Genomic DNA, 49,064 nt, shown 5'->3' with positions numbered 1-49,064 from the left:
TGGTCTTTTCCATGAGAGGTGCAAAAACCATGATGATACCTGGCATAAGAAGGAACACAGACAAAAGGCTTAAGATGATAGCCTTTATAAGGACAATACCCATATCAGAGCCAATACCAAACTGCATAAACAGCATGGCAACAAGACCTCCGATTGTGGTAAGGGAACTACCGCAGATCTCAGGGATTGATTTTGAAAGAGCTACGATGCAAGCTTCACGGTTTGGAAGCTCAGCGTGCTCTTCTTTATACCTGTTTAGGAATATGACCGCATAGTCAACTGACAGAGCCAGCTGCAGTACGATCGTGACTGAATCTGATACAAAAGAAATTGTTCCAAGAAGGAAATTGGTTCCCATCTGGACAAGGGCTGCAGAGCCAAAGGTTAGAAGAAGTACCGGAACCTCAGCATATGCCTGAGATGTAAGAAGGAGTACTGCAACTACAACAATGACAACAATGACAGAAATTACGTTCATCTCCTTATCAATGAGCTCTGACTGAGTGTCACCAAGAGTTGTTGAGATGTAGGAATCGTAGGGTTCAAAGTACTCTTTTACCTGGTCAAGAAGCACAAGGCACTGATCATCATTCTCATCATAATCAAAAGTTATATTAAAAAGAGCTGAGCCATTATTATAATGGTCAGTTGTATCATCAACTTCAGCTGAAAAAATACCATCCATATCTTCAAGATGGTCCTTGACCTCAAGTGCCTGATCATAAGAGATATTTGCGACCATGACTTTAACAGAGCCGTAGGTTGTAAACTGCTCTTCCATAAGATCAAGACCCTGCCTGGTCTCAGATGTACCAGGAAGGTATTGTGCCAGTTCATTTTCAACACTTACCCAGTTTCTGGAAACCACTGAGAATATGCATAAAATAGCATATATCAGAAAGAAAAGGTTGCGCTTATCGACGATAAATGCGCAGATTTTGAGCATAAAACTGTTTCCAGCTTTTTCGTTTTCCATATCCATCTCCCCCGAGAAACTAAAATAATCCAAATGTAGTATACACCGCATTTTGATTTTTGACCATAAGTCAAAATAAAAGGTCCGGCACTGCGGCCGGACCTTAAACTATTTCGTATAATAATTATTATCTACGCTTCTTCAGTGAAGCCAGAGCTCCAAGTGCAACTGCAGATGCTCCGAGGATCATCATTGATGCAACGAGAGGATTCTGAGTCATATCCCCTGTTCTTGCTCTTCTTGCACCAAGTACCTGTGGCATGTCTCTCTTTGCTCCGAGAACCTGTGGTACTTCAGAAACAGGATTTTGTTCGTTTACCACAACAACAGTGTCTGTAGGAGGTGTTGTTGTAGGTGGTGTTGGTGGTGTTGGCGGTGTTGGTGGTACTTCAACAATAACAGGTGGTGTCGGAGGAACATCAATTGTCTTGGTCTCAGTCCATACTCCCCTGGTGCTCTCCTTTGAGTACTCACTGAATTTTACTTCATAAGTACTTCCCAGTATAACTAGACTTCTCTTGTACTCATAGTTGTTTACGGTCTTGTGAAGATCAATGTCAATGGTCTTTATGCCTGTAACAACATAGTTAAATGCCTGTTTTTTCGCATTTAGCGTATAATATTGGGCATTAGCCGCTCCAATTACTTTTCTGTCCACCAGATATCCCTTTGATCCTGCAGGATACCAATGTCCTTCTGAGCCACCGCTGATCTCACTGCAGATGATCGTACCGCAGAAGTTACCGCCTCCAAGTGTCACTTTTGTATTAGGTGCCAGAATATTTCCAACTTCATTTGTACCTTGGGTTCTTAAAGTTGTGGCATTTGTAACAAATGTAACATCCGGCATGATAGCTGCATTAAGAAGGCTCTTGTTGCCGGTCTGGATGTTTTGATATTGAGAATCTGTTGTAATAACAGGCAATATAGTATCGGTTCCTGTAAGTATTATCGTTACTTTTTCAGGAGTAGTAAGAAGGATCCATGTTTCTTTGACCGTACCGTCAATATAGTACGTTCCGCCGTCTGTAATTTCCAGTTTGTTCTTTTCAGGCCTTGGACCACTTCCTGTAGAATACTCAAGTGTATTTTCACTGGTCTTGGGAGTAGCAAGAACACTGTTCATCTGATCAACAAAAACCTGCTGGTCGATTCCATAAATATTATCATGTAAAAAATTGGAATTCTGATCGTAATGATAGTATACTCCGTTGATAATAAAGCTTGTCTCCTGATGACCTACTTCAGCACTACCTCCTTGGGAAAGAATTGTAAAGGTTTCATCTACTGTATTTACCTTGTAATAGATTGTTTTCCCATCTTCAGTTGTCTCTTTGTAAATTGTCTCCCCATTGACCACTTCCTTGTCGTTAAGGTTTATGATCCTTTCATATTCTTCCTTGGTAGTGATACTAAAACCATCAAAATCATTTATTATCCTGGTTTCATCATTCTGTGGATGAGGGATTATATTACCACCATCATAAATTCCCCTGGCAATAAAGTCATCCAATGCATCCTGCGCATCTTTTAAAGTATCATATATTGTATCAAGGATAATGGTTTCTTCGTGTGTGTCCTTGCCATAACCATGAGCTACAAGAACATAGCCGTCTTCTTTTGCTGCGTCCATCTCACTTTTCAGGTCTTCCGAATTAACATCCTCATATTCAATACCTGAGTTATACCTAAGTGAATCCGGCTTGGCAGAGCTAAGTATGAGATTTCTTAGATCAGTATCCAAAACTGTAAGGTAGACGCCGTCTTTGACATAAGTAATGTCAAAGTCATCTGATCCGTTTGCGGAAGGCGCAATGATAAATGTTGTATCTGTATCAATTTGGCATTTCTTTAAAAGCTCTATCTCTTTTTCTCTTAAAGGCGTTTCTCCCAAAGTATAGGAAGTAACACTCTCAAATCTGCTTTCAATTTCGTTGCCGGCGCTGTTTACAAGAGCATTCTTAACATCTTCCGGTACATCTGAAAGAGGAACCTCGTTATCTCCAATCTGCGCAATGATCTTTGTATCATTGGAATCATCACCGGAGCTTTCTGCCTTGGTCTTCAAAATGAAACTTGTTGCTCCGTTAAGCTTTGAAATATCTACATAAGTACGATTGCCCTCGTTGTCAGTCACATAATATTTCTCAGTCAGGCTGTCAAATTTAATTCCGCTTGTTTCTGTATTTCCTTCTGCCTGTTTTTCAACCTGGGCTTTTATTTCTTTTGCAAGCTGCTCATCGTCTGTTTCAACTGTAGTAGATGATTTAGTCTCTTTGGAAACAATATCCTCAACAAATTCACCTGTTATAGTTACAGTATTTCCTTCCTGTACAACAGTGACATTTTCTGTATCTTTTGTAAGTGCTTCAGGCTTTGTAACTGTGGTTACAACAGTTTCCTGTGTAGTGGCAACAGCCTTTGGCTCTGATGCCTCAATATCCCCTATTACTATCGCATTATCTCCTGCGCTGATAGTTTCATTATTATCTACAGTTTCTTCATAAATACTTGTTGTTTTTGTAATGTCAGCTACAGGAGTTTCTTCTTTTGTTACCTGCGGCTCAGATACAGGCTTTGCATCTGAATGATCAATAAGATCTGCAGCCTCATTTGCGACAGAATTTGTATCGCTTGCCTCTGCTGCAGCACCGTTTCCTGACTCGTCAGCCGGTTCACCATCGCTTGCCTCTGCTGTGATGCTGTTTGTAGCAAAAACAAGTGTACCTGTCATTAAACAAAAAACACCTTCTCTGATAGCCTGAGGGATATTGTCGTAAAGCTTCATTTTTTTTGGTCCTCCGTACAACACACTAAAAATACTAAACAACCCGTTTCAAGTGTATCCTACATAATATGCTATCATAATAATCATCATATTTTACATTTAAAATGTCATTTATGATTTGTTTAATACTTCTTTTATCCTCTTTTAATAAATTTAATTGATATTTTTCTTTACTTCTTCATTTACGCAATACTAAAGGGTGCATTTTGTAAGTTTCTTACAATCTCACAAAATACACCCTAATTAATATCCTTATTCAATTAAGTTAAACACAAAGATAAATTACTTTCTAATCACATTCTTAAACCATCTCCATGACAGTTTTCTATTAAGCTCTGATATCCCCCATGAAAGCAGATATGCGCTTCCATAGATAACAACAAAAGTGATAAGTATCAAAGACAATGACATGTTGTCAAAATCAAGGAAGAAATACGGGATCATGTTCCCTGTTATGGTATCAGTTAAGATAAGCGTTATTATCACCACGGAATAAAAGGTTACAAACCAGGTTCCACGTAGTCTGTAAAATGGTTTTATCTTACCAATAGGCGCGTCATTTAATACAAATGAAGAAATAGTCAGGACTGGGATCAAAATATGCATGTTAAACATGTCGAATCTTAAGATATGCATATGCTGATCAAATATTGGAAGCTGACTCATAAGTACAACTGTCATAATTAGTGCCTCCGCAACTGCACAGGAAAGTCTTACATAATAAGCTGAAATGTAAGTCACTTCAGTCTTCCCATACATTTCAATGAGATTTACAACAATATAGATTAGTGCTCCAACAGTTGTAAATATGGTTCCATCGACAGTAAGCCAGCGAAATGTCATTATACCCTCTTTATCAAACTTAAAGATAAAGATAACAGACAGAACACCCAGTACAAATATGAGGCTGCAGATAGCTATATTGACTCTTTTCTTTTTACGAAACCTGGAAAGATAATCCCTTTCAAGGGCTTCAAAATCAAACTTACTCATTTTCTCTTCCCTTCCTTCTTTTCTGTAAAAAGCTAAACAACAAATATGACAAAGTACACATTATAAAAGCCAGCAGGATAATGCAGGTAATGTACATGGTATAACCATATTTTTGATATATAAAAAGAAATGGATTGTTGAGATCAGGTCTTTCCAAAAACCAATAATTCATTCGAAAAACCTGATCACAGATAATAACGATTGGTAAAAGAATTGCAAGTACGATAAATGAATGGATTATGCTCTCAAATCTTATAGATACTTTACCCATTTTCCACATACAAACCGGAATGAAGATAATAAGGCCATGCCACAAATAGCTATAAATACTTAAAAAGCTAAATGGCTGATAAAAACCAATCCAGTTAGGAAACAAAAGCGCCATAAGAGAGCCAGGAATTATCATAATAATTCCTGCTTCAGTAGCATATTCAGCTATGCGCTTATTTTTTGCAAAAGCTGCTACCGGAAAAATTAAGATACCTACACTACATAGGTATAGAGGAAAATACTGTGCATCAAATGTCCCCTGTATGACGAGAACAGCAATCTTAAACGCCTCTAAAACGGGAAGGATAAGCGCACAGATTTTTATGAATATATTCTGCTTTTTGCCATCCATCTTGCAAAAAGCAGAATATAAAATGATATTTAAAACTAATATGATCAGAAGGGACACAATATGCTCTGCCGAAAAGAGCTCATATCCCATTTCCTGTGGTAAAAGAGATTTCTCAAGCCAGAAGTACTTCATCAACACCTCCACTTGGTTAGCTTTACTCTTTTATTATACCATTAGTTTTTAAAGCTATGAACTGGAGCTGGAATTCTACCGCCTCTGTTTACAAAGTCGTCGCAGGAAAACTGATTTACTGGCATTATCGGCGCATAGCCAAGAAGTCCGCCAAACTCTACTGTTTCACCTACACCCTTACCAATTACAGGAATGAGACGAACTGCAGTTGTTTTCTGGTTGATCATACCAATTGCCATTTCGTCAGCGATGATACCTGCGATGGTTGTATCCTTGGTATCTCCAGGAATTGCTATCATATCAAGTCCTACAGAACACACACAGGTCATTGCTTCAAGCTTCTCAAGAGAAAGTGCTCCAGCCTCAACAGCATTGATCATGCCCTGATCTTCGCTGACGGGAATAAATGCTCCAGAAAGACCTCCAACATAAGAGGATGCCATAACACCGCCCTTTTTAACCTGGTCATTTAGAAGTGCAAGGGCTGCTGTTGTACCAGGAGCTCCAGCATGCTCAACTCCAATCTCATGAAGGATGTCAGCAACCGAATCACCAATTGCTGGTGTAGGAGCAAGGGACAGATCGATAATACCAAAAGGTACTCCAAGGCGCTTTGATGCTTCCTGAGCAACGAGCTGTCCTACTCTTGTTACCTTAAAGGCAGTCTTTTTGATGGTCTCACAAAGAACTTCAAAGTTCTCTCCTCTGACCTTTTCAAGGGCTGTCTTAACAACGCCTGGTCCGCTGACGCCGACGTTAATGATCTTATCAGCCTCAGTTACACCATGGAAGGCTCCCGCCATAAATGGGTTGTCATCAGGAGCGTTACAGAATATTACAAGCTTGGCACATCCAAGAGAATCTGCTTCTTTTGTAGCCTCTGCAGTCTTTTTTACAATGCTTCCCATAAGGCGCACAGCATCCATATTGATACCGGTCTTGGTTGAGCCTACATTAATTGATGAACATACAACGTCCGTAGTAGAAAGAGCTTCAGGAATAGATTCTATAAGAAGTCTGTCAGCCTCAGTCATTCCCTTACTGACAAGTGCTGAATATCCGCCGATAAAATTAACGCCAACCGCCTTGGCAACCTTATCCAGGGTGGCTGCAATCTTGGCAAAGTCACTTGGAGTTTTGCAGGCAGCTCCGCCAACAAGGGCAATAGGTGTTACTGAAATTCTTTTATTTACAATTGGAATACCAAATTCTCTTGAAATCTGGTCTCCGGTTTTTACAAGGTCTTTTGCTGTTTCATAAATTTTGTTATAGATCTTGTCACATAATCTGTCTAAATCAGAGTCTATGCAATCTAAAAGGCTGATACCCAGTGTTATGGTCCTGACATCCAGGTTTTCCTTTTCAATCATCTCATTAGTTTCTACAACTTCATGTATATTGATCATATTTACCTCCTCAGATCCTATGCATGGAGTCGAAGATTTCTTCTTTCTGGCACTTGATCACAACTCCAATTTCCTTTCCAAGTGCTTCAAGCTCATCAGCAACAGTATTAAACTGCTTATCTGTTCCTGCCATGTCCACGATCATCATCATATTAAAATATCCACTTACAATTGTCTGTGAGATATCCAAAATGTTGATGCTGGTATCTGCAAGGTAAGTACAAACCTTGGCAATAATGCCCACTGTGTCTTTTCCTACTACTGTGATGATAGTTTTATTCATAGCTCCTCCTGGATATGTGTTTATTAGTACAGCCCCGGATACCGGGGCTGATGTCAAACAGATCAGAACTCAAGTACAGGTGAAAGACAGTTTCTGTCTGCCACCATGATCGGAAAATCACCGGAATTAAAAGGAATACTGGACATGTCAACTTCCACCCGGACAGTCTCATAAGCAAGCTCAGGCAGGTTATTTTCTTTTGACAGATGTCCAAGAAATACCCCCTTCATCTTGTCGCTTATAAGCTTACATAAAAGCTCGCCGCTCTTATCATTGGATAAATGGCCTCTGTCTCCAAGGATCCTGGACTTTAAAACATAGGGGTAAGGACCTGTCTGAAGCATCCTCACATCGTGATTGGCTTCAAGTAAAAGAGCATCACACCCTGAAAGGCTCTCTACTGTATAGTCATTGTAACAGCCAAGGTCTGTTGCTATTCCAATCTTTTTCTCACCACAATACACCCTATATCCACAAGGTTCAAGAGCATCATGAGAAATTGTCATAGGATTTATGATCATATCGCCAACAGGGATAGCTTCATCGGCCCTTACAGTTATAAAGGATGAGTCTGAGATCTCACCCTTTTTGTCTGTATTTAATATCCCTGTAATGGTACCAGCTGTGGCATAAACAGGAATATCATGCTTTTTTAAAATAGTCTTTATGGCAGCTATATGGTCTGTATGCTCATGGGTCACGAAAATAGCACTTATATCAGTAAGTGAAAGCTCAAGTTCATTAAGGCCTTCTTCAATTCTCTTTTTGCTGATACCTGCATCAACAAGTATATGTGTGTTGTCGCTGCCCACGTAGGTGCAGTTGCCGCTGCTTCCGCTGGCTATTGTTGTAAAACGCAAAACTAAAACTCTCCCAAAAACTTATTTCCAATAAACCTCTATCTTGTCACCCTCGTGGATAGGCTGCATGTAATCTGGTGTAGCGCCGTTAAGTGTGGTAACGATAGCTCTGCCATTAGGCTTAGAAAGGTCAAAGTCTATGGCATCAAATATATCTACAAAAATGTAATCTGACTTGCCATGAAGTGTAATAGCATCATTATTGACTACTACATGAAGGTCATGGGCAAGTATGTTCTTAACTTCGCTGGCATCAGCTGAAGAAGCGCCAGACTTAACATAGGTTCCGTCATCATCAGGAAGGTCTTCGAATGAAAGCTGACCATTCCTGTCCTGAGTTAAGCGCTTCTCCATATCCATATTGTCAAATGTGGCCTGATTGGACTGGCGGATAGCCTCTGCATCAGCATTAGGGAAATCCTTGTAATAGTCCATGATCACATCTTCCTGATCCTTAAAGTCGATCTTGAAGTTCTCATAAACAGGAGTATTTGCATCTCCACGCTCGTTGTTAACAATGATCACTGTATCTTCTGTGATCTTGATATCCATAAGCTCAGCAATCTGAGCCGCTGTATTGTAATCAAGGATCTTGACTTCATCACCTGCCTTAATATCATAATATCCGCTCTGAGCCTGGCCATTTACAGTGGCATACTTGGAAGCCTCAACATTTTTGCCATTTACAACAACGTTAAACTTGGTCTTAAACTCCGGAATGGTTTCAACAGTAGCCTTACCTGGTGCTCCGGCTGTTGATGGCTTAACTTCAATGATGTCATTGGCATGGATCTTGGAGTGAATGTCAGCTGGCTTACCATTGAGCTGGATAACTGCAGCTTCTCCAGGTTCACCGCGAGATGCTCTCTCTTTTCCATTTACTGTATAACGCAGCTCAGCGCCCCTCTTAGGGAAAAGATCCTCATTAGGGAAAGCAGCCTGCATTGCAGCATCCACGATCTGCAATTTACCGTTGTCATAAATCTTGGTCTGAACGCCATTAAAGGAAACAAAGATAAAGTTGTTAGCTTCCTGATAGTAGCTTATGCAGATACCAAGAGGCGTAACAAGAAGTGAGTCTCTTTCAATGCCATCGTTGTTAAGGAAGGTAATATCCTTCATTACCTCTTCGCCTCGAAGGGCAACACGCTCCTCTGGAATATCCATTTCCTTGGCAATTGCCTTGGTGTATCCTGGAACACATCCACCGCCGCCTACTACAAATACGGCGCTTACTGGCTTGTCACCATTAAGCTTTTTGATCTCTGCAGTAGCTCTTTGAGCCATCTCATCAACCTTGGGCTTAACTATCTTGGCTACCTCTTTGGCGGTAATTACCTTTGTAAGTCCCATGATATCAGTATATTCAGCCTTCTCAGCATGGCTTGTTGTGATCTTTATCTCATCAGCTGTATTGAAATCAACAAGACAGTGCTGGGCAATGATCTCTGTTACGTCATCTCCGGCAATTGGAAGCATGCCATAAGCTGTGATAGTGCCATCGTCAGTTATACAGATATCGGATGTACCTGCACCAACGTCAACAAGGGCAAGATTCAGCATCCTGAATCTGTCAGGGATTGCAACCATCATAGCCGCAATAGGCTCCAGTGTCAGATTGGCAACCTTAAGGTCCGCTCTCTCACAGGCCTTATAAAGACCATCTACGCAATCATCAGGAAGGAAAGTTGCTATGAGCTCAACACTTACCTTGCCGGCATTGTGCCCTTCCAGGTTTGCGATCTGATAGCCATTTAAGTAATAGTGCATTACCGAATAACCAACCAGATAAAACTTAATATCCAGAGTATTTTGTGAAAGGAACTCCTGATAAGCTTTTTCTACAGCTCCGGAATCCAGGTTATAGATATCCTCATCAGTTATCTCATGTCCATCCGGATACTCATATTCATATGTAGTGCGAACAGTTCTAAGCACACGACCAGCGGCTGCAATACATACGTCAGTCAGATGGATATCTGTCTGCTGCTCCAGTCTGTCCGTAACCTTTCTGATAGTGGCACCAACCTTACCGATATCGTGGATCTGTCCATCAAGCATAGCTCTTGTCTCGTGCTTTTCAACAGCCTGAGCTATGACATTGAACTTACCGTCATTCATGTATCCCACAGTACCCACAACGCTTCTGGTTCCAATATCAAGTCCGTATACTACCTTCTGATCCTGCTGTTCTAAACTTGCCATCTTTTTTCCACTCCCCAAGTTTATTATCTATCTGTTTGAAAGCATCGCTTTCAGAACTGCTGTTATCAATGATGAAGTCACAGTGTTTTTTAAATTCTGCTTCACTTAGCTGTCCCTTAAAGATGTTAGAGATCTTGTCATCAGAATAGCCTCTTGAAGCCTTGAGCCTTTTTCGCCTTGTGTCCTCATCTGCATAGACATACCAAAGCTCATCAACAATATCTTTGTATCCGTTTTCTATCAAAAGAGCTGCCTCAACAATGACAAAATCATGCTCCCTTGCAGTTCTTTCCTTGTCTATAATACTAATAATAAAGGTATTTACTGCAGGATGCAAAACATTATTGACCTTATCAAGAAGAGTTTTATCCCGAAATATTGCTTCTGCCATCTTAGCCTTATCTATCTCAAGGTCACTATCAAGGACTTCCCTTCCAAGAAGTTCAACAAGCTCATCGTAGGCCGGATACCCTCTTTTCTTGATATCGTTGGCAACCTGGTCCGAGTAGATCACCCTTGCATTATAGTTTTCTTTTATGTAGTCAAGGATTGTGCTCTTACCTGCGCCAACGCCTCCGGTTATACCTATTATGTTGGTTTTTAAAGTAGAAAGTTTACTTTGCTTCATACCAGTCACTTCCTGTGTGACAGTCTACTTCAAGAGGTACAGAAAGATCTGCTGCTCTTTCCATCTCTTTTACCAGAATATCTTTAACTAAATCCTCTTCATCCTGATAAGTCTCTATTACAAGTTCATCATGGATCTGAAGGATCAGCCTTGATTTAAGAGATTTTTTCTTAAGGGCAAAAAAGACATTTATCATGGCTATCTTCATGATATCTGCTGCAGTTCCCTGGATAGGAGCATTCATGGCAACTCTTTCTCCAAACTGTCTCATCATGAAGTTCCCTGCCTTGAGCTCAGGAATAGGGCGTCTTCTTCCAAACAGCGTTTCGCTGTAGCCCTTGTTTTTGGCTTCCTGTATAACTCTGTCCTGATAGGTCCTTACTCCAGGGTAAGTATCAAAGTATTTTGCCATATACTCTTTTGCCTCAGAAACAGATATTGAAAGGTCCTGTGAAAGACCATAATTACTCATTCCGTACACGATACCAAAGTTAACAGCCTTGGCGTTTCGCCTCTGAAGCGGCGTTACCTCTTCAAAGGGAACGTGGAAAACCTTACTTGCAGTGATCCTGTGGATATCATCGCCTTCGTGGTAGGCACTTATAAGCCCCTGGTCCTCTGACATATGGGCCAAAATACGAAGCTCGATCTGGGAATAATCCGCATCAGCAAAAACGCAGGAGTCCTTTGGAACAAAGACTTTTCTTATGAGCCTTCCCAGTTCTGTTCTCATTGGGATGTTCTGAAGGTTTGGCTCTGTAGAGCTTATCCTGCCTGTAGCTGTTATTGTCTGGTTAAAACTGGTGTGTATCCTGCCATCAGACTCTATGAACGCAGCAAGCCCATCTGCGTAGGTGGACTTAAGCTTGGCAAGTCCCCTGTATTCAAGTACATCTGCCACAACCTTGTGGTCAGGAGCAAGCTTTTCAAGAACATCCGCTGCAGTTGAGTAACCGGATTTTGTCTTTTTCTCCGCAGGAAGTCCAAGCTTCTCAAACAGTATCTCTCCAAGCTGCTTGGGTGAATTGATATTAAACTCACATCCTGCTGCTTCATATATGGTCTTCTCAAGCTCTGCGATCCTTACGCCAAGCTTATCTCCATATTCCTTAAGGGCATCCTTTTTGGCGATGATACCCTCTTTTTCCATTGCAAACAGGATATAGGAAAGTGGCATCTCAATATTGTAAAAGAGCTTTTCCATCCCAGACTTACTGAGTTTTTTAAGGATCAGCGGCGATGAAGCATAGCAAATGAAGGCAGCTTTGCCCATATAATCAGAAAGTATATTTTCATCAACTTCTGATAAAGCAGTCTTGCCAAAAACATCGCTCTTTTTCTGAAGGGGTATTCCAAGATACTCCTTGGAGATATCATGGATCTCATAATCATTTTTAAGTGGATTGTTAAGATATGCTCCTATCAGCACATCAAAGCATCTTGGAGATGATGATAATTTATCGTCATCTTCATAGCCATTTTCCCTATTCTCAATTTCAAAGGGTATGTAAAAACAAAAACTCTCTTTAATATCAAAGGTCACAAGAGATGAAACCTTACTAAGTTCAGATAGTTTTTTGCCAAGATAATCAGCGGTAATAAAGTTAACTACAGGGATATAATATGCTGTAGTCTCATCAAAACAAACAGAAAGGCCTAATGCTTTTTTTGAAAGAAACGCTCCATCCTTTTTATCTATTGCAAAATAGTAGGATACTCTTTCGCTCTCAGAAGCTCTCTTAAAAATATCTTCAACTTCGTTAAGGTCAGAGGTCACAACAAGGCTATGTTTAAATTTTGGAGTTTCCTTAACCTCCCCAGAAGGTGAAAAGCTCAAAAGAGTATTTTCAACAAAGCTCTTAACATCATCTGTGATATCAGTCTCTTCTCCTGCCTTTATAACAGCGCCTTTTTCTATAAGCTCTTTTACCTTGCCAATCTGCCACAGAACGTCTTTGGAAAAAGAGCCTGTTTCAGAGTCAAAGGTAATCTTGAAAGTCTGGCCATCTGCACCAGATAAAAGCTCTTTTATCTTATAAAAAGCACCATAAATACCACCGATGTGATTGCCATCAGCATCGGTGAAATCCGGGATTGCGTAAAATGCATCCCTTATTAGCTTGTTTCCATCAATTAAAAGCGTTGTATCTGACATAAATCCCCCCGGGATCAAAGTGCTATTAGAAGTAAAAGACAAATAGCCAGCATAGAAGCCACAGCAATCTCAAGGCCAAAGCTAAGAAGGACCAGTGACCTTCTTACCGATAGCCTCTTTTTGGCGTCGCTAAGCAGAATTTCAAGTTCCTTGTTGAGGTTAAAGGTATTGCCATCCTCAAGTCTCTTCATACCTACCTTCACAAGGAACTGGATGGTGAGCTCTTCCTTACATTCAGGGCAGGATTCAATGTGATCGATAAAATCCGAAAGTTCCTGATTGTCCAGGTCATCATCTAAAAATTCCGGGATTAACTTTTGTGCTGTATCACAGTTCATCATATATCAGTCAATCTTCTACATGTTGTGTCTGAATTTGGACATTTTGTAACTAATTCTACAACATATAGAATACTACAAAAACCTTTATATTACAACGAAAAAGCTTTCCGAAAATAGCTAAAATGCTACATCGGAAAGCCTTTTCAGGTAATGATGAAGAATAATAATTTATAGATCGTATATGATAGTCATCTTTACGTCGTCTCCAATAATGGAGATCTCGACTTCTTTTGCTATGTTTCCAAGTATGGATCTTTCAAGCTCGTTTCTTGCTTCCTGGGCAAATTCAGTGTCCTGATCCATCTTATCAACGCTGTCTTTGTAGTTACTCATCTTCCAGGTCTCAGAAGAAGTAGCTGAAAGAGCTGTGGGATCAACAAGTCCCATCATTCCGATCCTTGACTCTCTTGCGCTTCTTTCATCCTTAGGAAGCATAGCAAGCTCAAAGACCTCTCTTATCTTTCCCATAAAGCCCTTAGCTGCAGCATTTTCCTTGGAAGTAGATATTTCCATCAGCTCTTTTCTCTTTGCTGCAAACATGATGGTGTTGGTATTAAGATGGAGCCTGACCTGATTGTCATCTCTTTCCAGGAAGAACTCAGCATCCATCTCTCCTGTGATCGAACGGATAAGGTTCATGGTTTCTTCAGCAAGAAGTCTGATCCTAAGACCAGCCTTGTGGTCAAGGTCCTTGGAAAAAGCTTCAACTACTTCAAGAACTTTATCGATATTGCCTTCATTAGTGCTGATAACTATGCTCTCAGATTTCATATTATCCCCCTTTAAGATAACTTAATTGGCAGACTGATTTTCAGCTTCTATGGTCTTTCTCTTAACCAGTTCTACAGAGATTTCCTGCAGTTTTTCATCGGTAAGGATATACTTTTTCTTAAACCAGAAGATGGCAAAGATAATTCCGATTATAGGAATGATGGTCATAGCCATCCTAAGTCCCATCTTCTGCATCGTATTAACTCCAGCTGAATAATCAACAAGTCCAGCCCCTTCTTCAGTTTCATTGCTAAGAGCAAGGATCTGAAGTGCAAGTGAAGCTATAAGTGCTGAAACTCCTGATGCAAGCTTAACAACAAAGGTCTGCATAGAGAATATTACTGACTCATCTCTTCGGTTGTTCTTAAGATCTCCATAGTCAACAGTGTTAGCAAGAAATACTGTTGTGATAACTGCAAGCATTCCGTTAGCTGCAAAGATGAAAAATGCAGGAATGAATAAAAGAAATACATTATTCATGGATGTTGATGCCAGGATCAGAAGTGAAATATATCCGCAGATAGCCATTCCCATGCTGACAAAGTAAATCTGGATCGAAGTAAAGAATCTTCTAAGGAATGGATAAAGCAGCATCATGGCCAGGATCTGGATTCCGCCGCCAAAGGTTGAGAAAAGAGTATAGTCTCCCTTCCATCCTGTTCCGCCAAAGTCGTATTTAAAAAAGTATATAACAAGATTGGATGTGATGTAAATCGAGCAGTTAACAACGACGATGGCTACTACAACTGCCATAGCCTGATCGTTTTGAAGAAGGGCCCTGAACATCTCTTTGATGCTGGCTGTCTTCATCTCAACTGTAGATTTTTCTTTTACATTGATGCAGCAGATAACTGTAAAGAGTATGAATAAAACCGCAATAATGATGGCAAAGTAGGAAAAGCCGATTCTCTCAACTTCCCTGTCTGTGATCCCCTCAGCGCCAAAGAAGTGTCCAAGAAAAGATACGCTCATAACAGTAACTATGGTTATAAGCGCGCTTCCTACACCTGCACAGGATCTGGCCATGGTTGTAAGACTCTCACGCTCTTTTCCGCCCTCAGTAAAGGCAGGAATCATTGACCAGTAAGGAATATCCATCATTGTATAGGTAACGCCCCAGACAATGTAGGTAACCGCAGCATATGCCACCATTCCTGATGGCGAAAGCGTAGGCGGTGCTGTAAACATAAGCGCCAGAACAACTGCATTGGTAAGTGTTCCAATAAGGAGCCAGGGTCTGAACTTGCCCCATTTTGTCTTGGTCTTTGCTACAATAGCTCCCATGATAGGATCGTTAAATGCATCAAAAACTCTTGCCGCCATAAGGATAACACCCATGGCTGCTGCGCTTACTCCCATGATGTCCTGGAAATAATACAAAACATATGAAGCGGAAAGCATGTATACCATGTCTTTTCCAACTGCCCCAAGTCCATAAGAAGCCTTAGCTGCTCCTGATAGTTTCATTTTGCCATCCATTACTTTCCTGCCTCCCTGAGCTTTACTGCAAGCTCTACTACCTTCTTTGCTCCGTCATATATTCCGGCTTTTTTATTTGCAACAATGTTTTCACACATCTCGCACAAAAGATCTGTCTCAAGAAACTGATCAAGCATCTGGATCGTATGTGGAATGTCTCTGCACTCCAGTGTTCCATCACCAATCTCAGCTGAATGTATAGCGCCCCACATCTCATGTTTACCAACTCTCTTGATAAAGAGCTTGGGAACCGGGTAAAATGCCAGCTCACTTGGCTTGGTCACAAGCACATCGCAGCTCCTCATAAGAAGATTTGTGGTGTAGACAGCCTTAAATATATCTGAGTGATAGAAACCATGAATGCCTGTAACATCTATGTTCTCATTCAGAGCTGTCTCTGAAAACTCCAGAGTATCCTCCCAATTATCCATATGATCGATTGCAATCTTACTCATCTCGGGGATTTCTTTTTTAAGCTCATCCCAGACATTTCTGTAATCTCCAACATTGACATACAGTGCAGCTATGCCCTTTTCGATATATGGCATAAGGTGCTTTATTATCTCTGCAAAGATCTCTTTCTGAGCGCCGGCTCCGCCGATGGTCAAAAGAAATCTCATGGGCCTTGAATTCTTTTTCCTATTTATTCTGGCGTTGCAATCCTTTTCTATATTTTCCACAAGCTCGTAGTCAATATAATGTCCAGTGTAGATAAGGGATTCAGAAGGCATTGGCTTTAAGACTTCTTTTTTGGCCATGCCATTAAGAATTCGATAGCCCATGTAGGCATTTCTGCACTGGATGGTGTGCACTGAGCCTTCAGATAAATGAAGAGCCATTGGCCAGTTGTCAGGAATTGCATTGACAACATACTTCATTCCTGCATGAATAGCTGCCTGAGCAGGCCATACGTGGGTTGCGATAACAGGAATATCCTTAGGAACATTCTTGTACACAGGTGCCATCAGCTCTGCATTCTTCTGATCTGAAGAGTTATATGAAAGTGCCCTGAAGCCTTCATAGTTAGTGGGCTCCCAGACAAATTTATTAAAGAGGTAAAATCTTGATAACCTTGAACCTAATGAATAAAGGTCATTCTGTGCTCCAATAACCTTGGTGCAGGTGGTTTCCTTGTAGGAATTAAGATCCATCCAGTAAGGAGTATAGCCCAGATGGTGGGCGTAAGAAGCTATTGCCATAGAAATTCTATAATGGCCAAATCCCATTCTGATGTTTCCAACAATGATTCCCTTTTCAGTGTCCATGGTCCCTTCATCAGCTGGAATCTTAGCAGTAACATCTATCGTTTTAACCCCAAGGATAGGTCCGATCACAGAATTATCTGAAACCTTTATTTTATAATCTACTGCGGAGTCATCTCCGTACTTTTTTACAAATTTTTTCTTGGACTTAAGTGCTTTTTTATAATCTTTATCACTTATAACATTTCCAAAAATCACTTTTGATCTGTCAGCCATATTACTCCATTCCGCCTATCCATAGGCTTTTCATAGACACAGGAAACTAGTTTCCTTACAATGGGTTTCCGTAATTAAATACTAACAGACAAGGCAATCAAAAACAAGAAACGCTTTTTACAATTTTCGTTTCCAGTTTTTGTGCAAGTTGCATCACACCAGTGCAACTATGGAAAGTCCTTTATTTTTCACAAGATCAATATACTTTTCTCCGCACTTTACCACAGGTTTTGCAAGATGCTCTGGATTAACAAAGATTATCTCACCAGTCATACCATTACTTAACATAACCCTGTTGGCAATAAAGGTATTAACAATATTGCTAAGGAAAGTAAGTATGGTATTAGGGTCATACTTATCAAGTCCCTCGTTTTCAAACTGCTGGATAACATAGAACGGACAGATCGGTTCCCTGTATTTTTTTCTGGTGGTAAGGGAATCATAAACATCTGCCACTGCCACAATAGAAGCTATCTCATCTATCTGATCATTTTTTAGATGGAATGGGAAACCTGAGCCATCCCTTCTCTCATGATGCATAATGATGGCATTTTTAATATGGGTATTAATATCCTTGTCCTTTACAAGCTCATACCCCTTAATTACGTGCTCATTCATGGTTCTCTGCTCATAGTCAGTAAGCTGCTTGTTTTTACCAAGAAGCTCTGGAGGCATCAAAACCTTTCCAATATCATGTAAAAGCCCTGCTGCAGTTGCCAGCTGGATCTTGCTATTTGGAAGTCTCATCCATGTTGCAAGTGTATTGGAAATAAGTGAAACATTAAGGCTGTGCATATAGACTTCATCGCTGCTGTCCCTGAGGTTATGGAGCATATCAAACACTCCCGCTGTTCCACCAGCCTCTACGAACAGATGATATACAGGCTCAGTTAGTTTATCTACATCAAGAGGAATAGAATCGTTGGCAAGGAGCCTGAATGACTCTTCAAGCTTTTCAGCGTTGTCTTCAATATGCTGTTTAAACCTGATGAATTCCTCTGTGTTTTTGAGTTTTTCAGAGTAGGAAAGACTAGCGGAATCAGCTTTTTCCTGTTTTGGGACAACAGGCTTTTTCTCTTCCTCTACAAAGATATTGTATAAAGAATAGGAACGTATCCTTTCGATATCCTTTTCATCAAGAATAGTCCCCTTAGGCAAAACCAGTCTGTCATCAAGGGTATAGATATTTTCGGATACTACAAGTCCTGGTTCAAGCTTGTCTACTGAAACAAGTTTCATATTTCGCCACCGCCATATACTTTTTTAAGTTCATACAAATATATAATAACACGTTTTGGCTTTTCTTTTTACTAAATATCCTATACAATTCTGTTGTTAAAATGCAAAATCTAAGGAGCACTCATTTTATGTCAGATAATCTCAAGTGGGAACTTATCAAGGAAGAACATATTATACAGGACGCATGGATCGATTTCAGACGAAATATTTACAGGCTTCCAAATAGCGCCGAGATAGGTCCCGTCTATAATTATTCCAAGCACAGCTTCGTAATAATAGTGGCAAAAACGAAGGATGATAAATATATCTGCGTCAAGCAGTACAGGCATGGAATTGATTCTGTAACCACTGAATTCCCGGCTGGTGGCATCGAATATTTGGAAAAAAGCGATGTACCCTATATAACAAAAGAAAACACCATCGCTACAGAAGAAGATGCTCTTTTGGCTGCTAAAAGAGAACTTCTTGAAGAAACCGGCTACGCTTCGGAGAACATAAAACACCTTATCACAATGCCAGCCAATGCTACCCTTGCAACAAACAATATGCACATCTATCTGGCAACAGACTGCGAAAAGAGATCAAGTCAGCATCTTGATGATACAGAGTTTTTAAATGTAGTTCTATTATCCGAAGATGAGATCAGGGAAAAAATATTCAGAGGAGATTTCCTCCAGTCACACCACGTACTTGCATGGTACATGGCAAAGGATGCAAAATTACAAAAATAAGTCAATGGAAAACTCCATTGACTTTTTTAGTGCCGGCAGTGGGACTTGAACCCACACGTGGTTACCCACAACAGATTTTGAGTCTGCATCGTCTGCCATTCCGACATGCCGGCAAATATGGAAGCTGTGGCCATCCACAGCTTTTTTAGTTTAGCACAGTACTTACCCTTATTCAAGAATAAAAATAACTCTTTAGCTTAGACGTAGCAATGTTCCTCAGTGAGCTTTAGTCTTTTATCATTGACAACTGCGCCTGTTATCTCAAGTCTTGGCCCCTTTGCTCCCAGACTCTTTCTGCCTTCAAGGATAAGATGTATCTTCTTGTCCTCTGTCATGTACTCTTCAAACACCTCATCTGTGGTTTCTGCTCCATCGAGTACCTTTTTAAAATCTCCGATAAATGCCGGAATGATAATGGCTCCAATACTCTGCCCCTGTAAAGGTCCGTAAAGTGAAACCACCTCATGAAGTAAAAGCTTTCTAAGTTCATCCATACTTAGCATCCCCCAATACTTAGTATTTTATTTTATTATATTACTGCTGCATTGCCTCAACAATTGCAGGAAGAAGCTGTTTTTTTCGTGAAACAACACCTGGAAGGACTACGCTGTTACCCTCAGCAGAAAGGCCAAATGCACTGTTGATGGTGTGCAGGGCCTTATTGCCTGAAAAGATGATCTCTGATGATTCATCGATGATGTTTGTGAGCATAAAGAAGATCATATCAAGGCCATCATCACCGGTAACACTCTTAAGTTCCGGTTCAATTCTGCTTTTTATCTCAACAAGCTCCTCTGAGCTCATTGAATTGATCTGTCCGATTCCAATTGTAAGATCATCTACTGTAAATTTCTTAAAGTCCTGATGAAGGATCTCAGAGGCACTCTTGCCACTTAAGTTAGATCCTGCATGGAACATCTCTTTTGCAAATTCCTCATAATCTATCTGCGCAATCTTAGAGAGCTCCTCTCCTGCGTTTCTGTCTACCTGGGTGCAGGTTGGAGATCTGAACATAAGCGTATCAGAAAGGATCGCTGCAAGTAAAAGTCCTGCTGTTTTAGGATCTATCTCAACACCATACTCCTTGTACATCAGATAGATGATGGTGCAGGTTGATCCAAGAGGCTGATTTCTAAAGAACACAGGACCTGAAGTCTCAATGGTGCGAAGTCTGTGGTGATCGATGATCTCCAGGATATCTGCAGAATCTGCGCCATTAACTGCCTGATTCTTCTCGTTGTGATCCACAAGGATCATCTGCTTTTTGTGAGCGCCAAGGAAATTCCTTCGGCTGATCATACCAATATAGTTGTCGTTCTTATCAAGGACAGGGAAATATCTGTGCCTCATGGAAGCCATTACTTCCTGGATATCCTCTATAAAGTCGTCCATATAGAAAGTAGCCAGATTATCTTTTTTCATGATGTAATCTATTGGCATACTCTGATTGATAAGCCTTGCTACAACGAAGGTGTCATGGGGTGTTGTAATGATCCTGGTTCCATGTTCAGTAGCCTGGCTCTTAATTGTCCTTGTAACCTCAGCCCCTTCACATACTATGATGCAGGAAGCTTCAAGTTCAATAGCGCACAGCTGAGTTTCGTATCTGTTTCCCAAAATAACAATGTCGCCCTTTTCAATGACATTTTCCATCATCTCAGGGCTTGCAGCTGCTATGACCACCTTACCACTTTCAAGGCTGTCCTCGATATTTCCCACAATGAGCTCTCCATCAAGGGTCTCAACTATGTTCTTATATGAAGTCTTAGCCTGAGAAAGGATGTGTGGATCGATAACATCCATATAGGTTTCTACGATATCATTGGTTGTAACAATTCCTGTAAGTTTGTCGCCCTCTGTGGCACAAAGAGTTACAACATCAGCATCTCTCATCTTTGCCCAGGCATTTTTTAAAGAGAGATCACTTGTAACTCCATCAAGTCTTCTGATCTCCATATCTCTTACCTGAGTTCTGACATCCTTGATATAAGCAGGAACATCTACACCAAAGTGCGATAAAACAAACTGTGTCTCCTCATTGAGGTGCCCAGCCCTGCATGCTATATAATTGCCTCCAAAGGCCTTGTTTTTGAGGTTAGCATAAGTTATGGCTGCACAGATAGAGTCTGTGTCAGGATTTTTATGTCCTATTACAAAAACAGGTCTTGTATCTTCAATATTGTTCATTAGTAATCCTCCAAGCGTACATGCAGTTTACCACTCCTTGCCACAAGTATCAAGGAAATAATTTCAGGCAAACTGAGAGTTATATAGTTCACTATAAAACCCTTTCTTGTCAAGCAGCTGCCTGTGACCACCCTGTTCTATTATGTGGCCATCCTTCATTACAAGGATAACATCAGCTTCCCTTATGGTCGAGAGCCTGTGAGCTACAATAAAGCTGGTCCTACCCTGCATCATCTTGTTAAATGCCTTCTGAATTCGGATCTCCGTCCTTGTGTCTATGGAAGATGTAGCTTCATCAAGTATCAGCATTGGTGGAACTTTTAGCATGACTCTTGTAATACACAAAAGCTGCTTCTGTCCCTGGGATAGAGAGCCGCCATTTTCTGAAATGACTGTGTTATAACCCTCAGGAAGTCTCTTGATAAAGCTGTGGGCGTGGGAAGCCTTTGCTGCCTCTATTATTTCTTCGTCAGTAAAGCCCTCTCTTCCAAGGGTTATGTTTTCCTTAATGGTGCCACTTCTTAACCAGGTTTCCTGAAGGACCATACCAAAGTTACTTCTAAGATCTTTTCTCTTAAGAAGCCGTATATCATGCCCGTCAATATTTATTGATCCCTGGTCCACATCATAAAAACGCATCAAAAGGTTTATAAGTGTAGTCTTACCAGAACCGGTAGGTCCAACAATTGCAACTCTCTCACCTTTTTTGATATCAAGATTAAGGCCCTCAATCAGGCTCATTTTCTTGTCATATGAAAAAGATACATCCTCTATCTTTACATTGCCATCAAGATTTTTATGAAGCTCATCAAAGCTGTCGTCAGCATTCTCTGCCTTCTCATCAATAAGTTCAAAAACCCTTTCAGCGCAGGCAAGAGCATTCTGAAGTTCTGTGATAACTCCGGAAATCTCATTAAATGGCTTGGTGTACTGATTGGCATAGCTAAGGAAAATGGTAAGTCCTCCAACAGTCATACCGCCAGCAAGGCACGCAAATGATCCAAAAAGAGCCACTGCTGCATAGACAATATTGTTAATAAATCTGGTTCCGGGATTAGTAAGGGATGAAATAAATGTAGCTTTTATGCTGCTTTCTTCCAGCCTGTCATTGATCTTGTCAAAGACAGAAAGGTTTTCATCCTCATGGGCAAAAGCCTTTACAACAGAAAGGTTTCCTACCATCTCATCCACAAACGCCGTCTGATCAGACCTTGCACTACTTTGCTCCTTGAATAGCGCAAAGCTCTTGGTGGCTATAAATCTTGCAAGCAAAAGAGAAAGCGGCGTCAAAACCACAACAATGGCAGCTATGGACCAGTTAAGGTAGAACATAAATGCCAAAGTTCCAATTATTGTCACAACTCCAGTAAACAGCTGTGTAAATCCCATTAAAAGGCCGTCTGCAAACAGGTCAACATCTGAGATTATCCTTGAAACGATCTCTCCAGTAGGTTTTCTATCAAGGTAAGAAAGTGGCAATACCTGCAGTCTTTCAAAGGCGTCCTTCCTTACGTCCCTGACCACATTAAAGGTTATTCTGTTGTTGATCCTGTTCATGTACCACTGGGCAAAAGAAATACCAAGAACACATATAGCTATCCTTACCAGTATCTGTGTCACTTTCTGAAAATTCACAGCGCCTTTACCTGTAAGAAGATCTATGGCATTTCCTGCAAGAATAGGAACATACAGTGACAAAAGAGCTGTCAAAACCGCCAGGATCATTGACAGCGCAATAAGGAAGTGATATTTCGAAACATATCGGAGGACTTTTTTTAAAGTATTTTTCTTCATAGGTCGCCCTCCTTCTTATACTGAGAATCATATATTTCCCTGTATGTTTCGCATTTGATCAAAAGCTCATCACTACTTCCAATGCCAGCAACCTTGCCGTCATCAAGGACTATTATCCTGTCGCAGCCAAGTACAGAAGACGCTCTCTGGGACACGATAAATGTAGTTGGAGGGTTATCCATTGAGGCTATAGCGCCGCGAAGCTTTTTATCAGTAAGAAAATCCAGTGCTGATGCGCTGTCATCCAAAATAAGGATTTCAGGCTTTCTGACAAGTGCCCTTGCGATAGTAAGCCTTTGCTTTTGTCCACCGGAGAAGTTTTTACCACCCTGAGATACTACTTCATCAAGCCCCTTTTCTTTTCCATCAACAATTTCTTTTGCCTGTGCTATGGTAAGGGCCTCATAGATTTCTTCATCTGTTGCGTTTTCTTTTCCCCACCTGATATTGTCCCTTATGGTTCCCTGGAAAAGAACTGCCTTTTGAGGCACAATTCCTATCCTCTCCCTAAGGGCATCCAATCGGTACTCTTTTACGTTTCGTCCATCGATGACGACAGAGCCTTCCCTCACATCGTAAAATCTGGGGATAAGGTTTATCAGCGTACTTTTGCCGCTGCCAGTTCCGCCAATAACGCCAATCCTCTCACCTCTTTTTATCTTGATATCAAGGCCTTCCAGTGAATCTTCCATATCCCCCTGATATCTCATAGACACATTGTTAAATTCAATGTGACTATCTGATGGTACAAACTCGGTAACTGTTCCATCTTCCATGGAACTCTTAAGCTCTAACATCTCCTGAACTCTGTTTCCTGAGGCTATTGCTCTTGTAACAGTAAGGATGAGGTTTGCAAACTTAATAAGTTCAACCAGTATCTGTGCCATATAGTTATAGAGGGCAACAACCTGTCCCTGGGTAAGGTCTCCAGCATCAACCAGAATAGCTCCCCTGTAAATAAGAAAGGCTACCGCCAGATTTAGAATTGCATAAGTAACAGGATTCATCAGAGCTGTTATACTTCCAACAAATACCTGCAGATCCTTTAAAGAATTATTTTTGTCACTGAAGTTTTCTTTTTCCTTTTGTTCCAGAGAAAAAGCTCGAATGACTCTTACGCCAGTATGGTTCTCTCTGGTGAGAGAAAGAAGCTCGTCAAGTCCTGACTGTATCTGACCATAGCGAGGTATACTCCATCTCATGATGAGTCCGACTACCAGGAACAATAATATGATTGTCACCAGGAAAATAAGGGACTGTCTAACATTTATGGTAAAGGCCATTACCATTGCGCCAAATACAACAAAGGGTGAGCGCAGAAGAAGCCTAATAGTAAGGTTAACTCCCTGCTGTACCTGATTGATGTCGCTGGTCATCCTGGTGATCATGGCTGAAGTCCCGACACGGTCTATATCTGCGTAGGACAGTTTTTGAATATTATCAAAAAGAGCTCTCTTTACCTTCTTGGCAAAACCTGCAGCAGCCTTTGCTGCAAAAAACTGAGCTGTTACTGCTGATCCAAAGCCAACAAAACAAAGAAGTATCAGAACAATACACATATTTATTATGTGCTGTCTATCTCCCCTTACAATTCCTCTGTCTATCATCGACGCAATAACAAGGGGAACCATAAGCTCAAAGGAAGCCTCAAGGAGCTTAAAAAGAGGTCCTAAGATAGTTTCTTTTTTATATTCCTTTAAATATACAAGTAATTTCTTCATATGTTTCCTTATTTAGTAATTGATCCTAAGCCCCTTTGGATAGTGATTTTTAAGCATTCCACCTGCAAGCTTGGCCCAGCCAATACTGTAGCCATCACAAGTCACCAAACACCACCCTTTTTGTTTATATAAAGGGCTGTCAGAATTAAGCCTAAGAGTCTGTCCATTTACGTACGCTCTTATTTCCTGACTATCTGAAGGTAAGTCAAAAGAAAGTTTGCACCCGGATGCTTTGATCGCAAGGGCCAGAGCATGGGAAGGCTCAAATCTTCCTTTTTTAATTTCCCCAAGATGAAGTCCAGGCCTTAATACTTTAAGTCCATTTGTTGATGGCATGTCAGAAGGTGCAAGATAGATCTGATCTCCAAAGGATAAAAAGCCTCCGCCAAGAATATCTCCATCTGTAAGCCCAAGCTCAATATCACCATTTTTTGCAGCCGCTTTATCATCTGAAAGCTTTAATGTTTCAAGAGCAAACTCCATAAATGGTTTAATCTGCTCGCTCTTAGCTCTTATAAACCTTCCTCCGGGAACATAGCTTTTTACAGCGTCGCTATCTACCTCCCCATCTCTCTCAAGTACGCACAAAAAGTGTCCTTCGCCCTTCACTCTGTGGGGCCATAGGCGTATAGACCTTTCTGTTTCTAAAAGCGCTGTTTCATCTTTTGTTCCAGTACTAAGGATCCACTCTTTGCGGCCATTTTCCATACCGCCAAGTAGAACCACCTCCTTAACATGGAAGTCATTATGATCTAATAAAAAGTCGTAAATATTCTGCTCGTTCTCTTCAGGAGAAAAGGTACAGGTAGAATAGACAAGCCTTCCTCCTGGAAGCAGCATCTTTGCAGCATTATCAAGTATCTCTTTCTGGCGCTTTGCACATAGTTTTACGTTTCCCAAGGACCATTCAGAAAGAGCTATCTCATTCTTTCTAAACATCCCTTCACCTGAGCAGGGAGCATCCACAAGGATCTTGTTAAAATAGCCCTCAAAGACTTCAGATAGTCTGAAAGAATCCTCTGATACCACCATGGCGTTTCTTACGCCCATTCTTTCTATGTTAAGAGACAATATCTTAGCTCTGTCTCTGTTAATTTCATTAGTAATAAGCAGGCCTTTGCCCTTTAAGGCATCAGCAATCTGTGTTGACTTACCGCCTGGCGCAGCACAAAGATCCAAAACCCTGTCCTCTGGCTTTGGGTCAAGGAAGTGAACCGGAGCCATAGCACTTGGCTCCTGAATATAATATAGACCAGCCTCATGATAAGGGTGCTTGCCAGGAGCTATGGTTTCTCCATAGTAATATCCCCTATCTTCCCAGGGGACATGACAGGAAAGCAGTTCTCCATGATCATCTTCAGTATTAGAAGCCTCTAACACCTCTAAAAGCTTTTTAACATCCGTGCATTTGCTGCTATTTATACGAAATGCGTGGAATCTTTCATCATCTGCGTCAAAAGCCTTAATAAACTCACTATATTCGTCTTCTGAAAAGAGGTTTTTCATCCTCTCTAAAAAATCTTTGGGTAAATTACTCATTATAAAATCCTTACAAAAAAGGCTGGCCGTAAGGCCAGCCTTTAAATGCTTTGAAAAAGTGATAATTACTTAGCGTAATCTGTTGCTCTGCTCTCTCTGATGATATTGACCTTGATCTGTCCGGGATATTCCATCTCGTCCTCGATCTTCTTGGCAATATCGCGAGCCATAATTACCATATCTTCATCTGTAACCTGCTCAGGAACAACCATTACTCTGACTTCTCTACCAGCCTGAATAGCAAATGAGTGATCAACACCCTTAAAGCTATTAGTGATGTCCTCGAGTTCTTTTAATCTTGATGTGTAAGTTTCAAGAGTCTCTCTTCTAGCACCAGGTCTTGCTGATGAAATTGTATCAGCAGCCTGTACAAGAACTGCTATAAGTGACTGTGGCTCTACATCGCCGTGATGAGCCTCAACTGCATTGATAACTACCTGTGATTCCTTGTACTTCCTACAGATATCTACACCAAGCTGAATGTGTGAGCCCTCAAGCTCATGGTCAACAGCCTTACCGATATCATGTAAGAGACCAGCTCTCTTAGCTACTCTTACGTCAAGTCCAAGCTCTGATGCCATAAGTCCGCACAACTGTGCAACTTCTACAGAATGCTTAAGACAGTTCTGTCCATAGCTTGTTCTAAACATCATACGACCAAGGATCTTGATAACTTCAGGATGAAGACCGTGAACACCAGCTTCAATAGCAGCGTTCTCACCTTCCTCCTTGATCTTGGCAGCTACTTCCTTCTGAGCCTTCTCAACCATCTCCTCAATCCTAGCTGGATGGATACGTCCGTCTACAATAAGCTTCTCAAGAGCTATACGGGCAACCTCTCTACGGATTGGATCGAATCCGGAAATAACTACTGCCTCAGGTGTATCGTCAATGATAAGGTCAACACCTGTCATTGTCTCAAGGGTCCTAATGTTACGACCTTCTCTACCAATGATACGACCCTTCATCTCATCATTGGGGAGCTGAACTACAGATATTGTAGTCTCGGAAACGTGATCTGCTGCACAGCGCTGGATAGCACCTACAACAATTTCCTTGGCTCTCTTATCTGCTTCTTCTTTCGCCTCAGCTTCCATGTTCTTGATCATGATAGCTGACTCATGCTTCACATCATCTTCAACGATCTTTAAAAGATACTCTTTAGCCTGCTCGGAGGTTAAGCCAGAGATTTTTTCAAGTTCCTGTAGCCTCTGTTCATTTAACTTAGCAACCTCTTCAGTCTTCTTGTTTAAGTTTTCCTCGCGGGCACTTAAACTCTGCTCTCTTCTCTCGATCGCTTCGGATCTCTTCTCGACGTTTTCCTCTTTCTGCTGAATACGTCTCTCTGCACGCTGCATCTCATTTCTGCGATCCTTGACTTCTTTTTCAAGATCATTACGTGTCTTAAGTGACTCTTCCTTAACTTCCAAAAGTTTCTCACGCTTTGTATCTTCAGCAGTCTTGAGTGCCTCGTCAATAATCTTTCTTGCCCTCTCCTCAGCACTACCGATCTTACCATCAGCCACCTTCTTGTGGTAGTTTGATGCTAAAACCCAGGTAATGAGAGCTGTGATGACAAGAGTTGCTACTACTGCAATAATAACAGTGGTCATTACAGGAGCACCTCCTTATTCAATTTTCATTGTACAATATTTTGTATAGTTAGCTTGAAATAAGCGCACTAATATACAAGATTACAACATATAAATTTTACCTTTAATAATAAATTGTGTCAATGGCAATTGTATCCACCACTGACACATTTATCGGTTTTCTACTTAAATATTAAATTTATACTTCATCAAAATAGTCCATTGCCTTTCTGATAGTGGATATCTGAAATCCCCTCCGCATAAGAAAAGCCATTATCTTCTGTTTTTCTTTATAATCAATACTCCCCGGATCATAGTGTTTCTTTTCAAGCAATACCTTTATCTGGTCAAACTCTATATCACCGCTCTCCTCTGCATATAATTCCTCAATAATTGGATGTAGCATCTCCTTACTGAGTCCCTTACCTGTCAGATCCTGTATGATCCGGTTTTTAGATCTTGTTGTCATGTGATATGAAATGTAATCCCTGGCGTATCTCTCATCATCCAGGTACTTATATGACCTCACATACTCTATAGCTTCATCAACCAGTTCTTTGGGATATAACCCTTCATCTAGCTTATCCCGTAGCTGCTTTGTAGTATAGTCTTTCTTTTGAAGCAGATTCATAGCTCTGAGCTTACATCTTTTAGATAGTATAACCGTAGTGATTTCCTCATAAGTTGTCTCACTGATCTCAGCCCCTACATTAATGCCATATTCCTTAAGCTCTCCCTTGTATAGCACAAAGGCAAATTCTCCATCAAGATAAACCTTGCATCTCTTCTTATCCAGTTCTGTTATATCCGTACAATATCGCTTCATCTTTATGATTTTCCCTCATTGATATTGCTTTATCTCGCCAGGTCTTTTTAAGTGGCGAGGGGTTCTCTGCCCTTAAATAAACTTCCCCGGAAAGCAAAGCCCTCCGGGGAAGTTGCCGAGTACTATATTATTCTGCCTTAGAAGCCTTGGTCTTCTTAGCTGGTTCCTTGGACTCTTCTGCTGTCGCTACAGCGCCATCAGTCTGTAGCCCAAAGTGAGCTCTTACCTTGTTGTTGATCTCTGCAAAGACCTCAGGATTATTCTCAAGATATAACTTAGCGTTCTCACGTCCCTGGCCAATCTTGTCGCCTTCATACTGATACCATGCACCGCTCTTGTTGACGATATCAACGCTTGCAGCAAGGTCAAGCACATCACCAGTCATAGAGATACCCTTACCAAACATGATATCGAACTCAGCCTCCTTGAATGGAGGTGCAATCTTGTTCTTAACCACCTTAACTCTTGTTCTGTTACCGATATTCTCGCCGTTCTGCTTGATAGCCTCAATACGACGAACATCCATACGAACTGATGAATAGAACTTAAGAGCACGTCCACCGGTTGTAGTCTCTGGGTTACCAAACATAACACCAACCTTCTCACGAAGCTGGTTGATAAACACTACAGTACAGTTGGACTTGCTGATAACAGCTGTGAGCTTACGAAGTGCCTGTGACATAAGTCTTGCCTGAAGGCCAACATGTGAATCTCCCATGTCTCCATCGATCTCTGCCTTGGGAACAAGGGCTGCTACAGAGTCTACAACTACGATATCAATGGCTCCGGAACGAACCATTGTCTCTGTGATCTCAAGAGCCTGCTCTCCAGAGTCTGGCTGTGAGATATAAAGATTATCAATATCAACACCAATGTTCTTGGCATATACAGGATCAAGAGCGTGCTCAGCGTCAATGAAGCCTGCAATTCCGCCTCTCTTCTGAACTTCAGCGATCATGTGAAGTGTAACTGTTGTCTTACCACTGGACTCAGGTCCATAGATCTCAACGATCCTTCCCTTAGGGATACCACCAAGGCCAAGTGCAATATCAAGGCTTAATGAACCTGTTGGGATTGTCTCGATGTTCATGGTATCAGATGAATCTCCAAGCTTCATGACAGCACCCTTACCGAACTGCTTCTCAATCTGACCAAGTGCTGCTTCTAATGCTTTCTGTTTCTCTTCTCTTTCCATACATTTTCTCCTTTTTAGAACATCCGTTCGTTGATAATATTAATATAAAACAGATGTTCGATTGTGTCAACTTATTATTTTAGAAATTTTAAAATGTGAAATTCCGGCAGAAACGCCAGATGCATGTATTCCCCTATAAACACACACAAGTCACCACTTAGACTAAGTGGCGACTTGGCTATAATAGCATAGTTTATTTTTGATGTCAAAACATCAGGCCTTCATACCAACATCATACTGCCTGCAAAGTGAGCTATACTCCTGATTGATCAGCTGAACCATGTAAGCATCCCCGCTGACATTGTCAGGGTGGAACATTTTCATGAGGTCCTTGTATCTCTTTTTCAGAGTAAGAGCACTGTTGACACCTCTAAATAACATATCCAAAGCGTCATACTCGTCCTCTCTCTGGAAGGCCTTCTCTCTTTCGAGTCTGATAAACTCTGTCTCGAGCTGCTTCTTATCAGCATTTAACTGTTCAAAGCCATTGTTTAAGATCTGAAGTCTCTGATCAAAAAGCGCCTTGTCATTGTTGAGTTTCTTGACTGCGTTCTCAATCTTTTTGTCATATGCATCAGACTTCTCTTTAAAGGCAATCTCATCCTTCTCAAGACGGGCATATCTCTCTGATAAAGCGCTCTCCTGGTTTTCTAAGCGAACGCTTTCCTTAAACAGCCATATTCTGAGTTCATTGAGGTCGTCCTCAGTGCCATTTAAGATAATTTCTTCTAAATTTCTTCTTTCTTCCATAAGGGTCCCCTCACCTTCTGGATACGATCTTACTTCTCCTTACTTCCTTCTGGAAAAGCAATATCAACCGCTGCATCATCATCCATCATATCTTCTTTTTTGCTAGAGAAACGATTCATGATGTCGGGAACCAAATCAAGTACCTTAGTTACTGCATCCTGATTTTTGATGTTTACAAGCTTAGTTGAACCGTTTTTAATAACAAGGACAGCACTTGGAGACATTTTTGCTCCAAATCCGCCAGCCCCTCCATTCTTTTTATCGGCAAGAGTTGATCCTGCCCCAACCCCAAATGAAACATCCACAAGGGGAAGAATGATCGTGTCACCCACCTTAGTTGGCTCGCCAACTACTGTTTTTGCGGACATGACTGAATTCATTCCGCTAAGAAGTGATTCTACAACCCCGTTAAAATTATTTTCTGCCATAACTCCCTCCCAATATAGAAACAAATTAAGAATTAATAATCTTTTTAAACCTGCGGATAGTCTTCTTGACATCCTTGTTGAAATAGCAGGTAGCAGCAATATAAAGAGCAGTAAAAATTGTTATATGTCCCTTCATATGTGTGTCTGTATAGACTACCTTCCTGTCAAAATCAGGTCCAAGCTGCATCCTGAGTTTTTTAGGAAAGAAAGGTCTTACTGCCGCATAGGCTGCATAAACTTCTGCTGTAAGTGCCGGATCCCCAAGACCAAACATGGCATCTATCCTGCACTTATCAGGAAGGATCATCTTTATAAGTCTTATTAGCTTGCGTTTAACAAGCGCAAATGCCCTCTGAAAAATCTCATTTTCCAAAGTGGATTTGATCATATCTATCTTATCACAAACTCTAGATATTGTATATGCGATTTTTTCAAACACATTTAGTGGTATTTTCAGAATATTTGAAACTCCTTCGATGATGTCCCACAAAACATCGATAAAGTCCTTTTGCTCTTTTGAGTCATCTGCCAAATTGGTATCTTCAGTTTTATCTTCTTCGGATTTTGCGTCATCAGGCGATGTGTTTTGTCCTGAGCTTTCAGTATCTGACTTGTTTTCGTCAGCTTTTGAACTATCAGACTCTTCTTTTGGTGCCTCTTCCTTGTCTGTTTCTTTTTCTTTTTCCTTTTCCTCTTTGCCATCTTCTTTTTCAGGCTTTTCCTTCTTGGGAAGTACCTTGAATCCGAAGACTCTTACGGTGAATTCTTTCTCCTTAGGAAAAGAGATTCCACCTCTTATAACAAACAAAAGCCAGGAAAACTTAACAGCCGCATCTACTTTCTGAACATCAAAGCCTTCATCAAGGTCCGTCTCTGGAACGTGAGCATCAAGTCTGTAAAAGACAGGTACAAACAAAACAAGTAAAAGAATAACCAGCAATGCCGCCAGAATGATCAGCAAAGTGATCCCTATTATTTTAAGAACAGTCAAAACTCCTGCAAGCATAAATATTCTCCAGTAATAATAATTTTTCTAGAAATTGGAATCAAGGTAATCTACTATCCGTCCCTCAAAACCGGCTTCATTAGCCTTAGTGGTCATATCTACCACCATATCAAGGGCTTCGTTATAGCTGCCTGCAATTCCGTATATATATGCAGGATTTTTCATGTAATATGGTTGTTTTAAAAACGCACAATGGATAATATCAAGCTGGTCCCCAGGGCCTTGGGCCTTCATGATGCAAAAGATTGAAAGCTGTCCCCTTCCATGATTCAAGCGCCATTTGACCAATTGATGATTTTTAACCGACTCACCAAACAGCAGGTCTTTATAAAAACGGCAAAAGCCTTTTTTCCTCATACCAAAGCCCCCAAAATATCGACAAAACTGCATAAAAACAAATTGAATGTCGCGGTATAACACGATATACTAATATTATCATATTGGCTCGCATTTTTAAATCTGATGCCTGCCATACCTGGGAGGAAGTACACACACATGAAATCAGTAGCCCGCATGGAGCTCAAGCCTGGAATGATCACAGCTGAGGATGTTCTCAACTACAAGAACGAGATCATTGTAACAGCCAATACCAGGATCAACGACACCATCATCGAGAAGCTTGCAAGACAGTCAATCCTGGTGGTTCCTATCAAGGAAGATATAGATTTTGCTACGACGCATTTTGAAAAAGTAAGACTTTCAGAAGGCTTTAAGAATTTTGAGAGTACCTACAAGATTTATTTCCCCGTTTTCAAGCATGTCGTTATGAATGCTGTAAACAACAGGCTCCCCATCAATATGGAACAGCTCATGGATGTTTATCGCAACATCATTGTATGTGCCAAGAGCGGTGAACTTCTTTTAGACTATCTCTACAACATGCTTCCTGGTGAAGATGATATGACACATGCCCACTGCCTTAACTCTGCACTGATTGCAGGTGTCTTTGGCACATGGCTTGGGCTTTCCAACGAAGATACCACCCTATTTATCCAGTCAGCATTCCTGTATGATATTGGTAAACTTTCGATTCCTTACCAGATACTGTGGAAGCCCGAAAGGCTCACTTCTGAGGAATACAGACTTGTAATGAGACACACCACCATAGGTTATGACTTCTTAAAGAGCTATGGCGATTACAACGAGCATATCTTAAACGCCACCCTGCAGCACCACGAAAGATGTGATGGTTCAGGCTATCCCAAGGCTCTTTCTGATACAGAGATAGACAGATTTGCCAAGTACATCGCAATTGTTGACACCTATGAAGCTATGACATCTCCAAGAAGCTACCGTCAAAAGCTCAATCCATTCCAGATAATTGCCAACTATGAGAACGAGGGCTTTGTTAAGTATGACTATGCAGCCATCAAGTCAATCCTCTCTCATATTGCCAATGCCCAGCTTGGCTTTAATGTTCAGCTAAACAGCGGTCAGATCGGAGAAGTTATCCTTATAAACGAAAAGGCCCTTTCAAGGCCTCTCGTCAAAATGCAGGATAATTCACTGCTTGATATGTCCACCAACAAACAGCTTTCTATTGTGGCTGTATTCTGATATCACTCTACTCCAAAATATGCATCGAAGATTCTTTTTGCTATAGGTACTGCAAAGCTTCCGCCACTGCCTGCGTTCTCAACGATAATGGTAACGCAGATCTCAGGATCATCAGCTGGAGCAAAGCCAGTAAACCACGCATGGGAATCAGATGTAGAATCAGTAAATTCAGCAGAACCGGTCTTTCCTGCCGCAGTGTAGGAAAGGCCTTTTAATTTACTGGCAGTTCCGGATTCAACTACCTCTTTCATCATAGCCTTTAAAACATCAGCCTGATAAGCTGTCATAAGCCTTTTATAGTTTTCAGGTGAATAGCTTTTGACATTCTTACCATCTTCACTCTTAATACCGCTTATGATATATGGCTTCATGAGCTGTCCTTCATTGCCAATGGCGCAGGTTATCATATTAAGATGTATTGGAGACATTGCTGTTGCTCCCTGTCCAATAGAAAGCTGCATAACGTCCGCAGTGCTGGTGCTGTCATCAACAGACGCTGAGCTCTTTGAATACAGAAGATCTATTGGCAGCTCCTCATTGAACATAAGCTGGTCAAGCGTATCAGCGAAGGTATCCCTTGAAATGGAAAGTCCGATATTAGCATAGGATGAGTTACAGGACTCAGCAAAAGATTTGATAAAATCAACACTTCCATGATTCTCACCGTGATAACAGGAAATGTTCTCTCCATCATAGCTAAACTTGCCAGAACAGGTAAATCTGTAGTTATTGTAATCCTGCGGATGCTCCTTGATATAAGCAAGCGATGTAACAATCTTAAAAGTAGATCCAGGGGGATACAGTCCCTGGGTCACCCTGTTTAGAAGCTTGGCATCAGGAGACTTGTCTGCAATAAGGCTATCCCACTCCTGCTGAATGGTTCCTGGATCAAAATCTGGTTTTGACACCATGGCAAGTATTTCTCCTGTCTTAGGATTTGATACTACAATGGCACCCTTTCTTGCAGAAAGTGCATTATAAGCAACTTCCTGAAGGTTCACGTCAAGAGTAGTCACGCAGTAATCACCAGGATATTTGCTTCCCTTGGTGTCAAAGGCCACTTTTTCTGAAAGATCAATACTTGTGTTTATAAGATAATAGTTTGCAAGAGCTTCTATTCCTGCCTTACCATTGGTTGAATAGCCAACCACATGGGCAAACTCTTTTCCGTAAGGATAGACTCTTGTTTCCTTTCCATCAGAAGACGCTTCTGAATATGCCAGTACATCGCCGCTTCTTGAAAGGATCCTTCCTCTTGAGTTCTGATTAAGCAGTATCTGCTGTCTTGTGTTGTAGCTGTTGTCCATAAGCACCTGCCTGTTGTTATAGGAATAGGCGCTTATGTAAATAAGCATCACAGCAAATATGGCAGCATAAAAGCCGCTAAGAATCAGTATTGGATATGATCTTATCTTCTTTTTCTTTTTAATCTTCTCTTCTGCCATAATTTCTCTCGTAGTCATCGTTTCTATTTCTTGCCTGCCTTTCAGCTTTTTTGGCCTCAAGCTGGGCTCTTCTTCTCTGCATTGCTTCGAATCTCTCATCAGTTCTTATAAGGCAGACGCCCTCCACCACCATGATCATAACTATGGTCACAAGTACTGAAGTTCCGCCGTAGCTCACAAGCGGAAGTGTAACACCGGTAAGAGGTATAAACTTGGAACCGCCGCCAATAGTAAGGAAACTCTGGAAAATGTATGCAACACCTATGCCGCATACAACCAGCCTGTAGTATCTGTCTCTTATAAAGTAACCCTCATACATAATCATGAAAAATGAGCTCACAATGATAAGGGCCATTGTAACAGCAAAAATAACTCCAAGCTCCTCTGCTATTGCTGAGAAAATGAAGTCCTGCTCAACATATGGAATGGATGTTGGTGAACCACCGTAAAGTCCAAGGCCAAACCAGCCTCCGCTTGATATGCCAAACAGGGACTGTGAAAGCTGATAGCCGGAAGATGCAATATCACCAAATGGATCCAGCCACGCGTGGACTCTGACTCTGATATGGGAAAAGAGCTTGTAGGCAACTATACTTGCAAAACCTCCCATGGCAAGTCCAAGAAGCAGATACCAGATGTTGTCTGTGGAAATGTAGATAAGAGCAAGATATATCACAAAGAAAATAAGTGCACTTCCAAGGTCCCTTGATAAAACCAGAATCATAACGTGCGCAGCGGCAGCTACAGATGCCAAAAACAATTGCCATAGCTCTTTTGCCTCCACCAAGGCCCCTGCCATGAAGAACAGGAATAACACCTTTACCGCTTCTGAGGGCTGGAAGGTGATACCTGCCAGAGTAAATGTGATCTTAGAGCCATTGGTAGCTGCTCCATAAACAAGAACTGCCCCAATTGCAACGACACCCAGTGCTGCATAGAACCAGGTGAATTTCTTAAGAAAATCAAACCTGAAGATGATCTCAGGTATAAAGAACCCGATTATGAAGGATGCAGTAATAATAAAGAACTGCTTAACTGCCTTGTCGTAAGAGATCCTTGTGATGATGATAAGACCTATCATCAAAAGGAGGCAGGCATTGTTGATGATGAGCCTGTTGCCTTCCGGATAGATGACGTAAAAAAGCATAAGGACCGAGGCAAAGATCACTATCTGAAAAGCAAAGAAAAACAGATAAACAGGTTTCCCCGTCCTTGCTATTATCTGGATAAAGCAGGATATCTGCACCACAAACATGCAAATTATCTGCCTTATGTAAATACCACGCCTCTTCTTTTCAGTTTTGAAGCGAAAAGTCATAAAAGCCTCAATGCAATAGATAAGCATAAATGCATCTATGACATATTTAGATATCTCAGTTACATATAGTTCCATTTAAGTATCACTCAACTCCGCGTTTAAAATGTCCTGTGGTAAAGCTGCCATTTGCAAAAATGTCTGCAGGGCTTTGTCCACTTATCCTGTCTGTATAGTAGTCAAGGATTTCCCTGCACCTTGAGCCGCTTTCAATGGTAAAGTCAATCCTAAGATCATCAAATAGCTCTTTTCCCATGATCTTATCAAGATTTCCATGAAGAGATGTTGGAAATGCATTCCAGATTACATTGTAGCAGTGCCTGCAGTTACAGGTAACTGTCATCTTGTTGTTTTTCCTGTCAACAATGTTTACATTTTCGCTATAAAGCTCATGCATTCTGCCACTGCAAGCATCAGTAGTCTTTTTTATACAGCCGGCGCTTACCATCATTGGAATATGTCCATAGATATTGTAAGCAACTGGGATCTTAGCACTTTTCTTTAAAGCAGTAACAAGCTCAGCTGCCTCACCAAAATTAAGCTCATAAGGCACTGAAATCTCATCTGCAAAAATACCATCATCAGAAATTCTATGGTCGCCATCAGCCATAGCAATATCAAGAAGTTCAAGTACAGCTTCTCTGTTCCAGTTGTAGACTCCGTAGTCAAAAGAAATATTTCCCTTATATCCGTGTTCTTTTAAAGCCCCAAGCTGTTCAAGATTCCGCACCAGAATGCCATCAAATGAGCAGTCCTTTATAGCATCAGCTACTCTCTTGACTTCAAGGCTTCCATCCCAGGCTTCTTCCCTGGTTATATAAGGAAGCGCCGCGTAGAACTTAAGTGAGCTTACATTTTCTTTTGCAGAACTAATCCCGGCCTTGGTCTTATCATCTAATGATAAAAAGATATCGCTACTGACAAAAACTCTGTCAATAAGACCAGAAGAAAGGTCATAGTCAAGGACTGTCTTAAGCTGGTCCTTAGTGGTTACAAGAATCTGTAATCTTCCCTTCTTATTTCTCATCTCCAGGCTCTTGTAACGCTCAAGATCTGATCCTGATAATGTTGGAGCCTTAGGTGTTTCAAAGCTGTTTTCCAAGATAAGGGCTTCATCCATCTTAAGACACAGCTGCCTTCTAAGCTCATTTAGGGAGCTGACAGCTATAAATATTCCAGATCCTGTTCCACCATCATCTATTGTGATATCGATAGTCTCAGCTTCGTAGGAAGTCTCTCCAAGCTTACTTAGCTGTTTTCTTATAGACTCCTCATCCATAGGACGCTTACTTGCGCTCTGAACCTCTGCTCCATAGGCTTCCTCGTAAAAGAAATCATCGCCCCTTTGGACTGACATTGTAAGCTTAGCCTTTTGACCCACTATAAGCTCGCAGTACATATCGCACTTATACTTAAGTGTTGATGTCAGGTACTTGTCATGAACCCTGGTCAAAATATCCTCAGAAGTTGCATTATAAGCTGGAGAAACAACTGTCACCATGGACTTGTCATTATGTCTGTGATAGTAGCCTTCGCTTATTCCAGTTCTCTGATAAAGATTCTTTAGTGTTTCCAGATCTTCCTTTGAAACATTATGGTCCCCCTTGGGATCATCGTAGTATTTATCGATATATTTTCTGTAAAGAGCTGTAACACCTGCGCTGTACTCAGGCTTTTTCATTCTTCCCTCTATTTTGAAGGAATCAATGCCTGCATTTATAAGCTCTGGGATAATTGAAATAGTGCTCATATCCTTAAGGCTAAGTGGATACTGTTCACTCTGGTTTCCATTTATACCATAAGGAAGTCTGCAGGGCTGGGCACATCTTCCTCTGTTTCCGCTTCTACCACCTACAACAGAGCTAAAAAGACATGCTCCAGAGTAGCAATAACACATAGCCCCATGGATAAAAGCTTCAACTTCAATATCAGCCTCATCTCTTATTGCCTTCATCTCTGAAAGGCTCAGTTCTCTTGCAGGGACAACTCTTGTATAGCCTCTTTCCTTAAGGAGTCTGGCTCCATAAACACCGGTTATAGTCTGCTGGGTGCTAGCATGAAGTTCAATTCCAGGAAACTCCTGCCTGATGAGCCTTGCTACTCCCAGGTCCTGAACTATAACTCCGTCAAGGTTTTTTTCTGCATAGGGAACCATGAAGTCGTAGACTTCAGAAAACTCACCCTCTTTAACAAGGGTGTTAACAGTCATATAGATTTTTTTGCCGTGGAGATGTGCATAAACAATAGCGTCAAGAACCTGATCTCTGTCGAAGTTGTCAGCGTAGGCCCTTGCGCCAAACTTAGATCCCCCAAGATAAACTGCGTCAGCGCCAGCATTAAAAGCGCCCACCATTGTTTCATAGCCACCTGCAGGTGACAAAAGCTCTACTTTCTTCATATCGTTCCCAACAAGCCCACAAAGGGCTCTTAACAAATAAAAAGGCTGTCAAAAGACAGCCTTAAATTATCACTTCTTGTTCTTGACCTGTGTCTCAAGCTGAATGATCTTCTTGGAAGACTCATCAAGCTTGGTCTGAAGGCCCTTGCTGTTTTTCTCTGTGTTTTCAAGCTTGATCTGAGTAGCTATCAGCTCATGCTTAAGATCATAGAGTTCCTTCTCCTTCTCAGAGAGCTGCTCCTCCATCATCTCAATCTGTTTCTTGCTCTTGAAGTAATCATCAGCAATATTGAGCTGTAACAAGACATTTTGTGTATCGATGGGCTGTCTCTTGAAGCCATCGATCTTGTTGTACTCAGAAATCTTATTGTTGATATATGAAGCTACCTTCTGAAGGTACTCCTCACTCTCATATCCGCTCAAGGTAAAAACCTTGCCGCCAATTATAACCTCGGTATCTGTCTTGGATGCCATGATAGTCTCCCCACTCAATCGTTATATAAAAGAATTATATACCGCTATCAGTGGGCATTTCAAGCCCTAAATGGTGATATGCAGCATCAGTAACTACGCGGCCTCTTGGGGTTCTGTTTATGAATCCGTTTTTGATAAGATATGGTTCATAAACGTCCTCAATTGTACCTGCATCTTCTCCTATGGCAGCTGCTAAAGTATCAAGTCCCACAGGTCCTCCTGAAAACTTACCTATCATGGTCATAAGAAGGTTTCTGTCTGTGTGATCAAGACCCATTTTATCTACATCCATAAGATCAAGGGCTGTTACAGCCACATCCTCAGTGATCCTGCCATCAAATCGAACCTGGGCAAAGTCCCTTACTCTCTTAAGTATCCTGTTGGCAAGACGAGGCGTTCCGCGGCTCCTGCGCGCCATCTCAATTGCGCCTTTTTTATCAACTTCTACGTTCAAGACCTTGGCTGACTGCATGATGATGCTGCACAGCTCGTCAATCTCGTAAAACTCCATCCTGTGGATCATTCCAAATCTGTCACGAAGAGGCGCTGACAGCATACCTGCCCTTGTTGTAGCTCCAATAAGGGTAAATCTTGGAAGATCAAGTCTTATTGATCTGGCTGTAGGTCCCTTACCTATCATGATATCAATGGCAAAGTCCTCCATTGCAGGGTATAAAACCTCTTCAACCTGACGGTTAAGTCTGTGGATCTCATCAACAAACAAAACATCGCCTTCCTTGAGGTTATTTAAGATAGCTGCCATATCTCCAGGTTTCTCTATAGCCGGGCCAGAGGTAATCTTGATATTAACCCCCATCTCAGCAGCAATAATTGAAGCCAGTGTTGTCTTACCAAGTCCGGGTGGTCCGTAAAAAAGCAGGTGATCCAGGCTCTCTCCCCTCTTCTTGGCAGCCTCTATATAAATCTCAAGACTCTCCTTGATCTTCTTTTGACCTATGTAATTGTCAAGGCTCTTGGGGCGAAGGGATCCTTCAATCTTGACGTCCTCTGTATTAGCCTCTGCGTCCAGCCCTCTGGCCGTGGTCTTAATGGTTCTCTTTTCCATAGTCATCCTCTATATTAGCCCTTAGAACATCTCTTTAAGTGCCAGTTTAAGCAGCGCCTCTGTATCAGAAGCTGCATCCTCATTGGCTTTAAGCACCTTCCTGACAGCCTTCATGGCATCAGTGCTGTTGTATCCAAGGGCTACAAGAGCTGCTACAGCCTCGTCTCTGGCTGAAGAAGCTTCTCCTGTAAGGTCGTCTGCTGTAACAGCAGAAGGGCCCCTTAGCATATCATCCTCAGATACCTTGATCTTGTCGCGAAGCTCCAAAGTGATCCTCTCTGCAGTCTTTTTACCGATTCCGGGAGCTGCAGATATAGACTTGGAATCTCCAGCCATAATGGCGAATCTAAGGTCATCAGGAGTCATCACTGACAGGATGGAGAGGCCTCCCTTGGGTCCGATTCCGCTTACCGTTATCAGCATTTTGAAAAGAGACAGCTCATCCCTTGAAAGAAATCCAAAAAGGTTAAATGCATCTTCCTTGACATTGGTATAGGTATAGAGCTTAACAGGCTCACCAATTCCAGGCATCCTGTCCATGGTAGATCCGGAAATAAAGACATTCATGCCTATTCCTCCAACATCAACCACACATAGTCCTTCCTCAATATACTCAAGAATTCCGTTTACATACGCTATCAAATCCCTATCCCCCATAGCTTTTGATTAAACTATAATTCATTATAGAACATTTGTTTGCATATGTCTATCATACAAATTTAGGAGTGATCTTATCTCCATTGTAATAATTTACAAACATATACTTGCCATTACCCGTGGAAATGCTGGCGAAACAAGGAAATCCCTTGTCAGAAATAACTGCTTCATCCTCGTAGAGACTATCGTTGTAGCCCACAAGGCACTTGCCATCATTCTGGTCAATCCTTATATCACCTGCCCTAAGATAATAATTAAGGCACATGGTTATCCATATCATGATGGCCCAGACATAAGGAGCACTTTCACTTGACATGATACCATGGGCAATCACTTTATCCCTGATGGTCTGAAGAAGGCTAAAAACTCCTCTAAAGCTGACTTTGTCACCTTCATATCTTATGTACAGATACTTTTGGAACTCCTTTATGGCTTTTCCTATGGTAAAAGGTACAGGTATCCTTTTAGATAAACGCTCACTCCAGTCGTTATCTTTTTTGCCAGTGTTATAAATACTCCCGACTATTTCTGAAAACTTATCATCGATATGATCAATTCCATTTTGTCCACATGCCTGATAGCAGTATATTGAAGACAGTTTAATGAGCATTTCACAATAGTCCATAAGGGCCATTACAGATCTTGATGGATTTGCGAACACACATGCATTGTTGTAAAAGTCCACAAGCCAGGATGAACCATTAGAAAAACTTCTGTCAAGCTTGCTCTCGCGTACGATCTCACTAAACAACAGATCCACATTACCAAAAGCCTGTTCAACGGTATAATCAACTGAATTATCTGTAACTGTCCTTTCACTGAGGCAGTTGTTTAACTGAGAAAGACTAAATTCCGGAGATTCATATGTCATATAAACCATGATAAACTCCAGCCTTCTATACTTGTCAGGAATAATAAGTGGCTTGTTTTTAACACTTCTTGCAACGTAGATGAGGATCCTTATTAGGTGTTTATCCTCCATGCCGGAGTACAGATCATAAGCTCTGTCTAAGACTTCTTCCAAAGTGCCCTGCTCGTCAGTCTTAACATAAAAGCACCAGTTTTTAGCCATTCTAAGGACATCCAAACTGTCCTTATCCTTATGAAGAAGCTTGTTATAATCATTTTGAGAAATAGCCATGTCTCCAGAAGAAAAATCAAAATCAGAATCAATATCCTGCCCCTCTTCCGGGATCATCACCCACTTTGTATGATACGATATATCATCTTCACTTTTGCTGTAAATATCTTCAAGAGTATACTGAACCTTTCCTGTGGCTTTCATAGATACAATCAGTTTATAAAGGGATACAAATAATAACAAACCAAAAAGCACAATATGAAATGGTCCTCTATTACCATCCGACAGCACAAAAAAGCCAGCTATCATCGTAATAACAGACCAAACAGCAGTAAAAAATGCTCCATTCACTACACCACAAAAGTAATCCAGGGCCATTTCCTTTTCCTGCCAAAAGATCATACGTTTTGAGTGATACAGCTCAAGGGAAATAAGCTGCGTACCGTAATAAATGATAAAGCTTCCCCAAACCGTTATAAGGAAAAAACACATATCCTTAAAGGTTAATTGAACTCTTCCCCCAAATTTATAATTCAGGACAACAGTCAGAGTAATGAAAATCGCAGCTACTAAAGTTGCAGTATTTGTATTTTTCAGCTTTTTTATAGTTCTATTTTTCAGCTCACTATTTTTCATGAATTTTCACCTTCAAACGCATAATCAAGGTCATATACTTTTTCTGTATCACAAACGCAGCTTCCATTTCTATAATCAAGGTACTCAACATACCTTGTGTCACCTTCATTGGATATTGCGGATATTAGCTGCAATGATGAATGCTTTTCTTTTTGATCATAGAAGCTTCTGGCTAAGATCACACCATCTTCGTCATCCTTATCAACATCTATAACCACATCTTTTCCATAGAAATCCTCCATGATAACTCCCACCAGGGTAATGAAGGCATCAATAAGATCCTGTGTCACAGAGAACACCATGGTTCCGTGTCCAAGATATCTGTTTCTGACACTTGTGATAATGCTGCATATTTCGTTGTAGGTTACTCTTACTCTTCCATAGTCCGCTCCAAGAGTAGCTTTATGGACAAACTTAAAGGCAGAAAGAACTTTTTCTCCCTGAGGATTGTCAGCCTGGTAGGTCTTTTTGTTACCTGCTTTTTCAAATGCAATGTTCTGCCACATACCGATAGAAGATAAAAATCCATCGTGGATATATTTCTTTTTAAGCTCCTCGTCAGCAGAAAGCTTATATAGAGCCATGTAATGGAACACATACTCCACAAGCTTTATGAGCTGATAGAATATCTCACTGTTTTCCCTGGAAGCATTCATGAGAGATATAGCATGATTTGGGAATTCATACTTCATCTGAACAGGGAAAGGTACATTTGAATAATCAGTAATGACATTAAAGTTTAGGCGACCAAAATAACTTACACCTTCAGCCTCTGTAAAGTCATGAAGCTCTGTCTTGGTCTTGGTCTCTGTCTCTGCCTTGATTATTACCCTTGATATTCTGACCTTTTTGATATCTTTTGATTTGTCGATGTTCACCTTGAATACTGAAATGCCCTTATCAAAGCACTCATCAATTATTGGGGCTATAAAATCTTCTTTTTCCACTTTGTCATCTGGATAGTCTGACTGAATCCAAAGCTCTTTAACAACCTTTCCTTTCATATGGGAAAAGAGCTTTTTGTACTTCCAAAATGATACGCATAGCATACCCTCTCTAACTCCATTCATCCTGGAATAAAACGGAGCATGGCCCTTACTGTCTATACAAAGGCAAAGGGTGCCTTTGTAAAATCGCATTTTTATAGAGAGAATAAGCAGATCAAGAAAAGACCACAGCAAAGCTATAACAAACACAATAAAAATAGCTGCTAATACATAACCAAAAACATTAAGGTCAAACAGCTTTCTCTTATACAGGGTTACATACAAGGAAGCGGGAAATACAACACATGTAGTAAACACTGCCCAAAATGAGATCCCCGGATAAAATATCTCAAGTTCTCTGACAATGCCCCTATCAGGATCATGCTTTACGGGAAATGAATCTGTAATAAGAGAAATAACGCCAAAACAAATAATGGCAAAAATGAAATTTGCCAAAAGCAACAGCAAAAACCACCCACAGCCCTTCAATACCTCAACCGCACTTGCCACTCCCGTCAAAAAAACAATAAAAGCAAGCAGGATAAAAAGCAGAAATGCAATAGCTGCCTCAAATCCCAACACATTGGTAGCCAGTTCTTCAAATTTCTGATCTGATCTTTGATCACCCTTAAGTATATTTTTCATACTATTCGTCTTCTCTCTCTATTTTTCTTTTGGCCCCACCACATAAGCCGACCGGTAATCCTTCATATCAAAACAGTATTCGCCTCGCATCTGTTCCATGTAGTCATTAAAACCAGAGGCTGCACTACTGGCTTCTTCAAATGTGTCATAAGATCCAAAAAGCTGTTCCTGATAAGAATATGAGGAAGTGGTATATACCTTATAGGGCTTGTCATCAACTTTTTCCTGCTCTTTGAAAAGATCAGGTAAAAGTTTTTCCATCTCTGCCCTGACTATTCCTGAGAAGTCCTCGCGGTATTTCTTGTTATACTCTTTTTCTATTTCAAGCCTTAACTTCTCAAGCTTAATATCCATCTCAAGCCGCATGTCATCAGCAATATCCTGCTTAAGATCTTCCAGCGAATATTCATCATGGATCTGTTTGACTGCGCTTTTGGCGCGATGTTCATCCTTAATGAAGCTGTCCATTTCATAGCGTATGGCATATTTTTCTTCTTCACGGGCATACTCTGTTGACAGCATATTCTTATATATCTTTAGGGTAGTATCATATCTTTTCTTAGAAGCCTCCTCGGTATCAGATAAATCCAAAAGGTGGGCCACACGCTTTAGTCTGTCCCACATAAATTCATGGGCCAGAAGCGCATTATAATATACGTCCAAGATTGTACTATCTTCATCGTCAGCAGCACCTACTTCTATTGTTCTTGAATAAAATGGTATGATCCTATTCGCAGTCACAACCTTAAACTCATCTGTTCCAGGCTGTGGAGGATCAAAATCCTCATTTTTTAAAATTTTGGTAAACGTATCGTTTTCCCAGGTCCTTTGAATCTGATCTTTAATCTTAGGATCCGTTTCATCTATAGCATTCTTACAATACGTAAACTGATTGAAGAAATAATTGCCATTCTCATTAGCTCTATCACAAAGATACTGTACCAGCTCAGTAACATCCAAAAAGGCGTTCCAGCCATTCCCTTTATCATATAAATCTGTCTGGATCAAGGTCTTTTGGTTTCTAATGTAAATATCAGATTCCGGCTCTCCTGTTATTTTGGGAAGAAGGTCATATCTCTTTTCTCTTATAACCTTTTCAATATTCATCTTGATACTAAAGGGTGGTGTTTTGCATGCTAAAAAGAAAGCACAAAGCTTTCTTAACTGTTTTTCTACTTCCTCGGCGTCCTCCGGAAATTCTATATTTATCCTGCCTCTTGAATAACAGGAAAGATGTGCAAACCCATATAACCAGGAATAAATATTCCTTGGCATTCTAAATCGTGTACGGCCTATCTCTGACGCCCTGTCAGCAATCTTATATACAACGCTTGATTCTGTTTCCATTTATACCCTCCAAAGTACTAATAATTTGTAATACAGAAATCATCTGTCTTTGATCAAATTATAGGCTTTCAGCGTATGCTCATACACTGACCCCGTGGTTTAGGGTGGACAGTTTAGTGCAAAATAGTTTCATGTATAAATTCATCAATCATCATAAAAGGAATCACCAGTACGATTCCCATGAAAACGCTAAAGATATTGGCTACGATACCATAGAAAAAACATTTAGGCCCGGGTTCTCCTTTATCTGTAACCAGGGCAAAGCTGTAGACAATGGCCTCGAAGATCATTATTATGATCTCCAAAAATCCTGCAATAAAAAGTCCCGGCCAGCCAGCGCGGCTTAAGAAGTACACTTTAAATATGTTGTATGGAATATTGGTGATTGCATTGACAACAAAAAAGCTGATGATATTTCTTTTGTTCCTTGGAAGCTTAAAGAGCAGGAAAACTATCCATTCAAATACCAACGTCAAAAGATAATAGCCCAGCACCTGAATTATTCTGGACAGTGACTTTCTCACGTAGTGCTCAGTTATGGTATTTGCAGCATAGTCATATGTAATAGAGGCATTAAACTCCCTTTGGTCAAAAACTTCGCTTACCTTTACGGGTCCAGCCTCATCTATAACAATTATCCTGAAAGGATCCGGAACGTCATAATCAAAAGTTACTGCGTTTTTTTCATTGGGCTTATAGTAATTGTTCTCCCAGAAAGATGTAAAATACGTCCATCTCTCATAAGAGAAGTTTTCAAGATACTCATCTATAGTTTCTTTTTCAGGATCAAAATCCCTTAATTCTGTATTATATGGCGCATCTTCATTTTTCCAGTCATCAAGAAGTGCCACATAACAATTCTCTGGAGCATTGACGAGTTTTATGTAAATTGAAGGCTTCGCACCAATGTCAGCAGAAGCCTTAATAGGAAATATACACATGGAAAAAAGAAGCAGGAACATGCTTCCAAGAATTCTAAAAACTGTATTTTTCTTTTTCACTTAAAAACCCCAACAAATATTTTTATCTCTTGAACTTGTCTATATGCACTCCTGTAAAAGATACAGTAGCAATATCTACTCCCAGGTCATCATACACTCTTATCTGGTAAAAACAATTCTGTCTGCCATCCTTGATAAGCTCAGACTCCCCATATAAAGTTTCTCCCCTTGACATAGAAAGAAACGTAGCCTGTCCCACAAGGCTGGCTGTGAGCTTTTCTTTTTCAAAGTTGGATGCCACAGCAAAAGTAAAGTCCGCCAGAGTATATATAGCTCCACCCATTACGCCCCCAAAGGCATTTCTATGGATGTCAGTAAGCTTCATGCTGCACTTGGCGTATCCATCCCCTACTTCTTCAATGACAATGCCACTAGCCTCAGTAGCATACTTATCTGCAGCAAAGATGCGTCTTGCCTCCTCTACGTTTCCCATTAGTTTTCCTCCCCTATTTCAGAGCATTTCGCCCATTTCTTTTATTGAATCAAAAATCACGTCTGGCTTAACTTCAGAATCAGGAACTTCTGATAGCTTGGTTTCGCCAGTAAGAACCAGCACTCCTATAGCTCCATTGTTGACGCCCGTGGCAACATCTGTGTATATGCGGTCTCCGACAAATGCTATTTTTTCTCTGTCTACACCTGTTGCGTCAACAACCATATCCACAGTCTCTTTAAAAGGCTTACCAACAAACTTGGGCTTTACCTTGGTAGACAGCTCAATCGCTGCGCACATGGCCCCGCAGTCCGGAATAAATCCGCCTGGAACCGGACAGTTGATATCAAGGTGAGTTGCCAAAAACTTTGCTCCCTTCATTATATAGACACAGGCATTTGACAATGTTGTATAGTCGAGACTTTTATCAAATCCAACAACCACAAGATCAGGAACCTTCTCGCAGTCAGCGTTACTCTTGGCAGCCTGGGCGTCTCTTTCTGACTTAAAAAGAATGATCCCAGCCTCCTCAAAACTCTTTCTAAGCTCAGGAGTTCCAAGAAGATACACACTCTTTCCCGGATGCTGTGACTTTAGGTATCTGATCATAACATCCCCGCTGGTCATAATCATATCCCTGGTTATGTGACAGTTCATTTTACGCAGCTTCTCAATGTAATTCTCAGAAGACACTGATGAATTATTGGTAAAAAAGATATACCTCTTGCCAGCTCTTTTAACCGCCTCTAAGAAATCCAGGGCCCCGTCTAATATCTGATCCCCAAGATAAAAAGTTCCATCCATATCAAGGACAAAAAGATCTGTATTATCAAGTATTTGCTTCTTTAATTGTTTACTCTGTAAAAAAACACACATAACTTTATATGTACAAAAAATCCTTTCAAAAAATCTACTATAACATCATATCACATACAAACTTGATCTTTTTTATCTACATAAAATCTTAAGAAATTTCGATGGTAAATCTTAAGAATTATATATTACTCTTATATTTGTGCTTATCTGAATCACGTTCATAGTTATATTCTAATAGACTATCAGGCACATCTGCCAAAAATTCCATGATAGTAACAAAACCAATAGAAATGAGGAAACCAAATTTGCCAAAAAAATATCATTACCTGAATGCAACAGGAGCGTTGCATTACAACATGACCAACGACTATATGTTCCGTATGGTACTCCAGCGTGATAAAAAAACTCTAATCAAACTGATCAGTTCAATTCTTGGCATTTCGCTCAGCGAGATCAAAGACGTCAAAATAGAAAATCCAATTGAAGTAGGCAAAACAATCAGTGATAAAGAATATCAGCTTGATATCCTTGTACTGCTCAACGACGACACCTACATCAACATTGAAATGCAGGTTGAAAACTACAACAACTGGCCAATGCGATCATTATCGTACCTGTGCAGGCGTTTTGATAATGCAACTCGGGGACAGGATTACAACTTGATAAAGCCTGTCTATCATATTGGTTTTATAGATTTTACTTTATTTGATGATCATCCTGAGTTCTTTGCTAAATATCAAGTAAGAAATGCCAAAGATTCCTATTTGTATACTAACAATTTCAACCTCTACGTGATAGAATTGAATCATACAAGCATGGCTACTACAGAGGATAAAACCAATCATGTTGATACTTGGGCAAAGCTTTTTAAAGCAACTACATGGGAGGAAATCAAGATGATAACAAAAGATAATCCATCAATGAATTCCGCTGCTGAATCTATATATATGTCTAACGCAGACATCAGCATTCTTGAGCAATGTCGTGCCAGAGAAGATGCCATTGCTCATGAAAAATATCAAAAAGAGCTTATCGATAGCCTTAATGAAACCATCGCTAATGACAAAGCCATCATTGCAGAT

Annotated in this window: 42 protein-coding genes and 1 tRNA gene; 3 read left to right on the top strand and 40 right to left on the bottom strand. The window is 40.8% G+C overall.

The genetic code is table 11. The annotated features are described in order from the left end of the window. From J6I68_RS03990 to J6I68_RS03920, 15 genes are all read right to left on the bottom strand, one after another. Nucleotides 1-976, bottom strand: a 976-nt coding sequence (locus J6I68_RS03990) for an MMPL family transporter (protein WP_292217650.1), incomplete at its 3' end; no start/stop codon positions are given. 127 nt (nt 977-1,103) lie between these two features. Beyond that, a complete protein-coding gene (locus J6I68_RS03985; RefSeq protein ID WP_292217648.1) occupies nt 1,104-3,764 on the bottom strand; it encodes a choice-of-anchor A family protein in 2,661 nt (886 codons plus the stop codon). A gap of 282 nt (nt 3,765-4,046) precedes the next feature. Then, on the bottom strand, nt 4,047-4,757 hold the full coding sequence (locus J6I68_RS03980; RefSeq protein ID WP_292217646.1) for a hypothetical protein: 711 nt from the start codon (nt 4,755-4,757) through the stop codon (nt 4,047-4,049). Further along, the gene (locus J6I68_RS03975; RefSeq protein WP_292217654.1) at nt 4,750-5,469 is read right to left on the bottom strand and encodes a YwaF family protein; all 720 of its coding nucleotides are present in this window, start codon (nt 5,467-5,469) and stop codon (nt 4,750-4,752) included. Before J6I68_RS03975 ends, J6I68_RS03980 begins: the two co-directional genes overlap by 8 nt. Before the next feature lie 83 nt (nt 5,470-5,552). Next, nucleotides 5,553-6,917, bottom strand: a complete 1,365-nt coding sequence (locus J6I68_RS03970; RefSeq protein WP_292217644.1) for a PFL family protein — start codon at nt 6,915-6,917, stop codon at nt 5,553-5,555. Nucleotides 6,918-6,927: 10 nt separating this feature from the next. After that, on the bottom strand, nt 6,928-7,200 hold the full coding sequence (locus tag J6I68_RS03965) for an ACT domain-containing protein (RefSeq protein WP_292217642.1): 273 nt from the start codon (nt 7,198-7,200) through the stop codon (nt 6,928-6,930). 62 nt (nt 7,201-7,262) lie between these two features. Further along, entirely contained in the window at nt 7,263-8,060 is a 798-nt protein-coding gene (locus tag J6I68_RS03960; RefSeq protein ID WP_292217640.1) for an MBL fold metallo-hydrolase, read from the bottom strand. Between the two features lie 21 nt (nt 8,061-8,081). Then, entirely contained in the window at nt 8,082-10,265 is a 2,184-nt protein-coding gene (locus J6I68_RS03955; RefSeq protein WP_292217638.1) for a cell division protein FtsA, read from the bottom strand. Further along, nucleotides 10,219-10,893 (bottom strand): dephospho-CoA kinase, encoded by a 675-nt coding sequence (gene coaE, locus J6I68_RS03950; protein WP_292217637.1) that lies wholly within the window; start codon nt 10,891-10,893, stop codon nt 10,219-10,221. The genes J6I68_RS03955 and coaE overlap by 47 nt, the downstream gene beginning before the upstream one ends. Further along, the gene (polA, locus tag J6I68_RS03945) at nt 10,880-13,048 is read right to left on the bottom strand and encodes a DNA polymerase I (RefSeq protein WP_292217634.1); all 2,169 of its coding nucleotides are present in this window, start codon (nt 13,046-13,048) and stop codon (nt 10,880-10,882) included. Before polA ends, coaE begins: the two co-directional genes overlap by 14 nt. Nucleotides 13,049-13,062: 14 nt before the next feature. After that, nucleotides 13,063-13,389: an anti-sigma factor family protein gene (locus J6I68_RS03940; protein WP_292217632.1), complete on the bottom strand. Its 327-nt coding sequence runs from the start codon at nt 13,387-13,389 to the stop codon at nt 13,063-13,065. Nucleotides 13,390-13,557: 168 nt separating this feature from the next. Continuing rightward, nucleotides 13,558-14,160, bottom strand: a complete 603-nt coding sequence (locus J6I68_RS03935) for a hypothetical protein (RefSeq protein ID WP_292217630.1) — start codon at nt 14,158-14,160, stop codon at nt 13,558-13,560. Nucleotides 14,161-14,181: 21 nt separating this feature from the next. After that, nucleotides 14,182-15,627 (bottom strand): glycoside-pentoside-hexuronide (GPH):cation symporter, encoded by a 1,446-nt coding sequence (locus J6I68_RS03930; protein WP_292217651.1) that lies wholly within the window; start codon nt 15,625-15,627, stop codon nt 14,182-14,184. Nucleotides 15,628-15,638: 11 nt separating this feature from the next. Next, nucleotides 15,639-17,117, bottom strand: a complete 1,479-nt coding sequence (locus J6I68_RS03925; protein WP_292217627.1) for a DUF6937 domain-containing protein — start codon at nt 17,115-17,117, stop codon at nt 15,639-15,641. Between the two features lie 153 nt (nt 17,118-17,270). Beyond that, nucleotides 17,271-18,356, bottom strand: a complete 1,086-nt coding sequence (locus J6I68_RS03920; protein ID WP_292217625.1) for an HD-GYP domain-containing protein — start codon at nt 18,354-18,356, stop codon at nt 17,271-17,273. A gap of 128 nt (nt 18,357-18,484) precedes the next feature. Here J6I68_RS03920 and J6I68_RS03915 point away from each other — a divergent pair, with 128 nt between their 5' ends. After that, the gene (locus J6I68_RS03915) at nt 18,485-19,087 is read left to right on the top strand and encodes an NUDIX hydrolase (RefSeq protein WP_292217623.1); all 603 of its coding nucleotides are present in this window, start codon (nt 18,485-18,487) and stop codon (nt 19,085-19,087) included. A 30-nt stretch (nt 19,088-19,117) separates the two neighbouring features. On the opposite strand, the gene J6I68_RS03910 is transcribed toward J6I68_RS03915, so the two are convergent. The 13 genes from J6I68_RS03910 to J6I68_RS03850 form a co-directional block, all read right to left on the bottom strand. After that, a tRNA-Leu gene (locus tag J6I68_RS03910) sits at nt 19,118-19,200 on the bottom strand. Nucleotides 19,201-19,284: 84 nt separating this feature from the next. Further along, nucleotides 19,285-19,581 (bottom strand): hypothetical protein, encoded by a 297-nt coding sequence (locus tag J6I68_RS03905; protein ID WP_292217621.1) that lies wholly within the window; start codon nt 19,579-19,581, stop codon nt 19,285-19,287. Nucleotides 19,582-19,621: 40 nt separating this feature from the next. Further along, nucleotides 19,622-21,274, bottom strand: coding sequence for a putative manganese-dependent inorganic diphosphatase (locus J6I68_RS03900; RefSeq protein WP_292217618.1), 1,653 nt, complete (start codon nt 21,272-21,274; stop codon nt 19,622-19,624). A gap of 63 nt (nt 21,275-21,337) precedes the next feature. Beyond that, nucleotides 21,338-23,068 (bottom strand): ABC transporter ATP-binding protein, encoded by a 1,731-nt coding sequence (locus tag J6I68_RS03895; protein WP_292217617.1) that lies wholly within the window; start codon nt 23,066-23,068, stop codon nt 21,338-21,340. Next, complete coding sequence (locus J6I68_RS03890; protein WP_292217615.1) at nt 23,065-24,789, bottom strand: ABC transporter ATP-binding protein; 1,725 nt, start codon at nt 24,787-24,789, stop codon at nt 23,065-23,067. Before J6I68_RS03890 ends, J6I68_RS03895 begins: the two co-directional genes overlap by 4 nt. Nucleotides 24,790-24,801: 12 nt before the next feature. After that, nucleotides 24,802-26,328, bottom strand: coding sequence for an RsmF rRNA methyltransferase first C-terminal domain-containing protein (locus J6I68_RS03885; RefSeq protein ID WP_292217612.1), 1,527 nt, complete (start codon nt 26,326-26,328; stop codon nt 24,802-24,804). 65 nt (nt 26,329-26,393) lie between these two features. Next, entirely contained in the window at nt 26,394-27,941 is a 1,548-nt protein-coding gene (gene rny / locus J6I68_RS03880) for a ribonuclease Y (RefSeq protein WP_292217610.1), read from the bottom strand. Between the two features lie 178 nt (nt 27,942-28,119). Further along, entirely contained in the window at nt 28,120-28,746 is a 627-nt protein-coding gene (locus tag J6I68_RS03875) for a regulatory protein RecX (protein WP_292217607.1), read from the bottom strand. A gap of 127 nt (nt 28,747-28,873) precedes the next feature. Next, the gene (gene recA, locus J6I68_RS03870) at nt 28,874-29,941 is read right to left on the bottom strand and encodes a recombinase RecA (protein WP_292217604.1); all 1,068 of its coding nucleotides are present in this window, start codon (nt 29,939-29,941) and stop codon (nt 28,874-28,876) included. A 213-nt stretch (nt 29,942-30,154) separates the two neighbouring features. Then, nucleotides 30,155-30,691: a hypothetical protein gene (locus tag J6I68_RS03865; protein WP_292217601.1), complete on the bottom strand. Its 537-nt coding sequence runs from the start codon at nt 30,689-30,691 to the stop codon at nt 30,155-30,157. Nucleotides 30,692-30,720: 29 nt separating this feature from the next. Then, the gene (locus tag J6I68_RS03860) at nt 30,721-31,119 is read right to left on the bottom strand and encodes a GerW family sporulation protein (protein WP_292217598.1); all 399 of its coding nucleotides are present in this window, start codon (nt 31,117-31,119) and stop codon (nt 30,721-30,723) included. A 25-nt stretch (nt 31,120-31,144) separates the two neighbouring features. After that, nucleotides 31,145-32,125: a hypothetical protein gene (locus J6I68_RS03855; RefSeq protein ID WP_292217596.1), complete on the bottom strand. Its 981-nt coding sequence runs from the start codon at nt 32,123-32,125 to the stop codon at nt 31,145-31,147. 27 nt (nt 32,126-32,152) lie between these two features. Then, entirely contained in the window at nt 32,153-32,482 is a 330-nt protein-coding gene (locus tag J6I68_RS03850) for a hypothetical protein (protein ID WP_292217593.1), read from the bottom strand. 138 nt (nt 32,483-32,620) lie between these two features. Between J6I68_RS03850 and J6I68_RS03845 the strand changes: the two genes are divergently transcribed. Then, complete coding sequence (locus J6I68_RS03845) at nt 32,621-33,682, top strand: HD-GYP domain-containing protein (protein WP_292217590.1); 1,062 nt, start codon at nt 32,621-32,623, stop codon at nt 33,680-33,682. A gap of 2 nt (nt 33,683-33,684) precedes the next feature. Here J6I68_RS03845 and J6I68_RS03840 read toward each other — a convergent pair whose 3' ends face one another. The 12 genes from J6I68_RS03840 to J6I68_RS03785 all read right to left on the bottom strand — a co-directional run bounded on the left by J6I68_RS03840 (nt 33,685) and on the right by J6I68_RS03785 (nt 48,042). Next, complete coding sequence (locus J6I68_RS03840) at nt 33,685-35,127, bottom strand: peptidoglycan D,D-transpeptidase FtsI family protein (RefSeq protein ID WP_292217587.1); 1,443 nt, start codon at nt 35,125-35,127, stop codon at nt 33,685-33,687. Continuing rightward, complete coding sequence (locus J6I68_RS03835) at nt 35,108-36,520, bottom strand: FtsW/RodA/SpoVE family cell cycle protein (protein ID WP_292217584.1); 1,413 nt, start codon at nt 36,518-36,520, stop codon at nt 35,108-35,110. The genes J6I68_RS03840 and J6I68_RS03835 overlap by 20 nt, the downstream gene beginning before the upstream one ends. 7 nt (nt 36,521-36,527) lie before the next feature. After that, nucleotides 36,528-38,840, bottom strand: coding sequence for a peptidase U32 family protein (locus J6I68_RS03830; protein ID WP_292217582.1), 2,313 nt, complete (start codon nt 38,838-38,840; stop codon nt 36,528-36,530). Between the two features lie 69 nt (nt 38,841-38,909). Further along, nucleotides 38,910-39,314, bottom strand: a complete 405-nt coding sequence (gene zapA / locus J6I68_RS03825; RefSeq protein WP_292204235.1) for a cell division protein ZapA — start codon at nt 39,312-39,314, stop codon at nt 38,910-38,912. Between the two features lie 34 nt (nt 39,315-39,348). Beyond that, a complete protein-coding gene (gene ruvB / locus J6I68_RS03820) occupies nt 39,349-40,380 on the bottom strand; it encodes a Holliday junction branch migration DNA helicase RuvB (protein ID WP_292217580.1) in 1,032 nt (343 codons plus the stop codon). Between the two features lie 21 nt (nt 40,381-40,401). Then, nucleotides 40,402-41,022 carry a Holliday junction branch migration protein RuvA gene (ruvA, locus tag J6I68_RS03815; protein WP_292217579.1) on the bottom strand — a complete coding sequence of 207 codons (621 nt, stop codon included), beginning with the start codon at nt 41,020-41,022 and terminating at the stop codon, nt 40,402-40,404. A 67-nt stretch (nt 41,023-41,089) separates the two neighbouring features. Further along, nucleotides 41,090-42,754, bottom strand: a complete 1,665-nt coding sequence (locus J6I68_RS03810; RefSeq protein WP_292217576.1) for a hypothetical protein — start codon at nt 42,752-42,754, stop codon at nt 41,090-41,092. Beyond that, on the bottom strand, nt 42,751-44,385 hold the full coding sequence (locus J6I68_RS03805) for a hypothetical protein (protein WP_292217575.1): 1,635 nt from the start codon (nt 44,383-44,385) through the stop codon (nt 42,751-42,753). Before J6I68_RS03805 ends, J6I68_RS03810 begins: the two co-directional genes overlap by 4 nt. An 18-nt stretch (nt 44,386-44,403) precedes the next feature. Then, a complete protein-coding gene (locus tag J6I68_RS03800) occupies nt 44,404-45,732 on the bottom strand; it encodes a hypothetical protein (protein ID WP_292217573.1) in 1,329 nt (442 codons plus the stop codon). 113 nt (nt 45,733-45,845) lie between these two features. Continuing rightward, entirely contained in the window at nt 45,846-46,733 is an 888-nt protein-coding gene (locus J6I68_RS03795; protein ID WP_292217572.1) for a hypothetical protein, read from the bottom strand. Between the two features lie 22 nt (nt 46,734-46,755). Then, on the bottom strand, nt 46,756-47,166 hold the full coding sequence (locus J6I68_RS03790) for a PaaI family thioesterase (RefSeq protein ID WP_292217570.1): 411 nt from the start codon (nt 47,164-47,166) through the stop codon (nt 46,756-46,758). Between the two features lie 18 nt (nt 47,167-47,184). Continuing rightward, complete coding sequence (locus J6I68_RS03785) at nt 47,185-48,042, bottom strand: HAD-IIA family hydrolase (protein WP_292217568.1); 858 nt, start codon at nt 48,040-48,042, stop codon at nt 47,185-47,187. Nucleotides 48,043-48,287: 245 nt separating this feature from the next. On the opposite strand from J6I68_RS03785, the gene J6I68_RS03780 reads away from it, so the two are divergent. Then, a partial coding sequence (locus J6I68_RS03780; RefSeq protein ID WP_292217564.1) for an Rpn family recombination-promoting nuclease/putative transposase occupies nt 48,288-49,064 on the top strand: 777 nt, incomplete at its 3' end.

Source organism: Butyrivibrio sp. (genome assembly GCF_017940685.1).
Taxonomy (GTDB): Bacteria; Bacillota; Clostridia; order Lachnospirales; family Lachnospiraceae; genus Butyrivibrio.
The sequence above is the reverse complement of the archived record's forward strand: the minus strand, read 5'-3'. Positions and strand labels throughout refer to the sequence as shown.

Excerpts from the sequence above, each read along its gene's own strand:
- J6I68_RS03985 (WP_292217648.1), bottom strand. The coding sequence starts at position 3,764 with ATGAAGCTTTACGACAATATCCCTCAGGCTATCAGAGAAGGTGTTTTT.
- J6I68_RS03980 (WP_292217646.1), bottom strand. The coding sequence starts at position 4,757 with ATGAGTAAGTTTGATTTTGAAGCCCTTGAAAGGGATTATCTTTCCAGG.
- J6I68_RS03975 (WP_292217654.1), bottom strand. The coding sequence starts at position 5,469 with ATGGGATATGAGCTCTTTTCGGCAGAGCATATTGTGTCCCTTCTGATC.
- J6I68_RS03970 (WP_292217644.1), bottom strand. The coding sequence starts at position 6,917 with ATGATCAATATACATGAAGTTGTAGAAACTAATGAGATGATTGAAAAG.
- J6I68_RS03965 (WP_292217642.1), bottom strand. The coding sequence starts at position 7,200 with ATGAATAAAACTATCATCACAGTAGTAGGAAAAGACACAGTGGGCATT.
- J6I68_RS03955 (WP_292217638.1), bottom strand. The coding sequence starts at position 10,265 with ATGGCAAGTTTAGAACAGCAGGATCAGAAGGTAGTATACGGACTTGAT.
- coaE (WP_292217637.1), bottom strand. The coding sequence starts at position 10,893 with ATGAAGCAAAGTAAACTTTCTACTTTAAAAACCAACATAATAGGTATA.
- polA (WP_292217634.1), bottom strand. The coding sequence starts at position 13,048 with ATGTCAGATACAACGCTTTTAATTGATGGAAACAAGCTAATAAGGGAT.
- J6I68_RS03940 (WP_292217632.1), bottom strand. The coding sequence starts at position 13,389 with ATGATGAACTGTGATACAGCACAAAAGTTAATCCCGGAATTTTTAGAT.
- J6I68_RS03935 (WP_292217630.1), bottom strand. The coding sequence starts at position 14,160 with ATGAAATCTGAGAGCATAGTTATCAGCACTAATGAAGGCAATATCGAT.
- J6I68_RS03930 (WP_292217651.1), bottom strand. The coding sequence starts at position 15,627 with ATGAAACTATCAGGAGCAGCTAAGGCTTCTTATGGACTTGGGGCAGTT.
- J6I68_RS03925 (WP_292217627.1), bottom strand. The coding sequence starts at position 17,117 with ATGGCTGACAGATCAAAAGTGATTTTTGGAAATGTTATAAGTGATAAA.
- J6I68_RS03920 (WP_292217625.1), bottom strand. The coding sequence starts at position 18,356 with ATGAAACTTGTTTCAGTAGACAAGCTTGAACCAGGACTTGTAGTATCC.
- J6I68_RS03915 (WP_292217623.1), top strand. The coding sequence starts at position 18,485 with ATGTCAGATAATCTCAAGTGGGAACTTATCAAGGAAGAACATATTATA.
- J6I68_RS03905 (WP_292217621.1), bottom strand. The coding sequence starts at position 19,581 with ATGGATGAACTTAGAAAGCTTTTACTTCATGAGGTGGTTTCACTTTAC.
- J6I68_RS03900 (WP_292217618.1), bottom strand. The coding sequence starts at position 21,274 with ATGAACAATATTGAAGATACAAGACCTGTTTTTGTAATAGGACATAAA.
- J6I68_RS03895 (WP_292217617.1), bottom strand. The coding sequence starts at position 23,068 with ATGAAGAAAAATACTTTAAAAAAAGTCCTCCGATATGTTTCGAAATAT.
- J6I68_RS03890 (WP_292217615.1), bottom strand. The coding sequence starts at position 24,789 with ATGAAGAAATTACTTGTATATTTAAAGGAATATAAAAAAGAAACTATC.
- J6I68_RS03885 (WP_292217612.1), bottom strand. The coding sequence starts at position 26,328 with ATGAGTAATTTACCCAAAGATTTTTTAGAGAGGATGAAAAACCTCTTT.
- rny (WP_292217610.1), bottom strand. The coding sequence starts at position 27,941 with ATGACCACTGTTATTATTGCAGTAGTAGCAACTCTTGTCATCACAGCT.
- J6I68_RS03875 (WP_292217607.1), bottom strand. The coding sequence starts at position 28,746 with ATGAAGCGATATTGTACGGATATAACAGAACTGGATAAGAAGAGATGC.
- recA (WP_292217604.1), bottom strand. The coding sequence starts at position 29,941 with ATGGAAAGAGAAGAGAAACAGAAAGCATTAGAAGCAGCACTTGGTCAG.
- J6I68_RS03865 (WP_292217601.1), bottom strand. The coding sequence starts at position 30,691 with ATGGAAGAAAGAAGAAATTTAGAAGAAATTATCTTAAATGGCACTGAG.
- J6I68_RS03860 (WP_292217598.1), bottom strand. The coding sequence starts at position 31,119 with ATGGCAGAAAATAATTTTAACGGGGTTGTAGAATCACTTCTTAGCGGA.
- J6I68_RS03855 (WP_292217596.1), bottom strand. The coding sequence starts at position 32,125 with ATGCTTGCAGGAGTTTTGACTGTTCTTAAAATAATAGGGATCACTTTG.
- J6I68_RS03850 (WP_292217593.1), bottom strand. The coding sequence starts at position 32,482 with ATGAGGAAAAAAGGCTTTTGCCGTTTTTATAAAGACCTGCTGTTTGGT.
- J6I68_RS03845 (WP_292217590.1), top strand. The coding sequence starts at position 32,621 with ATGAAATCAGTAGCCCGCATGGAGCTCAAGCCTGGAATGATCACAGCT.
- J6I68_RS03840 (WP_292217587.1), bottom strand. The coding sequence starts at position 35,127 with ATGGCAGAAGAGAAGATTAAAAAGAAAAAGAAGATAAGATCATATCCA.
- J6I68_RS03835 (WP_292217584.1), bottom strand. The coding sequence starts at position 36,520 with ATGGAACTATATGTAACTGAGATATCTAAATATGTCATAGATGCATTT.
- J6I68_RS03830 (WP_292217582.1), bottom strand. The coding sequence starts at position 38,840 with ATGAAGAAAGTAGAGCTTTTGTCACCTGCAGGTGGCTATGAAACAATG.
- zapA (WP_292204235.1), bottom strand. The coding sequence starts at position 39,314 with ATGGCATCCAAGACAGATACCGAGGTTATAATTGGCGGCAAGGTTTTT.
- ruvB (WP_292217580.1), bottom strand. The coding sequence starts at position 40,380 with ATGGAAAAGAGAACCATTAAGACCACGGCCAGAGGGCTGGACGCAGAG.
- J6I68_RS03810 (WP_292217576.1), bottom strand. The coding sequence starts at position 42,754 with ATGAAAAATAGTGAGCTGAAAAATAGAACTATAAAAAAGCTGAAAAAT.
- J6I68_RS03805 (WP_292217575.1), bottom strand. The coding sequence starts at position 44,385 with ATGAAAAATATACTTAAGGGTGATCAAAGATCAGATCAGAAATTTGAA.
- J6I68_RS03800 (WP_292217573.1), bottom strand. The coding sequence starts at position 45,732 with ATGGAAACAGAATCAAGCGTTGTATATAAGATTGCTGACAGGGCGTCA.
- J6I68_RS03790 (WP_292217570.1), bottom strand. The coding sequence starts at position 47,166 with ATGGGAAACGTAGAGGAGGCAAGACGCATCTTTGCTGCAGATAAGTAT.
- J6I68_RS03785 (WP_292217568.1), bottom strand. The coding sequence starts at position 48,042 with ATGTGTGTTTTTTTACAGAGTAAACAATTAAAGAAGCAAATACTTGAT.